Below are 56209 nucleotides of genomic sequence, written 5' to 3'. Positions count from 1 at the left end.
CGATCAGGCGGCCTTCGTCCTCTGCGACAAAACCGTGCGAGACACGCTGCAGCATGGCCCAGTCTTCCAGGCGGTGGGGCCACTTCAACCGCACGGACAAGGCATGAGCCGATGTCACATCGGCAGGCGTCATGGGGCGATAGGTACAGGCGGGGCGTTGCGTGTTGGACATGACAGATCTCCATGGACAGGGAGCGTGACCGGTCGGATTTCTCCGCTGAAAGTGTTGGTATCTCACCTGCCGCCAGGCCTGACAAGAGGCGGACATTGATTCGGTAGATTGCATAAGTTGCGGCTTCGCGCGCCGCAGTTATTGCTCAAATCGGGATCAGGCTCAGCAGCAAATATCAGCGAATTTTCCGTCGGTGTTTTTCTCGTAGGTGCATGACACGCGCAGGTCAGTAACGGCGCTGAGGGTCAATCTGGCCGAGCATCGATTCGCCACGTTGATGGCGACGGATATTGTCCAGCAACACGCCAAAGGCGCTTTCGGGCTGGGTCATCGCCGCGATATGCGGCGTCAGCAATATTTGCGGATGCTGCCAGAACGGGTGATCCGGCGCGGCCGGTTCCTGTTGCAATACGTCGAGCACCGCGGCACTGAGCTGGCCACTGGCTAGGGCCTCGAGCAGATCCTCTTCTATCAGGTGCCCGCCGCGGCCCATGTTGACCAGGGCAGCCCCCTTGGGCAGATGGTGGAACAACTGGCGGTTGAGAATCCCTCTGGTCTGCTCGGTCAATGGCAAGACACACAACACGATGTCGCATTGGCCGAGGAACGCCGGGAGCTGTTCGTCACCGGCAAAGCAATCTACCCCGGCGATGCGGTGTTCGCTGCGTGCCCAACCCGACAAGGCAAAACCAAAGGTCTGCAAGGTGGCCAGGATCTGCTGGGCCTGCATGCCTAGCCCCATGACGCCGACACGACGTTGGGCCGCCGGTTGCAGCAAGTGCGCCTGCCAGCAACGGGCGATCTGTTGCTGGCGATAACGGAGCATGTCCCGGTGCAGGCTGAGCACGGCGAAACTGGCGTACTCGCACATGCCCCGGGTGATGCCAGGGTCGAGTAACCGGACCACCGGCAGGGACGTGGGCAGGCGATCGAGGTCAAGCTGGTCGACCCCGGCCGACAAGGCGAACAGCACCTCCAGGTTCGGCAGCAATGTTTCGAGGTCGTTCGGCGCCTGCCAAGCGGCGAGGTAGCGAATATCCTTCGGATCGCCGATGTCCGGCCAGGCACGCCATTCGATATCCGGCGCGTGCTCGGCGAATAGACGCTTCCATTGTTCGCCGCGTACCGGGTCGGCTTTATAAAGCAGGGCCATGGGTCACTTCTCGTACTGGATGGGGAACCTCCAGCATGCCCGAGTGGCAAAGTAGGATGTATCAAAAGAGCCTGCGTAATCACACATCACTGCGTTGTATAGGGTGTCTGCCAGCAGATTCCATGGGACTGGAGGCGGCTGAAGGAATCTGCTGTTTGCCGGGGTTAAAACAGTCGATCCGAATTTCCCAGAGGCCAAGTTCGGCTTAGACAATCGCGTCGAACGCTTAACCTGTGGAACACATCGCAGCCGTTTCCCGGTTGCCTGGTTCACTGTGGGAGATGCCATGAACAGTAAAGTCGAAGAAACCCCAAGTTTGCTCCGTCAACGCGATCAATTCGTGCCTCGGGGTCTGGTCACCGCACATCCGCTGGTCATCGACCGGGCCAAAGGGGCTGAAGTGTGGGACGTGGATGGGGCGCGCTACCTGGACTTCGTCGGCGGCATTGGCGTCCTGAACATCGGCCACAATCATCCGAAGGTAGTCGCGGCCGTGCAGGCCCAATTGCAAAAGGTCAGCCATGCTTGCTTCCAGGTGGTGGCGTACAAGCCCTATCTAGACCTGGTCAAGCGCCTGTGTGGGTTGGTGGGTGGTCAGCAAGCCTACAAGGCGGCGCTGTTCACCTCTGGCGCAGAGGCGGTGGAGAACGCGGTGAAGATCGCCCGCGCCCATACCAATCGTCCCGCGGTGATTTCCTTTCGTGGCGGTTTTCATGGACGTACCTTGCTGGGTACTACGCTGACGGGCATGAGCCAGCCCTACAAGCAGAACTTCGGGCCCTTCGCACCGGATGTCTTCCATACCCCATACCCGAATGCCTATCGCGGTTTCAGCAGCGAGATGGCGTTGCAGGCCCTGAATGAGTTGCTGGCGACCCAAGTCGCTCCGGATCGAGTCGCGGCGATCATCATCGAGCCGGTGCAGGGCGACGGCGGTTTCCTTTCTGCGCCACCCGAGTTTCTCCAGGCGCTGCGGACCCTGACCGAGCAACACGGCATCGTACTCATCCTCGATGAAATCCAGACCGGCTTCGGCCGTACCGGCAAATGGTTCGGTTTTCAGCACGCCGGCATTCAGCCGGACCTGGTCACTGTCGCCAAGAGTCTGGCAGGTGGCCTGCCCATTTCGGGCGTGGTGGGGCGTGCGCACATCATGGACGCGCCATTGCCCGGTGGTCTTGGCGGCACCTATGGCGGCAACGCCTTGTCCTGTGCCGCCGCGCTGGCGGTGATCGACGCTTACGAACAGGAGCAGTTGCTCGAGCGTGGCCAGGTCCTGGGCGAGCGGCTGCGTCAGGGCCTGCTGCGCTTGCAGGCACGTCACTCGCGCATCGGTGACGTGCGCGGCACCGGCTTCATGCTGGCCATCGAATTGATCAAGGACGATGAGGCCCGCAGCCCCGATGCCGAACTCACCCAACAACTGATCGACCAGGCCAGGGTAGGCGGGCTGTTGGTGATCAAATGCGGGGTGTACCGAAATGTCCTGCGCTTCCTGGCGCCCCTGGTCACCGAAGAAAGTCAGATCGACGAAGCACTGACCATTCTTGAAGCAGCATTGCTACGCGTGTTGGATTAATCTCAGGTCTCGGTCGGCCCGCAGTAGCGCTGTGCCGACCGGGGGCATTTAGCGCATATGGATTGATGAATGCATCATGGGAGGCGACACACATGCACCTGACTGATTATCGTGCGCTGCTGATCGATTGCGACGAAGTCCTGGTCGATCGGGATTCCGGTGTCTGGACGGCCCTGCAACCTTTGCTAGACAGCCATCCGGACGTGCCAGGCAGGGAAGCGGTGCTGGCTGAGTTCGACGAGGCGGTGCGCGGGCTCTATCCGCGTTTTTCCGAACTGGGCTTCAGTGGTTTGTTGTGCTTTGCCCATCGTCAACTGGCAGAGCGCCTGGGGCTCAAGGTCAGTTGGGAGGAGGGCATGAGCTTTGCCCGTTCGGCCAGCAACTGGTCTCTGTTCGAGGACGCGCCCGGTGCCATGTTGTACCTGCGCAAATTCTACCGGCTGCTGGTGTACTGCGATCGTGATGCCGAGGATCGTGACCCGCTCTGCGAGCGCTTGGGAGTTCCCCCCGAGGACCTGCATTCCCGCGCCAACAATCCATTGGAGGACGAGGCATGGTTGCTGGCGAACAAGCTCAAGCCTGAAAACATCATGCAAGTGTCCAGGCCGCCCGCATCCCCGCCAAAATCGGCTGGCCTGTGCCTGATCCGCCGTGGCCATGAGCCTGATAATCAAGCATATTCCGCCGATTTCTACATCACCAGCATGGCCGACCTCGTCGCTCAGCATCAGCTATCTTTGCGGCGTTGAATTTGCTAAAACCACTGTCACCTGAAGACAACCGAGGGGTACCCGATGGAAGGTTTAATAAAACTAGACCGAATTGATATCAGTATCCTTGTTGAACTTCAAAAGGACGGTCGAATGACCAACGTCAGTCTCGCCGATGCCGTGGGCCTGTCATCCAGCCCCTGCCTGCAGCGAGTCAAGCGGCTCGAGTCGGCCGGTTATATTTCCGGCTACAGGGCTCATCTCAACCTGGCCAAGATCACTGACTCGGTCACGGTTTTCACTGAAATCACCCTCAGCGACCACAAGCGGGAAGACTTCGCCAAGTTCGAATCCAATATTCGCTTGGTCGATGAGGTACTGGAGTGCCATTTGATCAGCGGCGGTTACGATTACCTGGTGCGCTTCATGACGTGCAGCATCCAGCATTACCAGGAAGTGATCGAAGGGTTGCTGGACAAGAACATCGGCATTTCCAAGTACTTCAGCTACATCGTTATCAAATCCCCCGTGCTCAAGGATGGGGTGCCGCTGCGTAGGTTGCTGCGCCACTGATACGTCCCAGCGCCAGCCGTCCATGACGGCAATCCCTCGAACGGGTCCTTACGACCTTCAAGCAGCCCCAGCGCTGCCGGAATCAATGCGCCTCGGCATTGCGATCCGATCAATCGGCGTGTGAATTCAAGTTCTTCAGGCCCTGCGCAAACGCCGGGGCGTGGGTGTGCGCGAGCTTTTCACGTCGGTGCCGTGGCGCAAAACGGGGACATTTGTCCCCTTTTGCAATTCGATGTTCATAAAACCGTAACACGACTGTTGCAGAGTTCCCCAGCCGTCATCACAAGGAATTTCTTTCAATGAAAAGTTTGATGAAGTCTGTTGCGCTCGCCGTTACGCTTTCTCTTGGTGCCACTTCGGCGTCGTTCGCTGCAGAAAGCGTCCGTCTGACGGGTTCTGGCGCGAGTTTCCCGGCGCCGATCTACCTGACCTGGTTCAAGGATTTCAGCAAGAAATCCGAAGGTGTCACTGTGGATTACCAATCCAAGGGCAGCGGCGCGGGTGTACAGGACTTCCTGAATAAAACCGTTGATTTCGCCGCCAGTGACTCGGCAATGAAAGACGAGGATATCGCCAAGGTTGCCGAAGGCGTGCAGCTGCTGCCGATGACCGCCGGGGAAATCGTGCTGGCCTATAACCTGCCGGGCAATCCTAAAGGCCTGAAGTTGCCACGCGATGTCTACTCAAACATTTTCCTGGGCAAGATCACCCGCTGGAACGATCCAAAGATCGTCGCCGCCAACCCGGACCTGAAACTGTCCGATACGCCGATTACGGTGGTTGTACGTGCGGACTCCAGCGGTACCACCGCGGTATTCACCAAACACTTGGCGACCATCAATCCGGAGTTCAAGCAGGCGCTGGGGGAGGGCAATACCGTCAACTGGCCGGCCAGTGACAAGTTCATCAAGTCGCCGAAGAACGATGGTGTGACGGCTACCGTGCGCCAGACGCCGGGCGCGATCGGCTACATCGAATACGGCTTCGCCAAACTTGCCAAGGTTGACTTCGCCCAGTTGCAGAACAAGGCCGGCCAATACGTCGTGCCAAACGCCGAGAGCGGTGCCGAGGCTCTGGCAGCGGTGAAGATGCCGGATAGCCTGGTGTCCTGGTTGCCTGATCCGGACGGCGCCAAGTCGTACCCGATCACCTCCTACACCTGGATGATTTTCCGCAAGAACAACGGCAACCCGGCCAAGGCCAAGGCCATGCGTGAAATGGTCGAATACAGCCTGACCGAAGGGCAGAAAATTGCCGATTCGATGGGTTATATCCCGTTGCCGCAATCGGTTGTCGACCAGGTTCGCAAAGCGTCCGCCAACATTCAGTAACGCCTGAGGCCTCTCTCGGCGTGTGCTGTCAGCCATGCCGGGAGAGTTTCCCCCTTGTTCCGGACTTAGCCAATGAACAAACCCTTTGTCGTACCGGTTAATCCAGATTCTGCCTGCCAACCACCGTCCGCGAAGGACTTCCTGGTTGATCGCACCTTTCGTGCGCTTGCGCGTATTGGGGTCATTCTGGTTCTGGCGTTGGTATTTGCCCTCGTATTCGAAGTGGGGCGCAAGGCGCTGCCTGGCATGGAAAAGCACGGGTTTGATGTGCTCCTAGGCACCGTCTGGGACGTGAACCAGGGTAAATACGGCATCTTGCCGGCAATCTGGGGCACGCTTTACAGTGCCTTCATCGCATTGCTGATCGCGGGCTTTTTCGGCGTCAGCATGGCGATTTTCCTGACCCAGGACTTCCTGCCCCCCAAGCTCGCCGCCATTTTCCGCACCATTGTCGAATTACTCGCGGCCATCCCCAGCGTCGTCTACGGCCTGTGGGGGATCTACGTGGTGATTCCGGCGATTCGGCCACTGACCACCTGGTTGAACAGCGAACTCGGCTGGGTGCCATTTTTCGGCACATCCTTGAGCGGGCCGGGGCTGCTTCCTGCGGCGTTGGTGCTCGCCATCATGATTCTTCCGACCATTGCCGCTGTTTCGCAGGATGCGCTTACGGGCGTACCGATGAAAACCAAACAGGCCGCCTACGGCATGGGGACCACCCACTGGGAAGCGATTCTCAAGGTGATGGTGCCATCGGCCGCCACGGGCATTTTCGGTTCTTTGGTACTTGGCCTGGGACGCGCGTTGGGTGAAACGATGGCACTGGCCATGCTGGTAGGCAACGCGAATAACATTTCCCTCTCGCTGTTCGCCCCGGCCAACACCCTGGCGGCCTTGCTGGCCCTGAACTTCCCCGAAGCCGGGCCGAACGAGATCGAGGTGTTGATGTATGCCGCACTGGTGCTGATGTTGATCACGTTGATCGTGAACGTCTTCGGCTCCTTGATCATGATGTACGCCCAACGGGGTAATAAGTGATGACCGACCTGACTGCTGCAACAGACTTGACGGCTCCAGCAGGCGCGATGCCCAGCCTGCAGCGCAAGTTCGAGGGCCGCGCCCTGCGCAGCCTGATCTTGACCACCCTGGTCTGGGGCGGGGCGCTGCTGGCCAGCGTGCCGTTGATTTCCGTGCTCTACATGCTGATCACCCGCGGCGGCGCTCGCCTGAACCTGGAAGTCTTCACCGAACTGCCGCCGACTGGCTTCGAGATGGGCGGGGGCTTCGGCAACGCAATGGCAGGTACCTTTGTGATGGTGGGTATCGCGGCGGCAATCGCGGTGCCGGTCGGCATCATGGCGGCGATTTTCCTGGCTGAACTGGGGCCGGACAGCAAGCTGGCGAACGCTGCGCGCTTTGCCGCCAAGATGCTCACGGGGCTGCCATCGATTCTGGCCGGGGTGTTTGCTTACGCCCTGGTGGTGATGACCACCGGCACTTATTCGGCCCCAGCCGGTGGCGTGGCGCTGGCAGTCCTGATGCTGCCTATCGTCGTGCTGACGGCGGAAGAGTCGATGCGGATGGTGCCCAAGATCATGAAGGATGCCGCCTATGGCATGGGCTGCACGCGCTCGCAGGTGATCTGGAAAATCGTCTTGCCCACCGGCATGCCGGCGATCCTGACCGGCGTCATGCTGGCGGTGGCACGGGCCGCGGGCGAAACAGCGCCGCTGTTGTTTACCGCGCTGTTCAGCAACTACTGGATCTACCACCAAGGCAGCCTCGAGGTCATGAACCCGACGGCATCGCTTGCCGTGCTGATCTACAACTTCTCCGGCATGCCGTTCGACAACCAGCTCGAGCTCGCATGGGCGGCCTCACTGGTGCTGGTGATGATCGTGCTGGTCGTGAATATCATCAGCCGTATCTTCGGCAAGCCCAAGTATTAAGAACGGGAGCATCTGATCTTGAACGTATCCACTGCGCAAATAGCCGCTCCGTTTGTCACCCAGGCACCTGTAGTCATGGACTGCAAACTGGACAAGATTTTCTACGGCAACTTCATGGCGGTACGTGACAGCCATGTGCCGATCGAGAAAAACAAGATCACCGGTTTCATCGGGCCATCCGGCTGCGGCAAGAGTACCGTGCTGCGCAGCCTGAACCGGATGAACGATCTGGTGAAAGGCTTCCGTTTCGAAGGCCACGTGCACTTCCTTGGGCAAGATGTCTACGGCAAGGGCGTTGACCCGGTGGTCGTGCGCCGTTACATCGGCATGGTGTTCCAGCAGCCGAACCCGTTCTCGATGAGCATCTTCGACAACGTCGCGTTTGGCCTGCGCCTCAACCGCTACAAAGGCGATATAGGCGATCGGGTCAAGCATGCGCTGCAAGGCGCCGCCCTGTGGGATGAAGTCAAGGACAAGCTCAAGGTCAGCGGCCTGTCGCTCTCCGGCGGCCAGCAACAACGCCTGTGCATCGCCCGCGCCATCGCCACCGAGCCGGAAGTCCTGCTGCTGGATGAGCCCTGTTCGGCACTCGACCCGATCGCTACCCGGCGGGTCGAGGAATTGATGGTCGAGTTGAAGAAGGATTACACCATCGCGCTGGTCACCCACAACATGCAGCAAGCCATCCGTGTCGCTGACACCACTGCGTTCTTCTCGGTGGATATTTCCCAGGGCACGCGTACTGGCTATCTGGTTGAAATGGGCCCGACGACGCAGATTTTCGACAACCCACGTGAACAGATGACCGGTGACTACATCAGCGGCAAGTTCAGCTAACCATACATCCGGTCAAGGCCGCATACCTGCAGAAGCCAAATGGATTTGGCGGGCATCCGGTAGACATTTACCAAGCGTTTCCAAGGAGCACCAATGCCTGCTACGCATCGCCTTGATTTGCCTGCGATTGAACATGCACTACGCGAAGTGCAACACCGCTTCGCCGAGCTCAGCCGGCACTTCACGGAGCCACGCGACCCCTTGACTGACGAAGTACTGCACAACGTGCTTGAAGGCTACGCGTTGATTGACGACTATGTTGCCCGCGGCGTCGATCTGTTCGACCTTCAGCACCTGAACCTGATGCTCGAGATCAACGCCACGGTGCTTTGTGGCCGAGACCCGACGCGCCGCCTGGAATACGCCCAGCACCTGGCCGCGACCGAGGCGCATTTCTTCAACAACGTTGAGGGAGGCATCAAGGACTTGTTCAATTGGTATTGCGCGTACCGCAGCGAATCCGTCTGGAAGCGTGCGGCTGGCGTCTATGTGCGCATTCTCAGCAAGCCGCAGTTGTTCATTGAAGGGAACAACCGCAGTGGGTCGCTCATCGTCAGCTACCTGCTCATGCGTGCGGGCTTGCCGCCCTTCGTGTTGACGCTGGAAAACGCCAAAGGCTACTTCAACCCGTCATCGGTTATACGCAACTCTGCCAAACATGGAGTCAAGGCGTTGTACGAACTGCCCAAGATCAAGAAAAAATACGCAGCCTTCCTGGAAGAACAAGCGCCTGACCCGATGAAGTTCTTCCTCAAGGGCAAGTCTTTGCCCCTCTCTCAGGGTGGCCATTGATGAGCGGGAACTCAGCGCTCGCCAAATGCAAAACCTTCGGCAGCCGGGCAGGGCAGGCCATCCGCTGCGCCATCCCGATGCAGATATCCAGGCGGCCGCGCATACGCATTTCGTTTGATATCGATGACACGCTCGCCTGCCAACTCCACCACTGCGAAGTCGAACAAAGCCGATTGCCGGCCTGTGTTCATCGCTGGCTGGGTGAGCCATTGCGCAGGGGGACACGCTCCCTGATCCGAGAGCTGCGCCGCCAGGACTGCAGCATCTGGGTCTATACATCGTCCGGCCGTACGCCGTCCTACATCCGGCGTTGGCTGTTGCTCTACGGCATCCGCGTCGACGGTGTGGTCAACAGCGTGCTGCACAATCAGGCGCTAACGGACCATGGGCTGTCGAACACACCCTCGAAGTATCCGCCGGCGTTCGATATCGACTTGCATGTCGATGATTCCGAAGGCGTACAGATTGAAGGTGATGACCATGGCTTTCGTGTTGTCGTGGTGCATCCGGAAGATGACGGCTGGGCCCATAAAGTGCTGGAGGCGGTCGCCATTGTTCAGGCGCAGCTGGCTTGGCAGCAGATGCCTGTCCAACAACCTTCGTTACACCGGATGCCGACTGTTTAGCGGGTGATCGCGAGTCGCGCCCCTTTAGCAGGCCGAACGCGCTCGGTCGCTCCAGCTCATCCCTCAGCCTCGTCAATGGAAAAACGCGGGCGAGGGCAGAGAGTGATGGCCTTTTGATTTCAAGCGAATATCGCTAGAATTCGTCCCCCTCTCTGTGAGCGGCATCAATACCTTAAGCAAGGAAGTCGATATGCAATTTGGAAAAGCCATAGGCCTTGCCTTGGCCTTGAGCCTCAGTGGATGCGCCAGTTTCACCAAAGATGAAGTCGCCCCCGTGAATCTGCCTTCGATGGCCAGCTATTCGAACAAACCGAACGTCTATGTCGACTTCGATTTCTATCAGGGCGAACCCGACAATGCCAAAGCCACCGAGGTGCCTCAGGCCCGTGACATGCTCAAGCCCGATCTGAAGCGAGCCTTCGATGAATCAGGGCTTTTCGGGCGTGTAGTGTTCGACGAGTTCCAGAAGCAACCCGGCGACTACAGCCTTCGCCTGAAGGTCTACAACCATGCGCCAGGCGGTGGACAAATGGTCTGGGCGTTCATCAGCGGCCTCACGTTCACGGTCATTCCTGCGCTGGCAACCGACCAGTACACCGTGAGCCTGGAAACCTTGGACAATCAGGGCCAGCCGTTGGGCAAGACCAGCAATCATGACGCGGTCAACACTTGGATGGGTATCTGGTTCCTGCCGCTGGCGGGTAACACCCCCAAGGCTGCCATCACTGACACCTTCAATCGCCAGGTCAATGCGCTGCTGAAGAACTGGGTCGACAACAACCGCATGAAATATTCCGCTGTCGATACCCACATCCCACGGGGTTGAGACCGATAGAAAAAGAGCCGCAGTCGCGGCTCTTTTTTTTTTTGATCACTTCAACGCTTGAGTGAACTGTGGGTCGTTGTACAAGCTCCTGAGCAGATCTTGCAGCATAGGGTTGTAGTTGTTAGCCGCCGCCGGAATGGCGATCGGACCGAAGAAGCTACTGTCCCACTCACGCTGCACGTCTTTGGTGGTTTCGTACAAAACCTGATCACCTTTACGCAGGGTGAAGCGTGCAGCCAGCTCGCCGTGCCCAGTGCCCGCGCCGGCGGTGAGCTGGCTCTTGACCAACTGAACCTGCAGCTGCCGATCAGCACGAGGATCCAACAGACCAGCCTGACGCAGCTCATCGTTGATCGCGGCTTGGATGTGCAGTGGAATGCTGCCCACGGGCGAAGAAATCGGGTTCAGACGCACCATCAGCGACCCTTGACCCGTATCGGCATTCACCTGCGTCTCGCGCAGGGACTGCATGGGCTCATTTTTCTTGAGCTGCTGAACGTTCTGGAAATTGGGTTCATAGCGGGTCATGGTCACGCCGCAGCCCTGGAGCAGCAATGCGCAGAACGGTAGAGCCAGGTAGAGCTTCTTCACAGCAAATCCTTATGTGCTTTTTTAGAGAGGGGGATTATCGACAGATAGCGTTGAGCCATCAAGGGTGGGGGTGGGTTTATGCGTACTTAAACATCGTGTGGACGGATCAGTCATTCACGTACCCCCGATAAACTAACCGGTCTACTCACGAACCGCCGCCGGGAAACGCTTCGACAGACCTGGAGAAAGGACTGCCATTGCGACTCTGTCCATGATGAGCGGCGTTTTACCTGGCGCAAGTCATGTCTGCAAGTTGCATGAGGTTCTTTCGAGCTGGAAGCACCAAATATCCTCGTGTGGGCCGTCTTGGGTGAACACTGTTACATCTCACCCTGAACTCCTGATTAAATATGGCCAATATAAATGTATCTAGGGCAAGCGCCCACGCTGTTTTGGCGGATAATGCCAAGACACTAAGCATGCATGCTGGCATGCTTAGATGCGTTACTCTTGGAGGGCACCCGTTGAATGCCGATTGTGGCTATAGGCATTTCATAAAATTTGGCATATATTCACCTCAAGCTAAACATATTAGGTGATATATCTACATGGCATCTGTACTAACGCAGTCCCTGGTTGAGTTTATGGAGAGCGTGGCCTTGGCGAATGGAGGCAGGTGGGATCATCACGCCTATTGTTATTTAAACTTTCAGACTTCCGTTCAGGTGGCAGTGGAGGAGGGTGATTCATTCGGTGCGCTTCCTGGGGCCTTCAGTACCACCAAGCAGTTTTTTAAATGGGCAAAATTAAACGAGCTGATCAAAGTGTCTGTTGGCACCCCATCAAATCCTGCGTTCATGACGCATGGCGTGGGCAATAGCTCGTTTAACTTGAGAGGCAGCTCATTTATCTGGGTCAAAGCCACGTCGTCAAAATACAGAGTGGCACTGCTGGCTTGGTTGAATTACCTACGCGATGATCGAAAGCTATTTGAAGTGCAGGGGCGTGCTGCGATTGTTTACGAGCGAGTCGCAGCTTCTGTGGAAGCGGGTGCCATCCGTAAAAAAGTATCCCCAGGTCGCCGCGCGAAGCTGGTTAAAATTTTCAGAGCCATGGCCGCGCGCTGTCAGATTGCTTCTTCCTCTGAACAGGCTGCCATTAAAGACAGCCACCTGCTCAAGCCATTTGACTCGACACTGGATGCGGATCATGTCATCAATAAAAAATCCCTGAAAGATCTACCGCACGCGTGGGTAATGTTAGCGCCCGTCATCGCGAGCTCGAATAGAAGGTTTGGCCTTGCCGTTGAGCAATACGCCGTACCTTTTACTGCACAGCAAGGTCCAATTGGCTTGGACGCAGTGACCACATTCAAGTTGTTCGCCGCCACGTTTCCTTCAACTGCTAACACCTTGGACAAACAAGTCACTGCTTTTAGAAAACGATTTATCCCAAGAGGGCCAGGGCTCAAGGCCGAGTTGGAGACGGTTGCCGATAAGCTGCGTGGGTTTGTAGACAGAACCAATACGACCTTCATCCGTTAAGTCTTGTAAGACCAATCATACTCCAATAAAAGGGCATCAAATGATGCCTCTAACTGAGTACCTCCAGTTTGTCTTCTATGGCTTTGCGGGATCACCCTCTGAGGACGCTGGCCATCCTTGCTGCTTGGCCAACTCTTCAAGTGCAGCTGGAGAATGGGCCTGCGCATTATGGATTGTCGAGTGAACCTCGGGATTGACTGCGACCATGTTATTTGGGTCAACGCTTTTGCGTGGTTGATCCGCGACTCGCTCCTTGTGGTGGACTTCAGCGTTCGGCTGCAACGGCTGACCAGATAGGCATCCGGTCGCTTCCTGTTTCACAACTTTTTTGACAGCAGGCATAGTCTTCTCATTCCGGGACTCAAGCACGAGTCGCCGAACCTCAAGCTCAGGGTTATCTCGGGCAGTGTTTAAGCAGGCCTCGGAATATTTTAGCCCTTGCAACTGCTGGGCGTCCCTAGGCTCTTGAATCCGTCGCGACAGCTCTTGGTTGATTGGCGCGCTCTTGACGTAATGGTCATTGCCGTTCTCCATTTTTTGTTCAGGCGGGAGGTTAGCAACTACCAAGTTGGCGCCAGCCTGATCTGTCTGAAGTAGCGTCTTGAGGCAATTTTTGTTGATCAATAGCTCGCCTTCAGGCGTATAGACAACATGAGTCTTTACTGCTTTTTGAATACGCGTGGCTGCTTTCGGATCGACCAGATCTGATGGTTCTGGAAGATTAAGATTCAAGGCCGATACCGGGAAAATGACTGGGGATTTATTGTTATTATCACTCATCGTCATCAGCTCCCACGTAGGTTATTTCCTCGTACAGTTTCGTGAGTGCCTTAAAGGCTTCGCTGTCACCATTGGTCTTATCGGGATGCACTATGTTGGCCAGTCTTCTGAACCATCGCTTGGCAGCCTCATGATCACGGAAGTACTCATCTTTGACCTCAAGGAAGTCATTCCTGGTCTTTCCAGTAAGCATGGTCAGGAAGAAAATGACCTCAGCCTGTCGGCTGACAAAGTGACCAGAGTGGGGGGGGCTCCAGGGCTGTACTCTCATAACATAGGGCATCAGCTCCTCATAGCTCTGTGCTTGAACCTTGAATGGGCTAGCGAACTGTTCAAGGGCGAGCCTTACCTCTTCGACCGTACCGAGCGCCTCAAGCTGCTCCGGAGAATCAATGTTTGCGAAATTCATGTTGGAGTCACCTGTAGTGTGGCCGGAAAAAAATCCCGTAAGAACGAGTAGAAACAATCCTCGCCGTGGCTGCTGTTCTTCAGCTGTTGGCGCTTCGTCAGACTAGGGCTTCAGGCTGGTGGCTCCTCGATCACCAACCCATTTGACTAATTCTTCGACTGCGGCCCGCAAAGCGTCTTTGTTATGGCTCAGACGCTCAAGGACTTCAGCTGCTGTCCGTAGCTCTTTCATGAATAGCGTGCCTTGATGAGGTTTGAGGCAGAGGTTTTACCACGGTTTTCTAGCTTTAAGATGTAGAACGTGAGCATCCAGCCATCAGTCTCAACGCTCATCTGGCCGCAGTAGATTTCAGGCCAAGACCATGGCGAACGCCTTATAGACGTCAGCTTTGTGAGGGCGGCAATGTAGCGGAGGTCGGGATAAACACATCGTTTAACATAATATACATTATGTGTAGCCAATGATCAGCCCAGGTGACGCCCTGTGCAGGCTTTTTCGCTGTGCTGCCGCTGTCGGCCACGACGGTAAATGCGGCGCCTTACCAGGTTCTGGCTGAACGAATGGCTCACGCTTTGAGGCCAGTTCAGCATGCTGACGACGACCTGTCAGCCACGGGTTAAAACTTCCATACGCGACAGCGACTCTGAACTGCGTTAATTGGCAAAAGCTTCCTGGAACATCAGGTTGCCGATATCTCCAAGGAGACATGTCGACACACCGTTCTCATCAGTCTCCCTTGTCAGATCCTGTAATAAATCGTCCCGTATGAAGTATTGGAAACCGTTGTAGGATTTCTTCCCCAATCATTTCCAGGTCTGTATGAACACCCTCCAGGAACCTCCCAGTCGCCTTTCAAAGAATCGTTTTCTCTCCTGTGCCCCAGCGGCCTGCATACGCTCGTTGCAGCCCCGGGCCCTCGCATTGACCGTCCGAGGGAGCGAATAATCCATGGAATGGATCGTTGACCCCACGGCATGGCTGGGCCTGCTGACGTTGATCGTGCTGGAGCTGGTGCTCGGCATCGATAACCTGGTATTCATCGCCATCCTGGCCGACAAACTTCCGCCCGAGCAGCGCGACCGTGCCCGTATCATCGGCCTGTCCCTGGCGTTGCTGATGCGCCTTGGCCTCCTCGCCAGCATCTCCTGGATGGTGACGTTGACCAACCCGCTGTTCGAGGTCTTCGGCAAGACGTTCTCGGGCCGGGATTTGATCATGCTATTCGGTGGTGTGTTCCTGTTGTTCAAGGCGACCATGGAGTTGCATGAACGACTCGAGGGCCACGTGGCGCAACGTTCCGGCAATGCCGCCTATGCGCTGTTCTGGCCTATCGTTGCGCAGATTGTGGTGCTGGACGCGGTCTTTTCCCTGGATGCGGTGATCACGGCCGTGGGGATGGTGGAGCACCTGTCGGTCATGATGATCGCGGTGATGTTCTCGATCGGCTTGATGATGATCGCGAGCAAGCCGCTGACAAAATTCGTCAACGGCCACCCTACCGTCATCATGCTGTGCTTGGGCTTCCTGATGATGATCGGCTTCAGCCTGACGGCTGAAGGACTGGGCTTCCACATCCCGAAAGGCTACTTGTACGCCGCGATTGGTTTCTCGATCCTGATCGAGCTGTTCAACCAGTTGGCGCGCTCGCGTCGCAAGAAAAGCCTGCAAGGTCTTCGACCGATGCGCGAGCGTACTGCCCATGCGGTGTTGCGCCTGCTGGGCGGTCAGAAGCTGGGGGCCGATGAAGTCGGCGAGGACATCGCCGACATGCTGGAAGGGGATGAGCCGGAGCAGGTTTTCCATCGGCGCGAACGGGTCATGATCAGTGGCGTGCTGCAATTGGCCGAGCGCCCGATACGCAGCGTGATGACGCCTCGTGCGCAAATTGACCACCTTGACGTGGCAGACGCTCCGCAAGAAATCCGTACGGCATTGATGCACTCTTCTTACTCGCGTTTGCCGTTGATCCGCGAAGGGCGCGTGGATGAGCCGCTAGGCTTTGTCCATAAGAAAGAACTGCTCAAGGAAATACTGGCGGGCAATCAGCCGAACCTGGAAGTCATGGCGCGCAAAGCCATCAACCTGCTCGACAGCTTCACGATCCTCAATGCACTGGAGCAAATGCGTAAAGAGTCGACCCACATCGCGTTCGTGGTGAACGAGTTCGGTGACTTCGTCGGCCTCCTCACCATGACTGACATCCTGGAATCCATTGCAGGTGAACTGCCGGATGCCAGTGAAATCGAAGGCCCGAACATTGTTCCCCAGCAAGAAGGTTTCCTGGTCAGCGGCGCCCTGAATCTCAGTCAGGTCCGCGAACATATCGGCTTCCAGGCGAAAGCGACAGAGGATTACCAGACGCTGGCTGGTTTGGTGATGAGCCTGCTGGATCGCTTACCGATCATTGGCGACACGCTCAGTTGCCAAGGATGGAGCATGACCGTGATGGAGGTTGAAGAACGTCGAGTGACCAGGGTGCTGTTGCGTAAGGAATAAGCACAGAGATGCAATTGAAAGGAGCCATGACGGTGAGTGTCGATATCGATTGCGTAGTCGTGGGTGCGGGTGTCGTCGGTCTTGCCGTCGCGCGGGAAATGGCCCTGGCAGGTCATGAGGTGCTGGTGATTGAAGCCGGAGAAGCGATTGGTATTGGCACAAGCTCGCGTAATTCCGAGGTGATCCATGCCGGGATCTACTACCCGCCCGGCAGTCTTAAGGCCCAGTTGTGCGTCGAGGGCAGGCATGCACTCTATGCCTACTGCGATAGCCATGGCGTTAGCACCCGTAAAACAGGAAAGCTGATCGTCGCCAAGGATGAAGCGCAAGTTCGCCAACTGGAAGTCTTGCTCGAGCGAGGACGGATGAATGGCGTGGAGGATCTACGCCTGCTCGATCGTGATCAGGCCCTCGCGCTGGAGCCTGCGCTTGAATGCATCGCAGCGTTGTATTCGCCGTCGACCGGCATCGTCGATTCCCATGCGTTGATGTTGGCGTTGCAGGGCGATGCTGAAGCGATGGGCACCACCATCGCGTTCTACTCGCCCCTGATCAGCGCCCGGGTCACCGCTGACGGTTTCCTTCTCAATGTCGCAGGGGCGGCACCGATGGCGCTGTCCTGCCGCCTGCTGATCAACGCGGCCGGCCTTAAAGCGCCTGCATTAGCCAGGCGCATGGAGGGCTTGGCGCAACAAACGGTACCCCGGGATTACCTGTGCAAAGGCAGCTACTTCAGCCTGGCCAAGCGTGCGCCCTTCACACATCTCATCTACCCCGCGCCGGAGGCCGCCGGCCTCGGGGTTCACATGACCGTGGACCTGGGCGGCCAAGCGCGTTTCGGCCCGGACACCGAATGGGTCGAGACCGAGGACTATCAGGTCGATCCATCGCGGGCCAATGCCTTCTATGCAGCGATTCGCAGCTACTGGCCCGGTTTATCGGACAACAGCTTGCAACCCGGGTACAGCGGGATTCGCCCGAAAATTTCCGCACCAGGCGAACCTGCCAGCGACTTTCTCATCAGCAGTGAACGGCTGCATAACGTTCCGGGATTGATCAATCTGTTCGGGATCGAATCGCCCGGGTTGACCTCTTGCCTTGCCATTGCCAAGCGGGTTCGGGCGCTGCTTGGACGCTAGCCACCGCGGGCCGCCTGGCTCGGGACTGCGCAGGTCATTACTCCTGCAGCTTGCGCAACTCACCGCCCTCCTTCTTCAAACGCTCCTGATACGCGCTGGCGTCCAACAGTTGATAAGGGAAATAAAGCCCTGGCGGAGTCGGTGGCTGGCCGTCCAACCCGAGCAGCCGTTCCAGAGTCATGGCGACGCTCAGGCCAGTCAAGGGCGCAGCGCCTGCCGGGTGGATGACCGCATGACGTGTATGCAGCGGTTCGCCCTTGAGGTCATCGCCAACCAGTTCAATGATGATCTCGGTGGACATCGGCCTACCCTGGCGTCGGCTTGAGCTCACCGCGGTGGCCATGTTGAACTGGACATTCGGTGCACCCGTCGCCGCCGCCAGGCCAACGACATCAATGGACGAGAAGCCCCAAGCCTCGATTTGCGTACCATCCACCGCATGGAATCTGGCCTTGGACTCCTCCCCTTCGCGCCAGACGAACACATCGTCGCGTCGTGTCAGCGCGGCAGGCAGCATTTTGTTCAAGTGTTCAAAGTCGGTGGCGACGGTCGGGCCGCCGGTGTCCTGCTCATCGACCAGCGCGTTGATACGGATATCGTGGACTCGGCTGAATGCCTGGGCAATGCTCAGTGTCGACACTGTTGTCGCGCCTGCCATCCATTCGTAACCCAGGACAATGGGCGAGGCATCAGGTCTGTGCATGTACATCCCGATTTCCGGCGCGATCTCGAAAACACCGGAGGAAATGCTGAGATGCGGCACGCCGCGTTTCTGCGCAAACCGCAACCCGGCAATAGCGTGGTCCATATAAAAGACCACGACGGCGCTGATCGGGCGATCGCCGAGGCCCAGGTCGTCTGCGGCGGAATCAATCACCACGCCCTGCGCCCGGCCAATGTGCTCCGCGGCACGCTGAGCCTTGGCAAGGTCGCGACCACCGATCAACAGGGGTACGTCGGGATGAGCGGCGCGCAGCGCCCGGGCGGTGTGGTGGCCAATGGCGCCAGAACCGCCCATTAGCAAGATAGGATCAAGTGACATAGTGTGTTCTCCTTGCCTCTGGTTTAAACCTACTTTCAGTAGGTAAGCTAGCACAACATCACGCACTTCAACCTACCATTGGTAGGTTTTTATCAACCAGGAACGAAAACGTGCAGAACAACACTGAGCAAAGCGCTATCAGCTCCCCTCCTCGCCGGCTTTCGAAAGCCGAACGGCGGCGACAGTTGCTGGATACCGCGTTATTGATCGTGCGCGAGGAAGACGCGGATCGCTTGACCTTGGGGCATCTGGCCGTTCGCGCCGGCGTATCCAAACCGGTGGTCTACGATCATTTCGGCACCCGCTCGGGCCTGTTGATCGAGCTCTACAAGTGGATCGATACCGAGCGGGTCACCGCTTTCCGTGACGCCATGTCCAAGACTGCGCGGAGCCTGGAAGAGACGGCGCTAGTCCTGGCCAGCGCCTACATTCATTGCGCGGCCGATAACACCGACGAATTCCATGCCGTGGGTGCAGCCCTGGCGGGCAGCGAGGAGAAGGCGGCGGTGTTCCAGGAGCTTCTGGATAACTGTGTGCAGATGTTCATGTCTGTGCTCGAACCTCATACGACGTGGTCAGCGGACGAACTCGAGCGATGCTGCATTGGCCTGGTTGGCGCGGGAGAAGCCCTGTCCGGCGCGTTGGTACGGGGGCGGCATGGCGAAGACGAGGTCATTGAGGCATTCGCTTTACTGATCCGCAGTGTCACTGTTGCTATCAGATAAGCCCGGACTGTAACTGACGCCCTCCTCGCCCTTCGCTTACTGTCGTGGCTCATCCCACGGAGTGATCCCGATGCCGGATACCGCCAATCTCTACCTGTTCGTGGTCGCTGTCGTGCTTCTGCTGATCGTCCCGGGGCCCAACATGGCCTTTGTCACCAGTCATGCATTGGCCCACGGCTGGCGTGTCGGCGTCGCGGCCGCCCTCGGCATTGCCTTTTCGGACGCGCTGATGACGCTGATGGTCAGTGCTGGCATTGGCGCGCTGGTCATGAGCTGGGCGCCAGCGTTCGACGTGCTACGCCTGGCCGGGGCCGGCTATCTGCTGTGGCTGGCCTGGCAAGCACTGAGAACGCCGGCAGCGACGCAGGATAGCCAGCTTCAGGCGGCTTCGCTGTGGAAAATTTTCTGCCGAGGTGCCCTCAACAGCCTCTTGAATCCCAAGGCGCTGTTGTTCTTCATGGTGTTCCTGCCCCAGTTCGTCAACGTCAAGGCTGGCGGCGTGAGCCTGCAGTTGATCTTCCTCGGAGCCTTGCTGGCACTGATTGCTCTGGTCTTCCATACGCTGCTGGGTGTTTGCGCCGCACAGCTCAGGGCAAAACTGGCAAGCGGCGGGATTTCAAGACGCCTGGGCACCTATGGTTTTGCCGGGGTCATGGCAGCGCTGGCGGCACGCCTGTTGTTTCTTGACCGACCGTTTTGACCTGCGACGCCCCTGCGCCAGCCGTTGTCCTATGCTTATTCGACCTATTGCCGGAGCTGGATCAATGTCGCTCTCCGAAACCACCCTCCTCCAAAGCTGGCACCACAATGCCCAAGCCTGGATCGAAGCCATCCGCACCGGCGCCATCGAAAGCCGTCAGACGGTCACCGACCAGGCCATGCTGCTGGCGGTACTGAGCCGTCAGCCCGAGCGCGTGCTGGATCTGGGTTGTGGCGAAGGTTGGTTGTTGCGGGCGCTGGCTGAACGGGGCGTCGAGGCGGTGGGTGTGGATGGCGACGCGACCTTGGTCGATGCGGCCCGGGCGTCGGGATCCTCGCCGGTGCATCTGGCAAGCTATGAAGCACTGGTAGAGACGAAGGTGGACGTCGGCAGCGGCTACGACCTGGTCTGCGCCAACTTCGCCCTGTTGCATCAGGACATCATCCCGCTGCTCGCCGCCATGAACGCTTTACTCAGCCCTGGCGGTGCACTGGTGATCCAGACGTTGCATCCCTGGACCGTGGCGGCGGGTAATTATCAGGACGGCTGGCGGGAAGAGACCTTCGATGGGTTCAAAGGCCAATGGCAGCCGATGCCGTGGTACTTCCGCACCTTGTCCAGTTGGCTCAATGCCTTGGACATGGCTGGTTTTCGACTGGTGGGCCTGCAGGAGCCGCAGCACCCGCAAAGCCCGGTGCCGCAGTCATTGCTTCTGGTGGCCGAGCAATCCCCGTCATGGCGTTAGCGACTCGACGGTCCCCCCTTCGGTGTTACCGGAATATCTTTACCACAGCGCCAGCGTATAGCTGACGATCAGCCGATTCCCATCCAGGTCATTGCCAAAATTCGAGCGCACCGTCGCGTTGCGCCATTTCAAGCCCAGGCCCTTCAACGTGCCGTCTTGCACCACATAGGCAATGTCCGTGTTGCGCTCCCATTCCTTGCCTTCGCCTGCGGTGCTGCGCTGGACGTTGTCGCCAGTGATGTATCGAGTCATGAAGGTCAGCCCGGGTACGCCAATGGCCGCGAAGTTGTAGTCATAACGCGCTTGCCAGGAACGCTCGTCGATGTTGGCGAAGTCGCCGATCTGCACGAAGTTGACCAGGTACGGATCGCTGCGGCCGATGTAGGGGAACGGATCGTCGCCGCTCATGCGCTGGTAGCCCAGGCCCACGGCATGGCCCGCCAGGCTGTAGGTGAACAAGGCGCCGAAGGCCTGGTTGTCGAGATCGCGGAAGCTGCCGTCTTCGGTGCTGCGAGAATAACGCACGTCACTCTTGAATGACTGGCCTGCGCCCAGGTCCAGGGTGTGGACGAACCCGAGGTAGTTTTGCTGGTAAATATCCTGCAACTGGCTATAGCGGTATTGCGCCGTAAGGTTCGGCAGGAACTGATAGTCCGCCCCGGCGAACTGGAACTGGTCACTGCTGCCACCGATGCGGTTGGCGGTCATGTCCTGGTAGTCGGTGGAGTCGACAAAGTTGATCTGCGTGAGTTGCCCAGCGGTCAACTTCAAACGATCGACTTCCTGCACGCTCAGTAACCCACCCTTGAACGTTCCCGGTAACAGGCGCGTATCGTTGGAGCTCACCGCCGGGTCCTTGATCTGCAACGTCCCCAGTTTCAAGGTGCTATTGGACAGGCGCACCTTGGCGGTCAGACCCAATTCGCCATAACGGTCCTGGGAGCCGCCTGACAAATCCGCCGGCAACAGATTGGTGCCGGCCGTGCCGCCGCCGGAGTCCAGCTTGAAACCGGCCATGCCCAAGGCATCGAGGCCGAAACCCACAGTCCCGGCGGTGTATCCCGATTCCATCCGCAGCAGGAAGCCCTGGGCCCATTCCTCGGCCTTGTCCCGCGCCCCTTCCTGGCGAAAGTCGCGGTTGAAGTAGAAGTTGCGGGCCTCCAGGCTGCCTTTGCTGTCGGCGATGAAGTCAGCCTGGGCGCACGGCACGCCGATCAGGCTCAGGCCGAGCAAGGTGCCCGCCGAGGTGCAGGTCCATCGAGGGAATGTGGCATGTTGCATGGCGCGCTCCTTTTATGGGCGCGAGCGAACCCACCAGGGGCTGTGCGCACGCCTCGTTATTGTTGTCATGGGGATACCGGCGCAGTGGGGCTGCGTCGTGGAGCGGATTCTTGGTGCCGGATCCGCGCAGCGTCAAACGGGAAAAAAGCCGGATCGGGCATAAGAAAATTTGATGCGCCCGATAGCCCGATCTGGAGTAACAATTGCAATCATAAGAACCAAACGCCCCCCAGAGAGCCTTCATGAACCTCAAATTCCTCGAAACCTTCGTCTGGGTCGCTCGGCTGCAAAGCTTCAGCCTCACCGCCGAGAAAATGTTCAGCACCCAGGCGGCGATCTCCAGCCGGATCGCGTCACTGGAAGAGGAACTGGGCCTGCGCCTGTTCGTGCGGGATTCGCGCGGGGTCTCGCTGACACCCGAAGGCCTCAAGGTGCTCGACTACGCGCAACAGATGCTCGACGTCCAACGGGCGTTGAAGCAATCACTGGACACCAGCACGCCGCAGCAAGGCCTGGTGCGCATCGGCGTGATGGATACGGTGATCCATACCTGGCTCAGCCCATTGATGTCGATGCTGATGCAGGCCTTCCCCGCCGTGGAAATCGAAATCACCGCCGATGCCGCACGCAACCTCTGTGAGCAATTGCAGAAAGGCTACCTGGACATCGTGTTCCAGACCGATCTGGTGCGCCACGAAAGCGTGCGCAACCTGGAACTGGGGCACTATCCCATGCACTGGATCGCCGCCAGCCAATCGATCTATGCCCGACCCTATGGGTCGTTGGTGGAGATGGCCAGCGAGCGCATCATCACCTTCGTCAAGCATTCGCGCCCGCATCAAGACGTGCTGAATCTGCTGTACGCCCATGGCGTGAGTGCGCCGCGGGTCAGTTGCGTCAATTCGGTCTCGGCCATGACCCGGCTGATTCGTGACGGTTTCGGCATCGGGGCCTTACCGGCCGCACTGGTGACCAAGCCCCTGGCCAGCGGCGAATTGATCCAGCTCGAACCCGGCACCGCCCTGCCCCAACTGGACGTCGTTGCGTCCTGGCGCGCCGGCGTCGGCCTGGAGTTGATCGAGAGCATCGTCCAGATGAGCCGCCAGGTGGTCAGCCAATACGCTGTCGATATCGGGCCCTTGCGCATGGTGGCCGCCCCTGGCCTGAACAGCCAGGCGCCGCTCGAATAACTTTTAGTTGTCGCGGGGTACCAATATTCCTTGTTGGACGTCCTCACCACGCTGTTCTCAAAGTAGCGAACGAACACTTGGAGACCCCGTGATGACGTCCTTCGAACAACTGCAGCAATGCACGCCTCTCGTCCTGCGCCAAAGCATCGCCGCCGGCCAGTACCAGGGCCATACCAGCGGCCTGGGCCAGGGTTGCGTGCAAGCCAATATCGTGATTCTGCCCGGCGACTGGGCCAATGAGTTCCTGCGCTACTGCACCCTCAACCGCCAGGCCTGCCCGGTGCTTGACGTGACCGAGCCAGGGGATCCGTTCTTCCGCAACCTGGGCGCGGCCATCGATATCCGTCATGAAGTGCCTCAATACCGGGTCTATCGCCACGGCAAATTGAGCGAATCGCCGGTGGACATCGAACACCTGTGGCAGGACGACCTGGTGGCCTTCGCCCTCGGTTGCTCGTTCTCCTTCGAACAACCCTTGCTGGAGGCCGGCATCCGTTTGCGGCACATTGAACTGGGGCGCAATGTCGCGATGTTCCAGACCAACATCGACACGCGCCCCACCGCCCGCCTGTCTGGCAAGATGGTGGTGACCATGCGGCCGATGAAAGCCGCCGCTGCCATCCAGGCGATCCAGATTACCGGGCGTATGCCCAATGTCCACGGCGCCCCGGTGCACATCGGCGATCCTTCACTTATCGGCATTCAATCCCTGGCCACGCCGGACTACGGCGATGCCGTACCGGTGGAAGCGGACGAGATCCCAGTGTTCTGGGCCTGCGGCGTGACGCCTCAATCGGTGGTCCAGGCCTCGCGCCCACCGCTGTGCATCACCCATGCCCCGGGCTGCATGCTGGTGACGGACTTATGTAACAGTGATTTGTAGGCCTCGAACGAGGCTGCTTTGCGACTTGAAGGGATACACGATGAATACTGCTCAGTTCTCGATTCAACAGTACATCCGTGCCAAGGACGGCAACCGCCCGCACCTGCTGGACCAGGCCTTTACAGCGGCGGCTATTCTGGACATGGTTGTGCACACTGGCGCCATCACGTTTCCCGACCACGTTGAAGGCCGTGCCGCATTTGGACGAATTGCTAGAGGTAGTCCGCTGCTTGGCTAATACCGGAGCGGTGAAGAAAATGAAGCCAGCCTAGGCAATTGTGGCGAGGGGATTTCTCTGTGGGAGCAAAGCTTGCTCGCGATGCAAAGGCCTCGGTTCCTAGGGAGACCGCGTCATCTTCATCGCGGGCAAGCCTTGCTCCCACCGGGTGGGGTTACTCCCGTCGCCACTGTTTCTATGCTCCCATGACTGTTCCAAGGAGCCGCCCCCAGTGAACATCAAGTTTCTCGAAACCTTCGTCTGGGTGGCCCGCCTGAAGAGCTTTCGCCTCACCGCGGAAAAGCTGTTCACCACCCAGGCCTCCATTTCCAGCCGGATCGCCGCCCTGGAAGACGAAATGGGCGTGCGCCTGTTCGTGCGCGACTCCAAAGGGGTGTCGTTGACCTCCGAGGGCCAGCGCGTGCTGGAATACGCCGAGCGCATCATGGACACCATGCAAAGCATGAAAGCCGTGATCAAGGACCCGCGCCAGGTGCGCGGCCGTATCCGAATCGGCGCGATGGATACGGTGATCCACACCTGGCTCAGTCCCTTGGTGACACGCCTGATGGAATGCTACCCGGCCCTGGAAATCGAACTGTCGGCCGACACCGCGAGCAACCTCTGCTCACAGCTGGAAAAAGGCTACCAGGACATCATTTTCCAGACCGACATCCTGCGCCTGGACAGCGTGCGCAATGCGTTGCTGACCCGTTACCCGATGCACTGGGTGGTGCGCACCGGCTCCGCCTATGACCGAGCCTATGGGTCACTGGAAGATCTGTCCCAGGAACGCATCGTGACATTTTCACGCAATTCACGACCCCACCAGGACATCCTCAACCTGCTGCACTCGGCCAACATCGTCTCGCCCCGCATCAACTGCGTGAACTCGGCCTCGGCGATCACCCGCCTGGTTCGCGACGGCTTTGGCATCGGCGCCATGCCCGCGGCGCTGGTGGTCGGCGAACTGGCCCAGGGCACACTGACTTTGGTGGAGGGCGTGCCGCTGCCATCGGTCATGGACATCGTCGCCAGTTGGCGGACCGGCGCCGGAATGGAGCGGGTGGAAGACATCGTCAGCCTGACCCGGGAAGTGGTCGGCGAGTTCGTCGCGCAATTGCCAGTCGCATACCGGTTGGCGGGGCAAGACTTCCGCGGGCTGTAAGTGAACTGCAACATCCCCGACTTATTCTGAACCAAGCGCACTGCGGCGAACGCTGGTTGTGCATGTCGCTTGCTCGGAATGATCCAGGGAATCCACCATGAAGATCAGTGTATTCGGAAGTGGTTACGTAGGGTTGGTGCAAGCCGCCGTGTTGGCCGAGGTGGGTCATGACGTGGTGTGCATGGACATCGACGAGCGTAAGGTCGACAGCCTTCGGCAAGGCCAGGTGAGTATTTTCGAACCCGGCCTGGCTGCGCTGGTGCGCGAAGGGCTGGAGACCGGGCGTTTGCACTTCACCTGTGATGAACAGCTTGCCGTGCAACACGGCCAGGTGCTGTTTATCGCGGTGGGCACGCCCTCCCGGGACGATGGCAGTGCCGATCTGAGTCAGGTGCTGGCCGTTGGCGAGGCCGTCGCGCGCTACCGCGAGCAACCGCTCATCGTGGTGGAGAAGTCCACCGTGCCGGTGGGCACCGGTGACGTTTTGCGGGCGCACATCGACAAATGCCTGCTCAAGGCCAGTCGCTTGCTGCAGTTCGATATCGTCTCCAACCCCGAATTCCTCAAGGAGGGCTCGGCCGTCGCCGATTGCCGGCGTCCGGATCGCATCGTGATCGGCTGCGAGCGCGATGAAGTGCGCGAAACCATGCGCGACCTGTACGCACCCTTCAACCGCAACCACGACCGGGTCCTGTTCATGGACCTGCGCAGCGCCGAGCTGACCAAATACGCGGCCAACGGCATGCTGGCGACCAAGATCAGCTTTATCAACCAGATCGCCGAACTGGCCGAACACCTGGGGGCCGACATCGAGTCCGTGCGCCTGGGCATCGGCGCCGACTCGCGCATCGGCTACCACTTCATTTACCCGGGATGCGGCTACGGCGGTTCGTGCTTTCCCAAGGACATGCGCGCCCTGATCCACACCGCCGAGCAGGCTCACTGTTCCAGTGACCTGCTGCAAGCGGTGGAAGCCATCAACGGTCGGCAGAAACACAAGCTGTTCGAGCGGATCAACGCGTTCTACCAGGGCGACCTGCGCGGCAAGACCTTCGCACTGTGGGGCCTGGCCTTCAAACCCAACACCGACGACATGCGCGATGCGCCGAGCCGCACCCTGCTGGAGTCGCTCTGGGCTGCGGGAGCCAGTGTCCGCGCCTTTGACCCCGAGGCGATGCAGCAGACGCAACTGCTCTATCCCGACGAAACCCGACTCATGCTGATGGGCACGCCGGAATCGGTGTTGCCAGGGGCCGATGCGCTGGTCATCTGCACCGAATGGCAGCCTTTCAAGGCACCGGACTTCGACTTGATCCGGCAGCGACTCAAGGCCCCGGTGATTTTCGACGGGCGCAACCTGTTCGACCCGGAACGCATGGCCGACAAGGGCTTTACCTATTTTCCGATGGGCCGCGGCCAGTCACGCAACCTGCCCATTGCCCAGCAAACGTGGTTCCCCGCCTCAAGAAGCGCTTGAGCCTGACCGTTACCTCAAAATTAATGCACTCAACCAGCATTAATATGAATTTGTAAGCAAGGGTTGTGACCGGCACACTGTGCACCGTTCCTCCCCCGACTGTTGGAACACTTAAAGGGCTTTCTGGAATTTTCCCGTAAGCCCCTTTTTTTGTTCGTTTTTTGGATTCTCGCTAAATGCTTTCTCGCTGGGTCCCCGCCGCTATCAATACCCGTCCCAGCGAATGGAGTCGCGCCGCCATCGGCATGGCGCTGGGGACGATGTCCAGTGTCTGGCTATGTGGCCAGGTCTTTGGCCTTGAGGTGGCGCAACACCTGATCGGCCCCCTCGGCGCTTCGGCCGTGTTGTTGTTTGCCGTGTCCTCGGGCGCCCTCGCCCAGCCCTGGTCGATTGTCGGCGGCTACCTGTGTGCGTCGGTCGTGGCACTGCTGGTGGTCCATGTATTGGGGCGGACGCTGGGCAGCGCCTGCCTGGCGGCCGGCATGGCGCTGGTGTTGATGTGCTGGCTGCGTTGCCTGCACCCACCGGCAGGCGCCCTGGCGGCGACCTTGGTGCTGGCGGATCCGTCCATCGTTGCCCTGGACTGGCAGGCGGTCGGCGCGGCCATGTTGGCCGGCTCCGGGCTACTCGCCTTTGCGCTGGCCTACAACAACCTGACGCGGGTGCGCTATCCCAAGCGCGCCAGCGAACCGGCGGCCGTCATACCGGCTGACCACCCTCCCATCGACCGACAGGCCATCACCGCCGAAGACCTGAAATTGGCCCTGGCGGAAATGGAGGCCTTCTTCGACGTCACCCCGCAAGATCTCGAACAATTGATCCAGGCCAGCGAACGAAATGCCAGGCGCCGCAGCATCGCGGAGGTACTTTCCGGTCGCGGTTGAGCCTGTGGCTGCTATAAATATGCAGACAGGACCTGCACGTATCCCGGTTGTGCAAGGCAAATTTGCACTGGTACGATCCTGAACGGGTACGCGCGACACCATTCGTAAAAAACAATAAAAGCAGGGAGTTAGCGATGACAGCTCAGGTTTCATCCCAAGCTGCGCCAGCCATGGACACCGTGGCCAATGAGGTGCTGGTCGACGTTCGCAATCACATTGGCCATTTGACCCTGAACCGCCCCGCCGGCCTCAATGCCCTCACCCTGGGCATGGTGCGCAGCTTGCAGCAACAACTCGATACTTGGGCACTCGACCCACACATTCGCGCGGTGGTACTGCGTGGCGCGGGCGACAAGGCCTTCTGCGCCGGCGGTGATATCCGCTCGCTGTACGACAGCCACAAGCAGGGCGACACCCTGCATGAAGATTTCTTCGTCGAAGAATACGCCCTCGACCTGACGATCCACCATTATCGCAAACCGATCCTCGCCCTGATGGACGGCTTCGTGCTGGGTGGCGGCATGGGCCTGGTGCAAGGCGCCGACCTGCGGATCGTGACTGAACGCAGTCGCCTGGGCATGCCGGAAGTCGCCATCGGTTATTTCCCGGACGTGGGCGGCAGTTATTTCCTGTCGCGCATTCCCGGTGAGCTGGGGATCTACCTGGGGGTCAGCGGCGTACAGATCCGCGCCGCCGATGCATTGTATTGCGGGCTCGCCGACTGGTACCTCGACAGCCACAAGCTCAAGCAGCTCGACGAGCGTCTCGATCGACTTGAGTGGCACGACATGCCGCTCAAGGACCTGCAAAGCCTGCTGGCCAAACTCGGCCAGCAACAGCTCCCTGCGCCCCCCCTGGCCGATTTGCGGCCGGCCATTGACCATTTCTTTGCCCTGCCCGATGTGCCAAGCATGGTCGAGCAGTTGCGCCAGGTCACCGTCGTCAACAGCCACGAATGGGCGCTGAAGACCGCAGACGTGCTGGACAGTCGCTCGCCCCTGGCCATGGCCGTGACCCTGGAAATGCTGCGGCGCGGTCGGCATCTGAGCCTGGAAGACTGTTTTGCCCTGGAGCTGCACCTGGACCGGCAATGGTTCGAACGCGGTGACCTGATCGAAGGCGTGCGCGCCTTGCTGATCGACAAAGACAAGAACCCGCGCTGGAACCCGCCGACCCTGGAGACGCTGGACGCCGACCATGTGGCGAGTTTCTTCGACGGCTTCGACGACCACAGGAACTGAGCCATGCACGACCTCGAACTGACCGAAGAACAAGTGATGATCCGCGACATGGCCCGGGACTTCGCCCGTGGTGAAATCGCTCCCCATGCCCAGGCGTGGGAAAAAGCCGGCTGGATTGACGACGGCCTGGTGGCAAAGATGGGTGAACTGGGTCTGTTGGGGATGGTGGTACCGGAAGAATGGGGCGGCACCTACGTCGATTACGTGGCCTATGCCCTGGCGGTGGAGGAAATCTCCGCGGGCGACGGTGCCACCGGGGCGCTGATGAGCATCCACAACTCGGTGGGTTGCGGGCCGGTCCTGAATTTTGGCACCGATGAACAGAAACAGACATGGCTGGCCGAACTTGCCAGTGGCCAGGCCATTGGCTGCTTCTGCCTGACCGAGCCCCAGGCCGGTTCCGAAGCCCACAACCTGCGCACCCGGGCCGAACTGCGCGATGGCCAGTGGGTGATCAACGGCGCCAAGCAATTCGTCAGCAACGGCAAACGGGCGAAACTGGCCATCGTGTTTGCGGTGACGGACCCGGAGCTGGGCAAAAAAGGCATTTCGGCGTTCCTGGTGCCCACGGATACACCCGGGTTCATCGTCGATCGCACCGAACACAAGATGGGCATCCGCGCTTCGGACACCTGCGCGGTCACCTTGAGCAATTGCACCGTCCCCGAGGCCAACCTGCTGGGCGCCCGAGGCAAAGGCCTGGCCATCGCTTTGTCCAACCTGGAAGGCGGTCGCATCGGCATCGCGGCGCAAGCCTTGGGCATCGCCCGCGCGGCGTTCGAAGCGGCGCTGGCCTACGCACGCGATCGCGTCCAGTTCGACAAGCCGATCATCGAGCACCAGAGCATCGCCAACCTGCTGGCCGACATGCACACCCGCATTAACGCCACCCGCCTGCTCATCCTCCACGCCGCCCGCCTGCGCAGCGCCGGCAAGCCGTGCCTGTCGGAAGCCTCCCAAGCCAAGCTGTTTGCCTCGGAAATGGCCGAGAAGGTTTGCTCCTCGGCCATACAGATTCACGGTGGGTACGGGTACCTTGAGGATTACCCAGTAGAACGCTATTACCGCGACGCGCGGATTACCCAGATCTATGAAGGGTCGAGCGAGATCCAGCGAATGGTCATCGCCCGGGAGTTGAAACACTACCTGGTGTGATGGCTGGAAAAAGCATCGCGAGCAAGCTCGCTCCCACAGTGTCCAGTGGTGTACGCAAATGGCGCGTACACCTGAGATCCACTGTGGGAGCGGGCTTGCTCGCGAAAGCGGTGGGTCAGTCACTTCTATGCTGAATGTGCCGGCGTCTTCGCGGGCAAGCCCGCTCCCACAGGGGCTGGTGGCGTATGCAAATGCTGCGTACACCTCCGGCACCCTGTGGGAGCGAGCTTGCTCGCGATGGCGTCAGTCGGAACGCCGCCTTACTTGTCCTGAAACTCCGCCGCGCGCTTGGCCACGAATGCCGCCATGCCTTCTTTCTGATCCTGCGTCGCGAACGCCGCGTGGAATACCCGGCGCTCGAAACGTACGCCTTCGGACAGGCTGACTTCAAACGCACGGTTGACGCTTTCCTTGACCATCATGCTGATGGGCACCGACTTGGAGGCAATCAACGCTGCGGTTTTCAGCGCATCGTCCAGCAGTTCATCGGCCGGTAGGATCCGCGCGACGATACCGCAGCGCTCGGCTTCTACCGCGTCGATAAAGCGCCCGGTCAGGCACATTTCCATGGCCTTGGCCTTGCCCACCGCCCGGGTCAGGCGCTGGGTGCCGCCCATGCCCGGCAGCACGCCGAGGTTGATTTCCGGCTGGCCGAACTTGGCATTGTCGCCGGCCAGGATGAAGTCGCACATCAACGCCAGTTCGCAGCCACCGCCCAAGGCAAAACCGTTCACCGCCGCGATGATCGGCTTGCGGCGGTTGGCCACGCGGTCGCTGTCGCTGAACAGGTCGTCCAGGTAGATCTGCGGGTAGGTCAGCTCAGCCATTTCCTTGATGTCGGCACCGGCGGCGAAGGCTTTTTTCGAGCCCGTCAGCACGATACAACCAATGCTCGGATCCGCCTCCAGGCTATCCAGCGCGTGGTTCAGCTCGCTGACGATCTGCGCATTCAAGGCGTTCAAGGCCTGGGGACGGTTGAGGGTGATCAAGCCGACGCGGTCCTTGATCTCCAATAAAATCGTTTCATAGCTCATGCAGGACTCCTGTTAAACGCTGTATTTGACTCGATGCCCTGTAGGAGCTGCCGAAGGCTGCGATCTTTTCCCGCCAATTGAGTCTTGAACGAAAGCAAAATCAAAAGATCGCAGCCTGCGGCAGCTCCTACTCAAAGATTGCGCGAAATGACCATGCGCTGAATGTCGCTGGTGCCTTCGTAGATCTGGCAGACCCGCACGTCGCGGTAGATGCGCTCCAGCGGGAAGTCGTTGAGGTAACCGTAACCGCCCAGGGTTTGCAACGCCATGGAGCAGACTTTTTCAGCCATTTCCGAAGCGAACAACTTGGCCATGGACGCCTCCACCAAAGCAGGCTGGCCACTGTCCCGCAGGGTGGCGGCGTAGTGCACCATTTGCCGGGCCACGGCGATCTGGGTCGCCATGTCCGCCAGGCGGAACGCCACGGCCTGGTGCTCGATGATCGGTTTGCCGAAACTGGAGCGCTCCCTGGCATAGTCCCGGGCCGCTTCGAACGCGGCGCGGGCCATGCCCACCGCTTGCGCCGCGATGCCCACCCGTCCACCTTCCAGGTTCGCCAGGGCGATCTTGTAGCCCTCACCCTCCTCGCCCAGGCGATTGCCCACCGGCACCTTCACCTCCTCGAAGAGGATCTGGCAGGTATCGGAGGCGTGCTGGCCGAGTTTGTCTTCGACCCGCGCCACGCTGTAGCCCGGTGAATCGGTCGGCACGATGAACGCACTGATGCCACGCTTGCCGGCGTTCGGATCGGTCACCGCAAAGACAATGACCACCCCGGCGTTCTGCCCGGAGGTGATGAACTGCTTGCAACCGTTGAGCACGTAATGATCGCCCTCCAAGCGCGCCCGCGTCTTGAGGCTGCTGGCGTCCGAACCGGCCTGGGGCTCGGTCAGGGCAAACGCGCCGAGCATTGCGCCGCTGGCCAGGGGCGTGAGGAATTTCGCCTTCTGCTCATCGTTGCCGAACTTGAGGATCGGCACGCAGCCCACTGAGTTGTGCACGCTCATGATGGTCGAGCAGGCGCCATCGCCAGCGGCGACTTCCTCCAGGGTCATCGCATAGGCCAGGTAACCGGTGTCACAGCCGCCCCACTGCTCCGGCACCAGCATGCCGAAAAAGCCTAGCTCGGCCATCTCAGCGATGGCTTCCCTGGGGAAACGGTGCTCGCGGTCCCACTCGGCCGCGAACGGTTTCAGGCGTTCCTGGGCGAACTGCCGGGCCATGTCGCGGATTTGGGTCTGTTCTTCAGTCGGGAGCATAGTGGTTCCTTAATACAGACATTCAACGGCCATGGCCGTGGCTTCGCCGCCGCCAATGCAAATGGCCGCGACGCCGCGCTTCAAGCCTTTCTGGCGCAGGGCCGACAGCAGAGTCACCAGAATCCGCGCGCCAGACGCGCCAATCGGGTGGCCCAGCACACAGGCGCCACCGTGAACGTTGACCTTGTCATGGGCGATTTCCAGCTTGTCCATGGTCACCAGCCCCACCACGGCAAAGGCCTCGTTGACTTCGAACAGGTCGACCTGGTCCAGCGACCAACCGGTCTTTTGCATCAGTTTCTTCACGGCACCAATCGGCGCGGTGGGAAACAGGCTCGGGGTATCGGCGAACGCCGCATGACCGTGGATCACCGCCAAAGGCTTGAGGCCGCGCTGCACCGCTTGGCTCTGGCGCATCAGCACCAGGGCAGCGGCACCATCGGAAATGGAACTGGCGTTGGCTGCCGTCACCGTGCCGCCTTCGCGGAACGCCGGCTTGAGCGAGGCGATCTTGTCGATCCGCGCTTTGGGTGGCTGCTCGTCGTGGCGAATGGTCACTTGTTCCTTGCCGACCATGACCTGCAACGGCACGATCTCGGCGTCGAAACTGCCGTCCTTGATCGCCTGCTGGGCGCGGGTGGTGGACGCAATGGCGAAGGCGTCCTGAGCCTCGCGACCCAGGCCATTGGCCTCGGCGCAATCTTCGGCGAAGGTGCCCATCAGCCGTCCTTTGTCGTAGGCGTCTTCCAGGCCATCGAGGAACATGTGGTCGAGCACCCGGCCATGGCCCATGCGATAACCGCCGCGGGCGCGATCCAGCAGGTACGGGGCGTTGGACATGCTCTCCATGCCGCCGGCCACCACCACCTCGGCGCTGCCGGCGATGAGCATGTCGTGGGCCAGGATCGTCGCTTCCATGCCCGAACCGCACATCTTGTTGAGCGTGGTGCAGCGGGTCGACTTGTCGAGCCCGGCGCCCAGCGCGGCCTGACGTGCCGGTGCCTGGCCCAGGCCGGCGGCGAGCACGCAACCGAACAGCACTTCTTCAACCGCACCCGGCGCGATACCGGCCCGCTCCACGGCGGCCTTGATAGCGGCGGCACCGAGTTGCGGCGCGGTGAGGCTTTTCAGTTCGCCCTGGAAACCGCCCATGGGGGTACGGACGGCGCTGACGATGACAATAGGATCGTTGGACATCATGAATCCTCCTTGTTTATTTGGCTGCCATGCGCAAGGCGCCGTCGAGACGGATCACCTCGCCGTTGAGCATGCTGTTCTCAATGATATGCCTGACCAGCGCCGCGTACTCGGCAGGTTTCCCAAGGCGCGGAGGAAATGGTACGCCGGCGGCCAGGGAATCCCGCACCTCGGGCGTCATGCCGGCCATCATCGGGGTTTCGAAAATCCCCGGGGCAATGGTCATCACCCGGATACCGAAGCGCGCCAGTTCACGGGCGGCGGGCAGTGTCAGACTGGCGATGGCACCTTTTGAAGCCGCGTAGGCGGCCTGGCCGATCTGGCCGTCGAAGGCCGCTACCGAAGCGGTGTTGATGATCACGCCACGTTCGCCGTCGGTGTTGGCCTCGGTTTCGGCAATGGCTGCAGCCGCCAGGCGCAGCAGGTTGAAGCTGCCGATCAGGTTGACGTTGATCACCTGGCTGAAGCTGTCCAGCCCATGGGGGCCGTTCTTGCCGAGGATTTTCTCGCCGCGCACGATACCGGCGCAATTCACCAGGCCATTCAGCCCCCCGAAAGCCGTGACCGTGGCCTTGACTGCCGCTTCAGCCGCCACTTCGTTGCTGATATCGGCCACCACGCTCTGGCAACCCAGCTTTTGCGCCTGGGCGGCCACGGCGTCGGCGTTGAGGTCCACCAGCATCACCTTGGCGCCGGCCTTGACCAGCATTTCAGCGGTGGCCGCGCCGAGGCCGGAGGCGCCGCCGCTGACGAGGAAAATCTTGTTGTCGATCTGCATCATGGTTTCCTTGGGTTCAAGCTGAAACGTTCTGCGCCGCAGCTTCTTGGGCTTTGGCGATTTCCTGGTTGCGCAAGATAAAGCGCTGCAACTTGCCGCTTGGGGTTTTCGGCAAGTCGCTGACAAATTCGATTTCACGGGGATAGGCATGGGCCGCCAGGCGCTTGCGCACATGCAGGCGCAATTCCTCGGCCAGCTCCGGAGAGGCGCGATATTGGGTGCTGAGCACCACGAAAGCCTTCACCAACTCGGTGCGCTCAGGATCGGGCTTGCCGATCACCGCCGCTTCCACCACGGCCGGGTGTTCGATCAGCGCGCTTTCCACGTCGAACGGACCGACCCGGTAGCCGGAGGTGGTGATCACGTCGTCGCTGCGACCGACGAAGCTGATGCTGCCATCCGGATTCAGCTCCACGGTGTCGCCGCTCAAGTAGTAGTCGCCAACAAAGGCCTTGGTCGGCGCGCCTTCGTAACCGGCGAACCAGCACATGGGCGACTGGCTGCGGTCCACCGCGAGAATGCCCGGCTGGCCCACGCCCAGCTCGCGCTGGTCTTCATCCAATACCACGATCCGGTGGCCCGGCGAGGCGAAACCGGCCGCGCCCAGGTGCACCGGGTGTTCCAGCCCGTGGTGGTTGCACAGCACCATGCCCAGTTCGGTCTGGCCGTAATGGTCGTGGATCACCACGTTCAGGTTGTCGGCGAACCAGCGGATCACCTCTGGGTTCAATGGCTCACCGGCGCTGCTGACGATGCGCAGCTTGCCCTTGATCGAGCGGGCAAACTGCTCGCCCCCGGCGATCAACAGGCGATAGGCGGTGGGCGAGCCGGTCAGGTTGGTGATGCCGTACTTGTTGATGACCCGGCAGGTGCTGTCCAGGGTGAACGGGCCATCGTAGAAGGTGATCGGATGCCCCATGGCCAGCGGCCCGGTCACGCCAAAATAAATACCGTAGGCCCAACCCGGGTCGGCGACGTTCCAGAAGGCGTCTTCAGGGCGCAGGTCCACCGCGTCACGGGTGTAGCTCTGGAACGCCACGATGGCCTTGAGCGGCACCGACAGCGCCTTGGCGGGCCCCGTGGTACCGGAGGTGAACATCAGTAAAAACGGATCTTCGCCAGTGAGCATCAGCGGTTCGCACTGGCTGGACTGGTTCGCCACTTCGGCCCAGAAACTGTAGTCGCCCCGCACGATGCCCTGGCCCTTTTCGCCACCGACGGTGACGATGGTGGGGCAACCGGCGACTTCATTGAGCTTGGGACGGTTGACGGCGTCGGTCACGACGATCCGTGCGCCCGAGCTGCCGAGGCGGTGCTCGATGGCCTTGGGTCCGAACGCGGTGAACAGCGGTTGATACACCGCACCGATACGCCAGGTGGCGAGTACGACGATCAAGAGTTCCGCAGTGCGCGGCAGCAGGCCGGCCACTTTGTCGCCCTTGCCGACGCCTTGGGCACGCAGGAAGTTGGCGAACCGTGCGGCATTGTCCTGCAGGTCGCGGTAAGTCCAGGTAGCTTCGCTGCCGTCACGGCCCTCCCAGAACAAGGCGATGCGACCCGGCAATGCATGCCGGTCGCAACACTCGACACAGGCATTGAGCGCCTCGAGCGAGCCGTGCAGCGCGGCGTTGACGGTGTGCTGGTAATCGAACTGTGACGTGGCGGACGAATAATCGCGCATGACCAGAATCCCTCTGTACTTTTTATTGGCTGGGGGAACCGTGAAGAGCAGGCAAATACTCGCGCCGAAGGACGGTGGCGGCAATGGTCAAAGCCATCAAGTTGCTTGACTGGTTTGGCCATGGTTCGAGGGATGTGTTGTCTGTCGAGCTTCCCCTGTGGCGAGGGAGCTTGCTCCCGCTGGGCTTGTGTAGGAGCTGCCGAAGGCTGCGATCTTTTGATCTTTCGCTTGAGATTCAAGTGTCTGGGGAAAGATCGCAGCCTCGTTGCACTCGACAGCTCCTACACAGCTCCTACGGGGCGCAGCCCAGCGGGAGCAAGCGCCCTCGCCGCAGGAAGTTTTCAGCCACTACAAAGGATGCGCCCATGTGAACGAGTAAACCTTCTCCGACGCCGGGGACTGGCAGCGCCGGTTGTCCGCATCAGGCCCCACCAGGAACCACTCGGCCCGCGAGGTATCGCCGACCCGGCGCGCCTTTTGCGGGTCGTAGCAACGCGCCAGGTCCCGCGCGGGCACCAAGGCAAAGGCCTGCGGGTGGCCGCGTAGCCAGGTGGCGGATCGTTCCAGGGACTGGCGGTCATGGAAGCCAAAATGCACGATGGGCTGCTGGGCGAACAGCCAATGCCCCTCGCGCCACCCGACGAGCGCCAACTCGGCATTTGAAGTCAGCCTCGCGACATCACGCATCAAGATCTGGTGGGGGTTGATGCCTTCCCTGTAGGGCTCGATGAAGCCGCGCACAAACCAGGCGCACAACCACACCACCGTCAACCCAGCGAATACCACCCTGCCCCTCGGACGCCGGCTGAACCAGCGGTGCAGCATCCACGGCACAAGCGGCGCCACCAGCAGGATCAAGGCTGGCAACGCGGGAAAGATATACAGCTTGCGCTTGCCACTGCTCAGGCTGAAGAACAACAGCACCAGCACCACCCACCCCAGCAGCATCAGCACGCGACCGTCATGCTTGAGCAACTGCCTGCGCCAGGCCGGCACCAGCCATGGCAGCATGAAAAAGATCGGCAGCCAGTATTTCGGAATCACCAGGACGAAGAAATACCAAAAGGGTTCGCGGTGCTCCCAGGCATTGGCATAACGCCCCGCCGTCTGCTTGAGCAGGATTTCCTGGGCGTACGCCAGGCTGTCGGGGCTGCCCTGCCACACGATCAGCAGCAACGGCCCAAGCCACAGCGCAATGGCGGCCAGCGCCACAACCAGCCCCAGCCACCAGCCCCCCGCCTTGCCCGGCATGGACACCAGGCCTTTCCACCCTCGACGCACCCCATAGGCGTAGGGAATCAGCATCAACACCGGCAGAAACCCCACGCCTTTGCTGATGACCCCCAGCCCCATCGCCGCACAGGCCACGTAATACCAACGCCACGCCGGGCCGAGCATCAGATGCCGGCACAAGCCATAGATCCCCAAGATGGTCCAGAGTGCAAGAAAACCATCGATCTGCCCGGTGCGCAGAATGCTGTAGGTCTGGTAGGTGGCGAGAAACAAAAGCGCGGCGATCCCTCCCACGCGTCGCCCCCACAAGCGCCGGCCCAGGTCATACAGGCATGCGGTGGTGACGGCACCAGCCAACAGCGCGGGCAGGTACAGGGCAATTTTCGGCAGGTGGGTCAATTGCACGAACGAGGCCACCGCCCACATGAACAACGGCGGCTTGTCGGCGTAGATTTCCCCGGCGCGGTGGGGAATGAACCATGAGCCGTTCTGCAGCATCTCCAGGGCAACGCCGAGGAAGCGCTCTTCATCGACGTTCATCGGTTGGCGCCAACCCAGGCCGGCGCCCACCATGATCAAGGCCAATGCCACAAGCGCCAGAAGCTCCAGTCGCGAGGAAGACAATCGTATCCGCACCGTCTCAGCCCTTCTCGGCCAGTTCGCGGTTTTCCTGCTCGTGGTGCTTGGCGATCAACTGCAAGTTGCGCAGGTAAACGATGAAGCCGAAGGACTGGCCGACAATGAACACCGGGTCTTCGCGGTAGATGGCGTAGGCCAGCAACAGCGCGCTGCCGATGATGCTCAAGTACCAGAAACCCACGGGGATCACGCTGCGCTTCTTGTACTCGCTGTACAGCCATTGCAGGACAAAACGTCCGGTGAAGGCCAACTGGCCGCCGAAGCCAACGGCCAGCCACAACGTTTCTCTGCCCATGTCACACCTCGGTTTCTTGTGCGTTGATATCCAGGCGGGTGCGTCTTATCAACCACCACACCCCGAACAGATCGACAATGCCCACCAGCGCCCGGTCGAGGTTGCCGTAGTTGGACACCCCGGCCCCGCGCTCACGGTGATTCACCGGGTGAACCAGCATCCGGCCGTTGTGCCGACGGATCAGCGCCGGAATGAAGCGATGCATGTGATCGAAATACGGCAAGCGCAGAAACGCCTCCCGCTCGATCAACTTGATGCCGCAACCGGTATCGGGCGTCTGGTCCTTGAGCAGGCTGGCCCGCAGTTTGTTGGCGAACCGCGAGGCCCAACGCTTGCTCGCCGTGTCCCGGCGGTTGACGCGATGCCCCGCCACCAGCTTGACACCGGCGGGCGTACCCTCCGAACCGCGTACCAGGTCGAGCATCTTTGGCAGGTCGGCCGGGTCGTTCTGCCCGTCCCCATCGAGGGTTGCCAACCAATGCCCGCGGGCCACTTCAGCCGCGTGGTAGATCGACGTGCTCTGCCCGAGGGAGCGGGCATGGCTGAGCACCCGCAACTGGCGATAGCCACTGCCTTGCAACGCCCGCAGTTGCGCGGCGGTGGCGTCTGTGCTGCCATCGTCGACCACGATGACTTCGAAGGCCTCGTCCACCAGCGCCGCCCGCACTTCTTCCAGCAGTGGAATGAGGTTGCCGGCTTCGTTCTTTGCCGGAATCAGGACCGACACATAAAGGGTTTCGTGCATGACGCTCCAGTAAAAAAGCTGAGGGGGTTAAACGCGGTAATACGCGCGGTACCAATCGACAAACGACTGCACGCCGACGGGCACCGCGACCTGCGGGCGAAAACCGATGTGTTCCTCCAGCTCCCGCGTGTCCGCCCACGTGTCGACCACGTCACCCGCTTGCAACGGCAAGAAATGCTTGATCGCGGGAATGCCCAGGGCCTCTTCCAGGCACTCGACAAACTGCAAGAGCTTCACCGGAGCGCCGAAGCCGATGTTGTAGAGCTTGTGGCGCACGCCTGTTTCGTTGGCCGGCGGCCGCGGCAACAACCGCACCAGGCCTTCGACGATGTCGTCGATGTAGGTGAAATCCCGCGACATCGCGCCGTCGTTGTAGAGGTCAATGGCGCGACCGCTGAGGATGGCGTCGGTGAATTTGAACGGTGCCATGTCGGGCCGCCCCCACGGTCCATACACGGTGAAAAACCGCAGGCCGGTGGTGGGAATCCCGTAGAGATGCGAGTAAGCGTGGGCCATCAGCTCATTGGCGCGCTTGGTCGCCGCATAAAAAGACACGGGCTGATCCACCGGATCGGTGGTGGCATACGGCAACCGGTCGTTCAAGCCATACACCGAGCTGCTCGAGGCGAACACCAGGTGCGCCGGCCGGTGGGCACGGCAGGCTTCCAATACGTTGAGGAACCCCACCAGGTTGCTTTGCGCATAAAGGTCGGGATTATCGATGGAATAGCGCACACCAGCCTGGGCCGCCAAGTGGACGACATACTCGAATGGAGTTTTCGCAAATACATCCAGCAGCGCCTGCTTGTCAGCCACGTCCAGCCGCAGGAAGCGGAAGTTGGGGTATTCGGCCAACAACGCCAGCCGAGCCTGCTTCAGCTCGACGCTGTAGTAGCTGTTAAGGTTGTCGATGCCGATGACCTGATGGCCCTCGCTGCACAACCGCCTGGCGGTATGAAACCCGATGAACCCAGCAGCACCGGTGACCAGTACGCTCATACGCAGCCCAAAACGGTCACTTGCATACATTACCCTGATGGATGGCCCGGCTTTTCCGGCGCCTGCACAGGCTTGTATCAAAGAAAAATGACGGTTTTATGAGCGTGCCAGCTTGCCAGGCGAAAGTCCCTGTGGGAGCGAACTGGCTCGCGATGAGGGTATGGCAGTCAATGACGAGGCGACTGAACCACCGCTATCGCGAGCCAGCTCGCTCCCACAAGGGGGCACAAGATTGGAGACCACCCGATGGATCAATCCGGGTCGTTGAGAATCAGGCTGCGATAATGCCCCGGGTTGGACCCGGACCATTTGCGAAACGCCTTGTAGAAAGAGCTGGCATCGGCAAAACCCAGGCGCGAGGCGATTTCGACGAAGCTGATGGACGGCTCGGCCAGCCAGGTGATCGCCAGATCCTTGCGCACGCTGTCCTTGAGGCCTTGGTAAGTCTGGCCCTCCTCCGCCAGGCGTCGGCGCAGGGTCGAGGCGGACACGCACAGCTGCTGGGCCAGGGCCTCGGTTTCCGGCCACCGTTCGGCGGGCAGTTGCCGCAGGTCGTGCCGGATACGGCTGGCCAGGCTTTGCGGGTCGCGGTATTTGACCAGGATGTTGGCTGGGGCCCGGGCCAGGAAGCGCTTGAGCTCGTCAGCGTTGCGCCGGATGGGCAGGTCGAGGCATTCGGCGGCGAAAATCATCCGGGTGCGCGGCCGGCCAAAGCGCAAGTTCTGGGAGAACATCACCCGGTAGTCGTCGCAGAAATCCGGCGCCGGGCAGCGCAGTTCGACAGACAGGATGGGAATGCGCCGCCCGGCCAGCCAGCAGGCGACACCATGGACGATCATCCAGTAAGTGAAGTAGGTAAAGGCCCGGCGTGGCGCCTGGTCGTCTTCCTGCAGCACGATTTCCGCCAGGCTTTGCTGGCGTACCCACTGGGCCGGCAGGTGTTCGAGCATCAGTGACAGAAACCCCAGCCCCGCTGTCAGCCCGCTCGCCAGCGTGGGCTGGGCCATGGCGCACTGGCAGAGGAACGCGAGGCTGCCGGACTTGAGCTTGCGCGGGTCCATGCCGAAGAACTCGTCATCCAGGCGCTGGGCCAGCAACCGCCAGAGCCGCGCATAGGCATGGGCCGGGACACGCGCCTGGGGATCGTCAAGCAGCGCCGGGGCTATGCCGACCTTGCTCAAGACCTCATCGGTAGCAGCCCCGGGCGCGCAGCTTTGCAGCAACGCCTCACGCACCAGCTGGATGGAGATGGTGTCTTTTTCCGACATGGCGCGGGTGTTCACAGGATCCGGTAAAGCAGCCGTTCTATCCGCACCCGGCTGACTCGTTTCAGGAACCTGGCCACGGCCTCGGGATAATCCGGCAGGGTTTCCAGGTCCAGGTAACGCTCGATCCGGCGGGTGTGGCGGTAGATCCGCTCAAGCTCGGCCTGGCGCGGCGCCAGCAGCTCGCCCTTGGGATCGTCCAGCAACAGCGCGTTTTCCAGGTCCAGGCGAAAGGCCCGCGGGTTGAGGTTGTTGCCGGTCAGCAAGGTGTAGCGCTCGTCGACCCACATGCCCTTGAGGTGATAGGTGTTGTCCCCGTCACGCCACAGGTGCAGGTTCAATTGGCCGCTGTCGATCGCGTGCTGATGCCGTTTGGCGAAACGTCGCAGGCTGATTTCGTAGAGGTATGGTAGCGCCGCGATGATCTTGAACGGTTCGCTTGGCGGAATGTAGAAGTCGTTGGCGGTCTTGTCGCCGACGATGATGTCGATCTTGACCCCGCGGGCCAGGGCGCGGTTGAGCTCCCGGGTCACGGCCAGGGGCAGGTTGAAATACGGGGTACAGATGGTCAGTTGCTGGCGGCTGCTGGCGATCAGCTCACCGATCACCCGGCTCAGGGGGTTGTTCTTGCCCACCCCCAGCAACGGGCTTACCGACAGGCCACTTTTGTCGAGGCTGCCAACGCTGGTGTCATAGGTCGCGTACTTGAGGCGACTGCGCAGGTCGCCGATGTCCTTGCGCAAACTGCGGGTGCTGGGCAGGTTCGGCAGGTCCAGGCGATGCACGGCCCTGGAGGTGATCAGGCCATGCTGCACCAGGTGATGCATCGAGTCGGCCAGTGCCGTGTTCTGCAACAGGTGATAGCGGTCGTAGCGGTATTTGTCGAACTTGTGCAAATAGACGTTATTCAGGCTGGCGCCGCTGTAGAGCACACAGTCATCGATCACGAAACCTTTCAAATGCAACACGCCGAACAGTTCGCGGGTCTGCACCGGCACGCCGTAGATCGGCACTTCGCTGGCATGGGTACGGGTCTGTTCCTGGTACCACGCCGAGTTGCCCGGCTGCTTCTTGGCGCCAATCAGCCCGCGCTGGGCCCGCAACCAGTCCACGACCACGACCACGTCCAGTTCCGGACGCGCCGCTTTGGCGGCATGCAAGGCATCGAGAATTTCCTGGCCGGCCTCGTCCTGTTGCAGGTAGAGGGCGACGATGTAGATGCGCTGGGTGGCCTGGGCGATTTTCTCCAGCAGGCAACGGCGGAATTGGGCAGCGCCATCGAGGATGGTCACCGCGTCGGCGGTCAGTGCAAAGCTGCGCAGCTTGGGCAGCAGGGAGCGTTTGAAGAGCGACGGCATAGGGCTCGCAAAAAGGTCGATTCCGAAGAACGGATGAGCTTACACCATGGATGGGTTCGGGTCTTCCTGTCGTCAAGAAAAAAACAACTTGACCAAGGAGAACGATCGTTCTACTTTTATCCCATGAACGAAATCACTGGTAATGAAACTCGAGACATCATCCTCGATGTCGCCGAAAAGTTGATCTATAGAAGTGGCATCGCCGCCACCGGCATGGACCTTCTGGTGAAAACCGCCGGCGTCTCCAGGAAAAGTGTCTATCGCTACTTCGCCAACAAGGACGACCTGATCGTGGCCGCTCTCGAGCGGCGGGACGAGCGCTGGATGCACTGGTTCAGCAGCGAAGTGGACAAGGCGCCCACACCGACGGCGCGGCTGCTCAACCTGTTCACCGTGCTCAAGGGCTGGTTCGACAGCGAAGGTTTTCGCGGTTGTGCCTTCATCAACACCAGCGGCGAAACCGGCGATCCACAGGACCCGGTCCGCCAGGTGGCGAAGATGCACAAACAGAAGCTGCTCGATTACGTGACCCGGTTGTGCGTCGAACAAGGCGTCGAAAATCCGGACGCCCTGGCCCGCCAGCTACTGATTCTGATCGACGGCGCCATTACCGTGGCGCTGGTCATGGGCGACCACAGCGCGGCTGACCACGCCCAGGACATGCTGAAGATATTGCTACACACCTGACCGTTGAACCCTGCTTCATTCATCAACTTATTGGAGACTCGCCATGTCTGCCTCTTCTGAAGTTCGTCCGCCACTGCCGCCGTTCACCCGTGAGTCGGCGATCGAGAAAGTTCGCCTGGCCGAAGACGGCTGGAACTCTCGCGACCCGCAAAAAGTATCCCTGGCCTACACGCTGGACACCCAATGGCGTAACCGCGCCGAATTCGCGCACAACCGCGAAGAAGCCAAGGCGTTCCTGACCCGCAAGTGGGCCAAGGAATTGGATTACCGGCTGATCAAGGAACTCTGGGCCTTCACCGATAACCGCATCGCCGTGCGCTACGCCTACGAATGGCACGACGACTCGGGCAACTGGTTCCGCTCATACGGCAACGAAAACTGGGAGTTCGACGAGCAAGGCCTGATGTACAACCGCTACGCTTGCATCAACGACATGCCGATCAAGGAAAGCGAGCGCAAGTTCCATTGGCCCCTGGGCCGCCGGCCGGATGATCATCCGGGATTGTCCGAGTTGGGGTTGTAACCCTCTCGGCTGATCTACCGTTATCGCGAGCAAGCTCGCTCCCACAGGGGATTGAGGTCGGACACAGCGTTTGTGTGCACTGAAATCCAAATGTGGGAGCGAGCTTGCTCGCGATGACGGCGGCAAATCCAACGGGTGTGCAAACTGACCCACCGCTATCGCGAGCAAGCTCGCACAGTACAGCAGCCGCGCCAGACCAGCGGCCCCTCCAACAGGCTTGACCCACATGCCGCCAGGCATCACATTGCCTGGGCCGGCGATAAGCTCGCTGTTTCGTTGTGCAGCAGACTTTGTGGAGCCCATGACCGCGTCGATTCCGATCCGTCCCCCCTGCCCGCCCGGCGTCTGCGATTGCGGACGTGATGCCTTGTTGCAAGCGCCTGGCAGCGACCTGCGCATCCTGTGCCTGAATCGCCAGGAAGAAAAACGCCTGCTCGAACGCCTGGAGAACATCCAGAGCCTCGACGAACTCCAGCGCCTGCAACAGCGCCTGTATGAAAACCTGGGGATCCGCCTGCGCGTCGAGCCCGGCTACAACGAAGTGCGGACCATGCGCGGCATCGCCATCGAATTCCAGGAACAGCCCGGCCTGTGCCGCAAGATTCGCCAGTCGATCCCCGCCGCCATCCGCCGCGGGCTGGAAAAACGCCCCGAGATCGCCTGGCGACTGCTGGATGCCCACGATCTGTTTCGCGATACCTGAACCTGGACCGCTCCTTCCCTGGAGCGGCACTTCGACCTAGAAATCAACGGTCGCGGAAAGCAGGTAGGTGCGCGGGGTCGACAGCGTCAAGCCCGGTTCACTGTCATCCGATGCGCCGGCCGAACTCCAGTAGCGCTTGTCGGCCACGTTTTCGATGTTGGCCCGCAGGGTGATGTGTTTTTCGTCGACCTTGAACCCATAGCGAGCCCCCACGTCGAAACGCGTCCAGGCATCGATTTCCTTGGTGTTGGACTGGTCCAGGTACTGCGAGCTGGAATAGATGCCGCGACTGGTCAGGGTCAGGCCCTGGACCGTTGGCACATCCCATTCGGCGCCGAGGTTGACGTTGTACCTCGGCGTGGCCGGTGCACGGTTGCCATCGAAGGTGCTGTCGGTGGTGTCAGTCAGTTCACTGTCGATGAACATCACGCCGCCGAGCAAACGGGTTCCCTTCAGCGGTTCGCCGAACACACTCAACTCCACGCCGGTGTTTCCGCGCTTGCCGTTCGGGCCGAAGACACGTGTCGTGGCGTCGGTCGCATAGGCAGGCTGCTTGATTCGGAACACGGCGGCGGTGACAGCGAACGGGCCAGCGTCATACTTGGCGCCCATTTCGACCTGGCGGCTGATGAACGGCGGGAAAATCTCATCCTCGTTCACCGACGTCGATGGCGCGATCTTGCCCTGGCTCAGGCCTTCCATGTAGTTGGCATACAGCGACAGCTTGTCAGTCGCCTTGAACAGGATCCCGCCCGACGGCGAAATCTTTTCCTCGTCGTAGGCGGTGTCACCCTTGACGTTATTCGTCCAGTCATCAACCTTCACCCGTTGCCAGCGAGCGCCGAGGGTCAGCAGCAAGCGATCCTCGAACAGCCCCAGAGTGTCGGACAAGGCCACGCCGCTGAAGCGGTTCTCGGTATAGACCTTGTCGTCCTGTCGGGTCGGGTTGCTCGGCGTCGGGGTCTGTACCGGGTCATACAGGTTGCTGCGACCGTTGGCATAACGGGCGCCGCCATTTTCGAAGTCCATGTAGAAATAACTGGCCGCCAGGTTGACCTCATGGCTCACCGGACCGGTATGGAACCAGTTGCGCACGCCGGCCGTGGCCGTCCGGACATTTTCCTCCCGGGTAAAGTCACGGGGCTGGACGGTGAAGTCGCCCGCGTCGTTGGTGACCGAAACGTTGTGCCGAAGGAAGTCGTGGTCGCTTTTGCGCGCGCCGACACCGCCATACAGCATCACCGAATCGCTGACATCGAACTCAGCGTTCACTGTGCCGAAGGTGTCCTGGGTGCGCGCCTTGCTCCACGATTGGGCGTAGTTGTCGCGCACATCGCTGGCGTGGGGGATCTGGGCATTGGCACCGACCTGCACGCGTTCCTGGGGCGCGTCGGTGTTGCGTTCGGTGTGGCCGATGTCCGTCGAGAGTCGCAGGCGTTCGCCGCGAAAGTCCAGGCCCAGCACCGCCATCTCGCGGTCCACGCTCTGGTGATCCCATTCGGTGTCGCCCGCCTGCTTCACGCCATTGAAACGAATACCGAACTTGTCTTCTTCACCGAAGCGTCGCCCGACATCCACCGCCCCGCCAAGCTGGTTATTGGAGGCATAGCTGCCGGTGAGCGAGGTGATGGGCTTGTCGGTGGCGCGTTTGGGCACCACATTGATCCCGCCCCCCACGCTGCCCCGCGGCGAGATACCGTTGATGAGCTGGCTCGGTCCCTTGAGGATGTCGACGCGTTCGGCCATCTCCATGTCGATCGTGTACGTCGGCAGGATGCCGTAGAGACCGTTGTAGGCGACATCGCTGTTGAACAGGCTGAAACCGCGAATGGTGAACTGCTCAAAGCGTCCGCCCGCCGGGTTGGTGGTGCGGACCGAGGGGTCGCTGGCGATCAGGTCGCCGAGGGTGCGCGCCTGCTGGTTCTTGACCGTCTGGCTGGTATAGGTGGTCATGCTGAACGGTGTTTCCATGAAGTCCCGCGAGCCCAGCAGGCCTTGCGAACCACGCCGTGCCACCTGGCCGCCGGCGTACACCGGGCTGTCCGTCGACGCCGTGGCGCCGAGAATCGAGGTGGGTGCCAGTTGCAAGCTGCCGCCTTCTGGCGCCGGCATCAGGATGTAGGCCTGCTCCCCCACCGGCTGCAACTGCAGGCCCGAACCCCGCAACAGCCGGGCAAACCCCTCTTCCACCCCGAACTCCCCCGAAAGCCCGGCGCTGTCGCGCCCGCTCACCAAGGCCGGATCCACCGACAGGTTGACCCCCGCCAACCCGGCAAACCGGGTCAACGCCGCGCCGAGGCTGCCGGCCGGCACCTGATAACTGCGCCGGGCGGCTTCTTCGGCCAGGCTTGATGACATGAAAAATGGGCTGGCACCCAGGCTCAACATGAGGCTCAGGTTCAACAGCGGACGCCGGCCGGCAAAGGCCGGGCGCAAACGCGAAGGTACAACTGCGGACATTGGAAAGCGCTCTCGTTTTTGTTCAGTTGCCTTGAATGACAAGCGAGACAAAAAAAGGGGACAGGCCTCAGTCTCGATTCACGCTGGTGGGCACCGTAGGAGCTGCCGAAGGCTGCGATCTTTTGATCTTTCGCTTGAGATTCAAGTGTCTGGAGAAAGATCGCAGCCTCGCTTCGCTCGGCAGCTCCTACAGACCCAGCGGGAGGCTGATCGACATCAACTGTCCTCAGGCCAGATTCTTGCGAAGCGTCAGCGTGACCCAGTAACGGGTGCGCATGTGCACGTCCAGCGGCAGGCTGGCCGCAAGCAGCGTGAGGATTCGGTCGGTGTTGTCCAGGCGGAAGCTGCCGGTGATTCGCAGCGGCTCCAGGGTTTCGTCCCAGCGCAGCACGCCGGGGCGATAGCGGCTCAGTTCCCGCAGGAAATGCCCCAGCGGCTGGTCCTGCGCCACCAGTACCCCGTCACGCCAACCCAACTGTGCCACGTCGAACGCCTGCACCGGCCCCGCGCCTGAGGCCTGGACGTTGACCTGCTGGCCCTCTTCCAGACTCAGCGAGGGTCCCCGCAGGGGTTGCAGGTACGCTGAACCGCTGACCACCGACACCCGGCAGTCGCCGTCGCCCAAGTGCAGGCAAGCTTCGCCACGATGGATCGTGACGAGCCCATAGGGTGACTGAACGGACAGCGGCGTGCTCCCGGCGAGTTTGAGGGCCATCTCACCGCGCAGCAGCACCAGGCGCCGGGCCTTGAGGTCCAGGTCGACGGCGCTGTCGGTGTTCAGTTGCAGCGCACTGCCATCGACCAGCGACCAGCGCCGTCGCTCCCCCGTGGCGGTGTGCAAATCAGCGCGCCAGGCCTCCAGCGGCAGCTCCCGTCCCAGCAGCCAGGCGGTCGGGACCAACGCGGCGACGCCCAATGCACGCTTGAGCACCGCGCGCCGGGCCAGTACCGGACGGTCCAGGGTTGCCATGCCCAGGGATGCCGGCACCCCGGCAAAACGCTGGCGCAATCGCTGGGCCTTCTGCCAGGCCGCCTCGTGATGGGCGCTGCTGTCGCGCCAGCGTTGCAGGGCCGCCAAGTCGAATGCATCCCCGTCGAACTCCATCAGGGTCAACCACCGGGCAGCCGCCCGTGCCGCTTCACGAGCCTCGGGTGATGGCGTCGATGGCATCAGAAGTCCACCAACAGGCAATGCTCATAGGCCTGGGCCATGTAGCGCTTCACGGTGCGTTCGGAGACTTGCAGGCGCTCGGCGATCTCGCGATAGCCCAGGCCTTCGAGCTGGCTCCATAAAAAAGCCCGCCGCACCAAGGGCGGCAGGCCATCCAGCAATTCGTCCAGGGCTTGCAGGGTTTCCAGCAGCAGCCAACGCTGTTCCGGAGACGGTGCACAGGCTTCAGGCAGGTTCGCCAAAGCGTCTAGATAGGCCTGTTCCAGATTGCGGCGGGTATAGAAATTGCTCAACAGGCGTTTGCCGACGGTCAGCAGATAGGCCCGGGGCTCTTGCAGGTCCGTCAAGGTCTGGGAGCTGGCAAGCACCCGCAGGAAGGTATCCTGACGCAGGTCCGCCGCATCCCAGGCATTGCCCATGCGCCGTCGCAACCAACCTTCCAGCCAACTCCCGTGGTCACGGTACAACACATGAAGGGATTGCTCCGTCGGCGTAACTGCATCACACATGTCCAGAAGCCTGCGCAAGGTCTTAAATGAGACTGATTCTAATTAATGTTCGCGCAGGAATCCAAGTTGTTTATGCAAAGTGGGTCTAGAAACGGGATGCAAGCCCCCTCCCTCTGTGGGGGCGAGCTTGCTCGCGATAGCGGTGGGTCAGCTTGCTTCCACGGCACTGGGTGGTCGCCATCGCGAGCAAGCTCGCTCCCACAGTCAGGTCTTTGCACACAGTGCGATCAGTGACTGGCATGCAAGGTCTTCGGCACTTCCGGCATGGCCGAAGAGTGGTGATTGATGATCTTCCACTGGCCATCGAGACGCTCATAAAGGAAGGTGTAGCGCGCCTGGACCTCACGCTTGGAACCATCGGCCTGGGTGAGTGTGAAGGTATAGACACCACTGTCCATCGCCGCGTCGGGCCCCAGGTGACGGATTTCTCGGTAGTTGATTTGTCCGACCGGCTTGGCGGCCAGGAAATGCTCGAAGTAGTCCTGGATCTGCGCCGGTGTGTTGCGCACCTTGTTGGAGACGGTCGGTTGCAAAATCGCATCCGGGGCATAGAGGCCGGTCACGGCGGTGGCGCTACCGGTTTGCAGCGCGGCGTTCCAGCGATCGAACAGGGCAGCGATTTCCCGATCATTCACGTTCTTGGGCTGCTCGGCCACTGTGCGATACACGTAAGGTGTGACCTCGACAGCTTGGACAAACGGCGCGCTCAGCAGGAAAAAAGCAGCGATGGCACAGGTTTTCATTTTCATCAGAAAGCTCCTTTGGGTTTCAATGAGCCCACTTTGCCGACCTTCCCGGCTCTCGCCATCGGCCAACCGGTGCCGATCGCCTATGCCATTCGGCAGATAGGCCCGGTGCCGGTGACACGATCTAATGGCGTCACCGCGAACCGTCCGATCTTTTTCCATGCTGGAGCTCCCCATGCAAAGCCCGCCCCATGACCCCGGCAGTGCCCTGGCCATCCGCAGCCAGTATCGCCAATCGCAAAGCCGTGCCGCGCGCCTGGGTCTGTTGCTGGGCACCGGCCACGAGCTGACGCAGTTGCCCCTGCCGGCCATGCGTCAGCGTGCGCTGCAACGGGCGTGCGCCTTCATGGCGATGGACCACGGCCTGTTGCTGGAGTGGGCGTCGGACAACACGCTGCGCACCCTCGCCAGCCACGGGAGCGCGGAACGGGTCGACTTTCTCGCCAACCTGGCCCAGCCGCAGACGCCCGGCCCGAATTGGCTGGAGTCCCCCGGCAGCGCCCTGCCCCAGGTCCTGCGCATTCCACTGCGCACCTCCGATGGCGTGACGTTCGGGGCGTTGCTGCTGGGCAACAGTGTCGCCCTCGGCGCGCCGGACAACGAAGACATCGAGTCGCTGCAATTGCTCGCGACACTGTTGGCGGCGCATCTGGAGAACAGCCGTCTGGTCGAAGCGCTACAGGCCCGCGAGCGGACCATGTCCGAGCTGGTCCACCGTTTGTTCAGCGCCCAGGAAGACGAACGCAAGCGCGTGGCCTACGACCTGCACGACGGTCTGGCGCAGAACCTCGCCGGTTTGCACCAGCGCTTGCAGGGCTTCGCCGGTCGTTGCCCGTCGCTGGCGCCGGCACTGGCGAGCGAGTTGCAGGCCATCCTCGACCTGGCCCAAGGCTGCGTCGGCGAGGGCCGGCAATTGATCGGTGGCCTGCGCCCCCACGTACTGGATGATTTCGGCCTGTACAAAGCCGTCGACAAGGAGGCCGATCGCCTGCGTGACGCGGGCCTGACCGTGAGCTGGACCGAACACAGCAGCGCGCGCCTGCCGGGCAATACCGAGATCGCCCTGTTTCGCATTGCCCAGGAGGGTATCAACAACATTCTCAAGCACGCCCAGGCCCGTCATGTGGGCCTGGGGCTGGCGGTGGAAGATGGCCACGCCAGCCTGCGGGTAGAAGACGATGGCCGTGGCTTTGCCTTGGAGCAACCCATCGAGACCAACGGCAGTTGCCACCTCGGGCTGGCCGCCATGCAGGAACGCGCCAACCTGCTGGGCGGCCACCTGGCCTGTCGCAGCCAACCCGGCGGCGGCACCCGCTTGCTGGCCAGCGTGCCGCTACCGTCTGCCGGAGTACAGCCATGAACCGTCCTTTGCGCCTGCTGCTGGCCGATGACCACGAAGTCACCCGCGCCGGGTTTATCAGCATGCTCGCCGACAGCCCGGGGTTCGAGGTCGTCGGCCAGGCCCGCGACGGCCAGGAGGCCCTCGACCTGTGCGAGCGGCTACAACCGGACATCGCGATTCTCGACATCCGCATGCCCGTCCTCAATGGCCTGGGCGCGGCGCGGATCCTGCAGCAGCGCCAGCCCGGGATCAAAGTGGTGATCTTCACCATGGATGACAGCCCCGACCACCTCGAAGCCGCCATCGGTGCGGGCGCGGTCGGCTATCTGCTCAAGGATGCCAGCCGCGATGAGGTGCTCGACGCCCTCAAACGGGTTGCCCAGGGCGACGAGGCGCTGAACAGTTCAGTCAGCGCACGCCTGCTGCGCCGCATGGCCGAGCGCGGTGCCAATGGCGCCCCCCAGGTCCAGGCCCTGACCGCCCGTGAGCGCCAGGTATTGGGGCTGGTGGCCGGCGGCTTCAGCAATCGTGAAATCGGTGAAAAGCTGGGCATCGCACCCGGCACGGCCAAGGCCCACGTCGAGCGCGTCATCGGCAAACTGGGCGCCGCCGACCGGACCCAGGCCGCAGTGCGCGGCGTGGCCCTGGGGCTGGTGGCGCAACCCGCAGGGCAATGGCCATGAGGTTTCTCGCCGCCCGCCGCTGGGCCGACCTGCCCTTGCGGGGCAAGGCCCTGGTGGTGATTTCCCTGCCCCTGGTGGTCCTGCTGCTGTCGCTGGTGCTGATCTATATCACCGAACGGCAGACCGCACGGGCCGAGGAGGACGTGCGCCGGGTACTGCTCGTCCAGGGTGATATCCAGACGGTCCATACCTTGCTGGCCGAGGCGGCGGCCAGCGTGCGCGGTTACCTGCTGACCCGGCGCGAAGATTTCCTGCCCAGCTACGAACAAGCCACGCCGCTGATCCATGCGGCGTTGCAGCGCCTGGACCACAACATTCGCGATGCCAGGATGCGCGAGCACCTCAAGACCATCACCCCGCTGATCGCCGACAAACTCGACGGTTTGCTCGCCTTGCGCAACGGCAAGCGTGACGACCCCGAGGCCATCACCGCGATCCTGATCGAAAACAAGCAGGTGCTGGACGTGTTGCGCGAGCAGATCAGCGCGATGCGCGTACGCGAGGATGGCCTGCTCGCCGAGCGCAGCGCCGCCGCCTCGGCCACGCGCATGCGCCTGCTGTTCGCCACATTGCTGGCCGCGGTGTGCGGCTTGCTGGGGGCCATTGTCGCGGTGCTGTTCCTATCCAAGGGCATCGTCGCCCGGGTCCAGCAGGTGCAAGGCAACGCCCAACGCCTGGCCTTGGGCCAACCATTGTTGCCGCAACCGCCAGAGCAGGACGAAATCGGCCAGCTCGGCACGCGGCTGGTGGAGGCCGGGCAGTTACTCGCAGAACGCGAGCGGGCCCTGCGCGATAACGAGGAGCGCTTGCGGCTGATCATCGATGGGGTGAAGGACTACGGGATCTTCGCGCTGGATGCCCAGGGCTACGTCACTACCTGGAATGTCGGCGCGCAGCGGATCAAGGGCTACACCGAGCAGGAAATCCTTGGCCAGCACTTCTCCCTGTTCTACTTGCCCGAAGAATGCCCGGCGCACCCGGACATGGCCCTGCGCGAAGCCACCCGCGACGGCCATTACATGGAGGAAGGCTGGCGTTGCCGCAAGGACGGCAGCCGTTTCTGGGCCAGCGTGGTCATCACCGCCCAGTACGATGGCACGGGCGCCTTGCGCGGTTTCTCCAAGATCACCCGCGACATCACCGACCGGCGCGCCGCCGAAATCGCCCTGCGCACCGCCCGCGAAGAAGCGGAAAGCGCCAGCCGGGCCAAGAGCGAATTCCTTTCGCGCATGAGCCACGAACTGCGCACGCCACTGAACGCCATCCTGGGTTTCGCTCAACTGCTGGACATGGACTCCACCGCCGGCCAGCGCCCCCAGGTCAGCCACATCCTGCGGGCCGGCCAGCACTTGCTGGCGTTGATCAACGAGGTGTTGGACATCGCCCGGATCGAGGCCGGGCGCCTGCCCCTGAACATCGAGCCGATCCCCCTGGCGACGGCGCTGCACGAAGCCTTGACGCTGGTTTCACCCATGGCCGCCGACGCCGGGATCCACTTGATCGACCTGCCTGCACTGCCCGACGACAGCGGTGTGCTTGCCGACCGCCAACGCCTGGTGCAGGTATTGCTCAACCTGTTGTCCAACGCCATCAAGTACAACCGACCCGGCGGCGAGGTGCGCATCGAAGTGAGCGTCCAGGCCCAGAAGGTGAGCATCGCCGTCCACGATACCGGCCATGGCATCGCCCCTGAACAACTGGGCCAGCTGTTCAAGCCCTTCGAACGCCTGGGCGCCGATCCGCAGGTCGAAGGCACTGGCCTTGGCTTGTCCTTGAGCAAGAACCTGCTGGAGATGATGCAGGGCAACCTGCAGGTCCACAGTGAGCCCGGGCACGGCTGCTGTTTTACCCTGCAACTGCCCGCCACCCAGGTGATCGGCACGCACTTGCCGCCCATCGCCGCCCTGGCCGTAACGCGCGCCCCCGTGGATTACCACGGCAAAATCCTCTGCATTGAAGACAACCTGTCGAGCCTCGCGCTGATCGAGACCCTGATGCAGCGCCGTCCCGGCATCCAGCTGTTATCCAGCATGCAAGGCCAGATGGGCCTGGACCTCGCCCGTCAGCACTCACCGCAACTGATCCTGCTGGACGTCACCCTGCCGGACCTGGAAGGCCTGGAAGTCTTGCGGCGCCTGCGCCAATCCCCGGCCACCGCGGCCACGCCGGTACTGATGATCACCGCCGATGCCAGCGAACTGACCCATCGTGCCCTGCGCGACGCCGGGGCCACGGCGATCCTGACCAAACCTATCCATATCCAGGCCTTTCTCGGCCACCTCGAGCACTATCTACCGGAGCCCGCATGAATCGCGACTTGCGCATTCTGATCGTCGACGATCAGCGCCCCAACCTGGACCTGATGGAACAACTGCTGGCACGTGAAGGACTGCACAATGTACTGAGCAGCACCGAGCCCTTGCGTACGCTCGACCTGTTCAACAGCTTCGAGCCGGACCTGGTCATCCTCGACCTGCACATGCCGGCATTCGACGGTTTTGCCGTGCTGGAACAACTGAACCGGCGCATCCCGGCCAACGACTACTTGCCGATCCTGGTCCTGACCGCCGACGCGACCCGTGACACCCGCCTGCGGGCCCTGGCACTCGGCGCCCGGGACTTCATCAGCAAACCCCTGGATGCCCTGGAAACCATGCTGCGCATCTGGAACCTGCTGGAAACCCGGGCGCTCTATAAAGCATTGCGCGAGTTGATCCCGTCCCAGCAGATCGAACTGTTGCGCCAGCACCGTCCCGCCGCCGACCCGGTCTAGTCTGGCGGCCGTTTCATCGAGGCCATCGAAGCATGGAAGTCACCGAACGAACATCGGCAAACGGCCTGCAAGGGCACATTCGCGGCGAACGCCTGGCCACCTCCGACGGCGTATCGAGCAAGGATATCCTGGTGGAGGTCTTTGTCCGTGAGCGTTGCGAAGCCCACATCGTCGTGCCAGCGGTGGCCGAGCCGTTGCTCGTCTGGGTGTTGTCCGGGCAAGCCATTGTCGAGGAGCGCACCGCCCACGAGCCGTGGGAAGCGAATACGGTTTGTCGCGGGGATTTTTTCCTGACCACCTCCCCTGTGCCTTATGAAATGCGCTGGCAAGTGACCAGCCCTGAGCCGTTCGTGGTCATGCATGTGTATTTGGGCCTGGCGTTGCTGGAGCGCGCCATCGCCGAAGCTGGCGGCGGCGCGATCCAACTGCGGGAAGTCTCAGGTGGGCGGGATGAAGTGCTCTCGGCCTTGCTGGAACAGATCCGGTTGGAGCTGACCCGACGCGGTGAAACCAGTGCCTTGCTGGTCCAGGGCGTGGCGCAATGCGTGGCGGTGCACCTGGCGCGGCATTATGTGGATGCCGGGGCCGAGGACATGTCCGGCCGCAACGCCCTGCCCGCCTTCAAGCTCAAGCGGGTGATCCTGTTAATGGAGCAACACCTGGCCGACCCCTTCAACCTCGGTGACCTGGCCCGGACCATCGGCCTGAGCGAATACCATTTCAGCCGCCTGTTCAAGCGCGCCACCGGGCGTTCGCCCTCGCAGTACTTCATCCAACTGAGAATGGCCCGGGCCCGGCAACTGCTGATCGAAACCGAGCGCAGCATCATCGATATCGGCCTGGAGGTCGGCTATGGCAGCGCCAGTCACTTCTCCCAGGTATTCCGTCGCGAAGTGGGCGTGGCGCCGAGTCATTACCGCAAGTAAAGGCCTGACGGCGCCATAATAATGTGGCCGCACACAACCCCCTGTGGGAGCGAGCAAGCTCGCTCCCACAGGTATTTTCTGCCAGGCCTGTCTTCATTTGATCCGGTAATGAAAGGTATTGCGCACCGCCGGCACCGTCACCGCCTTGCCATCGATGATTCGCGGCTGATAACGGAAGGTCTGGGCCGCCGCCAGGGACGGGCGGATGAACAACGGATGGCAGCCGTCGAGTACCTTGGGACTGTCGATCCGGCCCTCCGGCGTCACGCTGTACTCCACGGTGCAATCGCCTTCCAAGCCCTTGTCCAGGGCACGTTGCGGATAATCCGGGGCTTGCTTGCTCAGGGGCTGATAGCTGCGGCTGTCGGCGATGGCCTGGCGCGCCTGCTCGGCCTGGCGTTGTTCGGCGAGTGCTTGGGCCTGCCGGACCAGGCGCTGTTGTTCGGCGGCCTGCTGCTCGGCGTCTTGCCTGCGCCGCTCACTTTCCAGCCGTTCGCGCTGCTGCTGTTGGGCCTGCTGCTCGCGTTTCTGTTCCTCGACCCGTTTGCGGGTCAGCGCCGCCTGTTCCAGCTTCTGCGCCTGGACCCGCGGGTCGACGAGCGGCTTGGTGGGGACAGGAAGTGGCGCTTGCGTGGGTGGCGGCGCGGGTTCGACCACGGGGGGTGCAACAGGGATGACAGCCGCCGGTGCAGGCGCTTCGGCCACCGGTGCGGCCGGCAACATCACCAGTTGCGTACGTAGCACCCGCGGCGTCTCGGCGACGGGCTTCTCCACGTTCCACCCCAACACCAACAGCGCAGCTATTGCGGCGTGCAGAGCCACGGCCAGTCCCGCCGCCAGGCCGTTTCTCCAAAAACCGTGGCGGCTCAACGCGGTTACGCTCAAGGCGGGACTGTGCATGATCATCGCCGTCATTGCGGCGCCTCGGTCACCAGCCCCAGGTTACTCACGCCGCCCTGCTGCAAGGCGGCCATGGCCGCGACGACCCGGCCGTAATCGGCATGATCATCGGCACGGATGTACACCTGGGTATCGCTGCGCTCGGCCA

Annotated in this window: 56 protein-coding genes (2 of these 56 cut by a window edge); 32 read left to right on the top strand and 24 right to left on the bottom strand. The window is 61.1% G+C overall.

Going from position 1 to position 56209, the window contains the following annotated elements:
• Together BLP82_RS00750 and BLP82_RS00745 are read right to left on the bottom strand one after the other, a co-directional pair.
• A protein-coding gene (locus BLP82_RS00750) for a GNAT family N-acetyltransferase (RefSeq protein WP_092164504.1) crosses the window boundary here: on the bottom strand, positions 1–172 show its beginning. Its footprint begins 686 nt before the window's first position; the window shows 172 of its 858 coding nt (coding positions 1–172); the start codon lies at positions 170–172; the stop codon falls past the left edge of the window.
• Between the two features lie 226 nt (positions 173–398).
• Complete coding sequence (locus BLP82_RS00745; protein WP_092164503.1) at positions 399–1325, bottom strand: 2-hydroxyacid dehydrogenase; 927 nt, start codon at positions 1323–1325, stop codon at positions 399–401.
• A gap of 286 nt (positions 1326–1611) precedes the next feature.
• Here BLP82_RS00745 and gabT point away from each other — a divergent pair, with 286 nt between their 5' ends.
• From gabT to BLP82_RS00695, 10 genes are all read left to right on the top strand, one after another.
• A complete protein-coding gene (gabT, locus tag BLP82_RS00740; protein WP_092164502.1) occupies positions 1612–2904 on the top strand; it encodes a 4-aminobutyrate--2-oxoglutarate transaminase in 1293 nt (430 codons plus the stop codon).
• Between the two features lie 92 nt (positions 2905–2996).
• On the top strand, positions 2997–3653 hold the full coding sequence (locus BLP82_RS00735) for an HAD family hydrolase (protein ID WP_092164501.1): 657 nt from the start codon (positions 2997–2999) through the stop codon (positions 3651–3653).
• A 45-nt stretch (positions 3654–3698) separates the two neighbouring features.
• A complete protein-coding gene (locus tag BLP82_RS00730) occupies positions 3699–4187 on the top strand; it encodes an Lrp/AsnC family transcriptional regulator (RefSeq protein WP_008146530.1) in 489 nt (162 codons plus the stop codon).
• Positions 4188–4486: 299 nt separating this feature from the next.
• Positions 4487–5518, top strand: coding sequence for a phosphate ABC transporter substrate-binding protein PstS (gene pstS / locus BLP82_RS00725; RefSeq protein WP_092164500.1), 1032 nt, complete (start codon positions 4487–4489; stop codon positions 5516–5518).
• Between the two features lie 72 nt (positions 5519–5590).
• The gene (pstC, locus tag BLP82_RS00720; protein WP_060742350.1) at positions 5591–6556 is read left to right on the top strand and encodes a phosphate ABC transporter permease subunit PstC; all 966 of its coding nucleotides are present in this window, start codon (positions 5591–5593) and stop codon (positions 6554–6556) included.
• On the top strand, positions 6556–7467 hold the full coding sequence (gene pstA, locus BLP82_RS00715) for a phosphate ABC transporter permease PstA (protein WP_060742349.1): 912 nt from the start codon (positions 6556–6558) through the stop codon (positions 7465–7467). Before pstC ends, pstA begins: the two co-directional genes overlap by 1 nt.
• Before the next feature lie 75 nt (positions 7468–7542).
• Positions 7543–8304, top strand: a complete 762-nt coding sequence (pstB, locus tag BLP82_RS00710; RefSeq protein WP_025214260.1) for a phosphate ABC transporter ATP-binding protein PstB — start codon at positions 7543–7545, stop codon at positions 8302–8304.
• Positions 8305–8397: 93 nt separating this feature from the next.
• Positions 8398–9096 carry a hypothetical protein gene (locus BLP82_RS00705; protein ID WP_092164499.1) on the top strand — a complete coding sequence of 233 codons (699 nt, stop codon included), beginning with the start codon at positions 8398–8400 and terminating at the stop codon, positions 9094–9096.
• Positions 9096–9722 carry a hypothetical protein gene (locus BLP82_RS00700; RefSeq protein ID WP_371914088.1) on the top strand — a complete coding sequence of 209 codons (627 nt, stop codon included), beginning with the start codon at positions 9096–9098 and terminating at the stop codon, positions 9720–9722. Before BLP82_RS00705 ends, BLP82_RS00700 begins: the two co-directional genes overlap by 1 nt.
• 190 nt (positions 9723–9912) lie before the next feature.
• Complete coding sequence (locus BLP82_RS00695) at positions 9913–10548, top strand: hypothetical protein (RefSeq protein ID WP_092164498.1); 636 nt, start codon at positions 9913–9915, stop codon at positions 10546–10548.
• 45 nt (positions 10549–10593) lie between these two features.
• Here BLP82_RS00695 and BLP82_RS00690 read toward each other — a convergent pair whose 3' ends face one another.
• Positions 10594–11139, bottom strand: a complete 546-nt coding sequence (locus BLP82_RS00690; RefSeq protein WP_092164497.1) for a hypothetical protein — start codon at positions 11137–11139, stop codon at positions 10594–10596.
• A gap of 548 nt (positions 11140–11687) precedes the next feature.
• On the opposite strand from BLP82_RS00690, the gene BLP82_RS00685 reads away from it, so the two are divergent.
• Positions 11688–12623, top strand: a complete 936-nt coding sequence (locus BLP82_RS00685; RefSeq protein WP_092164496.1) for a hypothetical protein — start codon at positions 11688–11690, stop codon at positions 12621–12623.
• Positions 12624–12698: 75 nt separating this feature from the next.
• On the opposite strand, the gene BLP82_RS00680 is transcribed toward BLP82_RS00685, so the two are convergent.
• Together BLP82_RS00680 and BLP82_RS00675 are read right to left on the bottom strand one after the other, a co-directional pair.
• Complete coding sequence (locus BLP82_RS00680) at positions 12699–13403, bottom strand: hypothetical protein (protein WP_139197789.1); 705 nt, start codon at positions 13401–13403, stop codon at positions 12699–12701.
• Positions 13396–13812, bottom strand: a complete 417-nt coding sequence (locus BLP82_RS00675; protein WP_092164494.1) for a hypothetical protein — start codon at positions 13810–13812, stop codon at positions 13396–13398. Before BLP82_RS00675 ends, BLP82_RS00680 begins: the two co-directional genes overlap by 8 nt.
• A gap of 948 nt (positions 13813–14760) precedes the next feature.
• Here BLP82_RS00675 and BLP82_RS00670 point away from each other — a divergent pair.
• Complete coding sequence (locus tag BLP82_RS00670) at positions 14761–16308, top strand: TerC family protein (protein ID WP_092164493.1); 1548 nt, start codon at positions 14761–14763, stop codon at positions 16306–16308.
• Between the two features lie 32 nt (positions 16309–16340).
• On the top strand, positions 16341–17447 hold the full coding sequence (locus BLP82_RS00665; protein WP_092165005.1) for an NAD(P)/FAD-dependent oxidoreductase: 1107 nt from the start codon (positions 16341–16343) through the stop codon (positions 17445–17447).
• Positions 17448–17484: 37 nt separating this feature from the next.
• Here the strand turns inward: BLP82_RS00665 and BLP82_RS00660 are convergent, their stop codons facing one another.
• Entirely contained in the window at positions 17485–18489 is a 1005-nt protein-coding gene (locus tag BLP82_RS00660) for an NAD(P)-dependent oxidoreductase (protein WP_092164492.1), read from the bottom strand.
• 110 nt (positions 18490–18599) lie between these two features.
• On the opposite strand from BLP82_RS00660, the gene BLP82_RS00655 reads away from it, so the two are divergent.
• From BLP82_RS00655 to BLP82_RS00645, 3 genes are all read left to right on the top strand, one after another.
• Positions 18600–19214: a TetR/AcrR family transcriptional regulator gene (locus BLP82_RS00655; protein WP_170842249.1), complete on the top strand. Its 615-nt coding sequence runs from the start codon at positions 18600–18602 to the stop codon at positions 19212–19214.
• Between the two features lie 70 nt (positions 19215–19284).
• Entirely contained in the window at positions 19285–19914 is a 630-nt protein-coding gene (locus BLP82_RS00650; protein WP_092164491.1) for a LysE family translocator, read from the top strand.
• Positions 19915–19978: 64 nt separating this feature from the next.
• Positions 19979–20659, top strand: a complete 681-nt coding sequence (locus BLP82_RS00645; protein WP_092164485.1) for a class I SAM-dependent methyltransferase — start codon at positions 19979–19981, stop codon at positions 20657–20659.
• Positions 20660–20698: 39 nt separating this feature from the next.
• Here BLP82_RS00645 and BLP82_RS00640 read toward each other — a convergent pair whose 3' ends face one another.
• A complete protein-coding gene (locus tag BLP82_RS00640; RefSeq protein WP_092164483.1) occupies positions 20699–21940 on the bottom strand; it encodes an OprD family porin in 1242 nt (413 codons plus the stop codon).
• Between the two features lie 242 nt (positions 21941–22182).
• Here BLP82_RS00640 and BLP82_RS00635 point away from each other — a divergent pair, with 242 nt between their 5' ends.
• From BLP82_RS00635 to BLP82_RS00600, 8 genes are all read left to right on the top strand, one after another.
• Positions 22183–23130 (top strand): LysR family transcriptional regulator, encoded by a 948-nt coding sequence (locus tag BLP82_RS00635; protein ID WP_092164481.1) that lies wholly within the window; start codon positions 22183–22185, stop codon positions 23128–23130.
• Positions 23131–23221: 91 nt separating this feature from the next.
• Entirely contained in the window at positions 23222–24013 is a 792-nt protein-coding gene (locus BLP82_RS00630; protein WP_092164479.1) for a putative hydro-lyase, read from the top strand.
• Between the two features lie 40 nt (positions 24014–24053).
• Positions 24054–24251 carry a hypothetical protein gene (locus BLP82_RS00625; RefSeq protein ID WP_139197788.1) on the top strand — a complete coding sequence of 66 codons (198 nt, stop codon included), beginning with the start codon at positions 24054–24056 and terminating at the stop codon, positions 24249–24251.
• 211 nt (positions 24252–24462) lie between these two features.
• Entirely contained in the window at positions 24463–25398 is a 936-nt protein-coding gene (locus BLP82_RS00620) for a LysR family transcriptional regulator (RefSeq protein WP_092164478.1), read from the top strand.
• A 97-nt stretch (positions 25399–25495) separates the two neighbouring features.
• Positions 25496–26875 (top strand): UDP-glucose dehydrogenase family protein, encoded by a 1380-nt coding sequence (locus BLP82_RS00615; RefSeq protein WP_092164477.1) that lies wholly within the window; start codon positions 25496–25498, stop codon positions 26873–26875.
• A gap of 176 nt (positions 26876–27051) precedes the next feature.
• The gene (locus BLP82_RS00610) at positions 27052–27759 is read left to right on the top strand and encodes an HPP family protein (protein WP_092164476.1); all 708 of its coding nucleotides are present in this window, start codon (positions 27052–27054) and stop codon (positions 27757–27759) included.
• 134 nt (positions 27760–27893) lie between these two features.
• Positions 27894–29000 (top strand): enoyl-CoA hydratase/isomerase family protein, encoded by a 1107-nt coding sequence (locus tag BLP82_RS00605; protein ID WP_092164475.1) that lies wholly within the window; start codon positions 27894–27896, stop codon positions 28998–29000.
• Between the two features lie 3 nt (positions 29001–29003).
• On the top strand, positions 29004–30155 hold the full coding sequence (locus BLP82_RS00600; RefSeq protein WP_092164474.1) for an acyl-CoA dehydrogenase family protein: 1152 nt from the start codon (positions 29004–29006) through the stop codon (positions 30153–30155).
• 260 nt (positions 30156–30415) lie between these two features.
• On the opposite strand, the gene BLP82_RS00595 is transcribed toward BLP82_RS00600, so the two are convergent.
• From BLP82_RS00595 to pssA, 11 genes are all read right to left on the bottom strand, one after another.
• Positions 30416–31189 carry an enoyl-CoA hydratase gene (locus BLP82_RS00595; protein ID WP_092164473.1) on the bottom strand — a complete coding sequence of 258 codons (774 nt, stop codon included), beginning with the start codon at positions 31187–31189 and terminating at the stop codon, positions 30416–30418.
• 131 nt (positions 31190–31320) lie between these two features.
• Positions 31321–32448, bottom strand: coding sequence for an acyl-CoA dehydrogenase (locus tag BLP82_RS00590; RefSeq protein ID WP_092164472.1), 1128 nt, complete (start codon positions 32446–32448; stop codon positions 31321–31323).
• A gap of 9 nt (positions 32449–32457) precedes the next feature.
• Positions 32458–33645 (bottom strand): acetyl-CoA C-acyltransferase, encoded by a 1188-nt coding sequence (locus BLP82_RS00585; protein ID WP_092165001.1) that lies wholly within the window; start codon positions 33643–33645, stop codon positions 32458–32460.
• Between the two features lie 16 nt (positions 33646–33661).
• Positions 33662–34423: an SDR family NAD(P)-dependent oxidoreductase gene (locus BLP82_RS00580; RefSeq protein ID WP_092164470.1), complete on the bottom strand. Its 762-nt coding sequence runs from the start codon at positions 34421–34423 to the stop codon at positions 33662–33664.
• A 16-nt stretch (positions 34424–34439) separates the two neighbouring features.
• The gene (locus BLP82_RS00575) at positions 34440–36104 is read right to left on the bottom strand and encodes an AMP-binding protein (RefSeq protein ID WP_092164468.1); all 1665 of its coding nucleotides are present in this window, start codon (positions 36102–36104) and stop codon (positions 34440–34442) included.
• Positions 36105–36452: 348 nt separating this feature from the next.
• Positions 36453–37910: an ArnT family glycosyltransferase gene (locus BLP82_RS00570; RefSeq protein ID WP_170842257.1), complete on the bottom strand. Its 1458-nt coding sequence runs from the start codon at positions 37908–37910 to the stop codon at positions 36453–36455.
• Between the two features lie 67 nt (positions 37911–37977).
• On the bottom strand, positions 37978–38271 hold the full coding sequence (locus tag BLP82_RS00565) for a lipid-A-disaccharide synthase N-terminal domain-containing protein (RefSeq protein WP_092164466.1): 294 nt from the start codon (positions 38269–38271) through the stop codon (positions 37978–37980).
• Position 38272: 1 nt separating this feature from the next.
• The gene (locus BLP82_RS00560) at positions 38273–39016 is read right to left on the bottom strand and encodes a glycosyltransferase family 2 protein (protein WP_092164465.1); all 744 of its coding nucleotides are present in this window, start codon (positions 39014–39016) and stop codon (positions 38273–38275) included.
• Between the two features lie 27 nt (positions 39017–39043).
• A complete protein-coding gene (locus tag BLP82_RS00555; RefSeq protein WP_092164999.1) occupies positions 39044–40015 on the bottom strand; it encodes an NAD-dependent epimerase in 972 nt (323 codons plus the stop codon).
• A 251-nt stretch (positions 40016–40266) separates the two neighbouring features.
• Positions 40267–41283 carry an AraC family transcriptional regulator gene (locus BLP82_RS00550; RefSeq protein ID WP_092164997.1) on the bottom strand — a complete coding sequence of 339 codons (1017 nt, stop codon included), beginning with the start codon at positions 41281–41283 and terminating at the stop codon, positions 40267–40269.
• A gap of 11 nt (positions 41284–41294) precedes the next feature.
• Positions 41295–42638, bottom strand: coding sequence for a CDP-diacylglycerol--serine O-phosphatidyltransferase (gene pssA, locus BLP82_RS00545; protein ID WP_060742287.1), 1344 nt, complete (start codon positions 42636–42638; stop codon positions 41295–41297).
• A gap of 123 nt (positions 42639–42761) precedes the next feature.
• On the opposite strand from pssA, the gene BLP82_RS00540 reads away from it, so the two are divergent.
• From BLP82_RS00540 to BLP82_RS00530, 3 genes are all read left to right on the top strand, one after another.
• Positions 42762–43325, top strand: a complete 564-nt coding sequence (locus tag BLP82_RS00540; protein ID WP_092164464.1) for a TetR/AcrR family transcriptional regulator — start codon at positions 42762–42764, stop codon at positions 43323–43325.
• A 43-nt stretch (positions 43326–43368) separates the two neighbouring features.
• Positions 43369–43848 carry a nuclear transport factor 2 family protein gene (locus tag BLP82_RS00535; RefSeq protein WP_060742285.1) on the top strand — a complete coding sequence of 160 codons (480 nt, stop codon included), beginning with the start codon at positions 43369–43371 and terminating at the stop codon, positions 43846–43848.
• A gap of 301 nt (positions 43849–44149) precedes the next feature.
• A complete protein-coding gene (locus tag BLP82_RS00530; RefSeq protein WP_060742284.1) occupies positions 44150–44551 on the top strand; it encodes a hypothetical protein in 402 nt (133 codons plus the stop codon).
• A 36-nt stretch (positions 44552–44587) separates the two neighbouring features.
• Here BLP82_RS00530 and BLP82_RS00525 read toward each other — a convergent pair whose 3' ends face one another.
• From BLP82_RS00525 to BLP82_RS00510, 4 genes are all read right to left on the bottom strand, one after another.
• Positions 44588–47011, bottom strand: a complete 2424-nt coding sequence (locus BLP82_RS00525; RefSeq protein ID WP_092164463.1) for a TonB-dependent receptor — start codon at positions 47009–47011, stop codon at positions 44588–44590.
• Positions 47012–47237: 226 nt separating this feature from the next.
• Positions 47238–48182 carry a FecR domain-containing protein gene (locus BLP82_RS00520; RefSeq protein WP_092164455.1) on the bottom strand — a complete coding sequence of 315 codons (945 nt, stop codon included), beginning with the start codon at positions 48180–48182 and terminating at the stop codon, positions 47238–47240.
• Positions 48182–48691 (bottom strand): sigma-70 family RNA polymerase sigma factor, encoded by a 510-nt coding sequence (locus BLP82_RS00515; protein WP_092164453.1) that lies wholly within the window; start codon positions 48689–48691, stop codon positions 48182–48184. Before BLP82_RS00515 ends, BLP82_RS00520 begins: the two co-directional genes overlap by 1 nt.
• A 227-nt stretch (positions 48692–48918) precedes the next feature.
• The gene (locus tag BLP82_RS00510) at positions 48919–49440 is read right to left on the bottom strand and encodes an SgcJ/EcaC family oxidoreductase (RefSeq protein ID WP_092164451.1); all 522 of its coding nucleotides are present in this window, start codon (positions 49438–49440) and stop codon (positions 48919–48921) included.
• A 172-nt stretch (positions 49441–49612) separates the two neighbouring features.
• Here BLP82_RS00510 and BLP82_RS00505 point away from each other — a divergent pair, with 172 nt between their 5' ends.
• The 5 genes from BLP82_RS00505 to BLP82_RS00485 are packed head-to-tail and all read left to right on the top strand — an operon-like array spanning position 49613 to position 55161.
• Positions 49613–50797, top strand: coding sequence for a sensor histidine kinase (locus BLP82_RS00505; RefSeq protein ID WP_092164449.1), 1185 nt, complete (start codon positions 49613–49615; stop codon positions 50795–50797).
• Positions 50794–51462: a response regulator gene (locus BLP82_RS00500; RefSeq protein ID WP_092164447.1), complete on the top strand. Its 669-nt coding sequence runs from the start codon at positions 50794–50796 to the stop codon at positions 51460–51462. The genes BLP82_RS00505 and BLP82_RS00500 overlap by 4 nt, the downstream gene beginning before the upstream one ends.
• Positions 51459–53771, top strand: a complete 2313-nt coding sequence (locus BLP82_RS00495) for an ATP-binding protein (RefSeq protein WP_170842248.1) — start codon at positions 51459–51461, stop codon at positions 53769–53771. Before BLP82_RS00500 ends, BLP82_RS00495 begins: the two co-directional genes overlap by 4 nt.
• Positions 53768–54235 carry a response regulator gene (locus BLP82_RS00490; RefSeq protein ID WP_092164443.1) on the top strand — a complete coding sequence of 156 codons (468 nt, stop codon included), beginning with the start codon at positions 53768–53770 and terminating at the stop codon, positions 54233–54235. Before BLP82_RS00495 ends, BLP82_RS00490 begins: the two co-directional genes overlap by 4 nt.
• A gap of 32 nt (positions 54236–54267) precedes the next feature.
• The gene (locus BLP82_RS00485) at positions 54268–55161 is read left to right on the top strand and encodes a helix-turn-helix domain-containing protein (RefSeq protein ID WP_092164441.1); all 894 of its coding nucleotides are present in this window, start codon (positions 54268–54270) and stop codon (positions 55159–55161) included.
• A gap of 93 nt (positions 55162–55254) precedes the next feature.
• Here the strand turns inward: BLP82_RS00485 and BLP82_RS00480 are convergent, their stop codons facing one another.
• Together BLP82_RS00480 and tolR are read right to left on the bottom strand one after the other, a co-directional pair.
• On the bottom strand, positions 55255–56076 hold the full coding sequence (locus BLP82_RS00480; RefSeq protein WP_092164439.1) for an energy transducer TonB: 822 nt from the start codon (positions 56074–56076) through the stop codon (positions 55255–55257).
• On the bottom strand, positions 56073–56209 hold the end of the coding sequence (tolR, locus tag BLP82_RS00475) for a protein TolR (RefSeq protein WP_092164437.1). It continues 310 nt past the right edge of the window; 137 of the gene's 447 nt are visible here — the last part of the coding sequence; its start codon lies off the right edge, out of view; it ends in the stop codon at positions 56073–56075. The genes BLP82_RS00480 and tolR overlap by 4 nt, the downstream gene beginning before the upstream one ends.

It is taken from the genome of Pseudomonas sp. NFACC37-1, from assembly GCF_900101575.1.
Classification (GTDB): domain Bacteria; phylum Pseudomonadota; class Gammaproteobacteria; order Pseudomonadales; family Pseudomonadaceae; genus Aquipseudomonas; species Aquipseudomonas fluorescens_AA.
This window is presented reverse-complemented; position numbering and strand designations above follow the sequence as displayed.

What these genes read in the sequence shown, in the direction of transcription:
- pstB (WP_025214260.1), top strand. Translation starts at nt 7,543, where the DNA reads ATGGACTGCAAACTGGACAAGATTTTCTACGGCAACTTCATGGCGGTA.
- BLP82_RS00495 (WP_170842248.1), top strand. Translation starts at nt 51,459, where the DNA reads ATGAGGTTTCTCGCCGCCCGCCGCTGGGCCGACCTGCCCTTGCGGGGC.
- BLP82_RS00590 (WP_092164472.1), bottom strand. Translation starts at nt 32,448, where the DNA reads ATGCTCCCGACTGAAGAACAGACCCAAATCCGCGACATGGCCCGGCAG.
- BLP82_RS00560 (WP_092164465.1), bottom strand. Translation starts at nt 39,016, where the DNA reads ATGCACGAAACCCTTTATGTGTCGGTCCTGATTCCGGCAAAGAACGAA.
- BLP82_RS00650 (WP_092164491.1), top strand. Translation starts at nt 19,285, where the DNA reads ATGCCGGATACCGCCAATCTCTACCTGTTCGTGGTCGCTGTCGTGCTT.
- pstC (WP_060742350.1), top strand. Translation starts at nt 5,591, where the DNA reads ATGAACAAACCCTTTGTCGTACCGGTTAATCCAGATTCTGCCTGCCAA.
- gabT (WP_092164502.1), top strand. Translation starts at nt 1,612, where the DNA reads ATGAACAGTAAAGTCGAAGAAACCCCAAGTTTGCTCCGTCAACGCGAT.
- BLP82_RS00685 (WP_092164496.1), top strand. Translation starts at nt 11,688, where the DNA reads ATGGCATCTGTACTAACGCAGTCCCTGGTTGAGTTTATGGAGAGCGTG.
- BLP82_RS00745 (WP_092164503.1), bottom strand. Translation starts at nt 1,325, where the DNA reads ATGGCCCTGCTTTATAAAGCCGACCCGGTACGCGGCGAACAATGGAAG.
- BLP82_RS00535 (WP_060742285.1), top strand. Translation starts at nt 43,369, where the DNA reads ATGTCTGCCTCTTCTGAAGTTCGTCCGCCACTGCCGCCGTTCACCCGT.
- BLP82_RS00630 (WP_092164479.1), top strand. Translation starts at nt 23,222, where the DNA reads ATGACGTCCTTCGAACAACTGCAGCAATGCACGCCTCTCGTCCTGCGC.
- BLP82_RS00480 (WP_092164439.1), bottom strand. Translation starts at nt 56,076, where the DNA reads ATGACGGCGATGATCATGCACAGTCCCGCCTTGAGCGTAACCGCGTTG.
- BLP82_RS00605 (WP_092164475.1), top strand. Translation starts at nt 27,894, where the DNA reads ATGACAGCTCAGGTTTCATCCCAAGCTGCGCCAGCCATGGACACCGTG.
- BLP82_RS00575 (WP_092164468.1), bottom strand. Translation starts at nt 36,104, where the DNA reads ATGCGCGATTATTCGTCCGCCACGTCACAGTTCGATTACCAGCACACC.
- BLP82_RS00555 (WP_092164999.1), bottom strand. Translation starts at nt 40,015, where the DNA reads ATGAGCGTACTGGTCACCGGTGCTGCTGGGTTCATCGGGTTTCATACC.
- BLP82_RS00580 (WP_092164470.1), bottom strand. Translation starts at nt 34,423, where the DNA reads ATGCAGATCGACAACAAGATTTTCCTCGTCAGCGGCGGCGCCTCCGGC.
- BLP82_RS00700 (WP_371914088.1), top strand. Translation starts at nt 9,096, where the DNA reads ATGAGCGGGAACTCAGCGCTCGCCAAATGCAAAACCTTCGGCAGCCGG.
- BLP82_RS00490 (WP_092164443.1), top strand. Translation starts at nt 53,768, where the DNA reads ATGAATCGCGACTTGCGCATTCTGATCGTCGACGATCAGCGCCCCAAC.
- BLP82_RS00600 (WP_092164474.1), top strand. Translation starts at nt 29,004, where the DNA reads ATGCACGACCTCGAACTGACCGAAGAACAAGTGATGATCCGCGACATG.
- BLP82_RS00610 (WP_092164476.1), top strand. Translation starts at nt 27,052, where the DNA reads ATGCTTTCTCGCTGGGTCCCCGCCGCTATCAATACCCGTCCCAGCGAA.
- BLP82_RS00530 (WP_060742284.1), top strand. Translation starts at nt 44,150, where the DNA reads ATGACCGCGTCGATTCCGATCCGTCCCCCCTGCCCGCCCGGCGTCTGC.
- BLP82_RS00680 (WP_139197789.1), bottom strand. Translation starts at nt 13,403, where the DNA reads ATGAGTGATAATAACAATAAATCCCCAGTCATTTTCCCGGTATCGGCC.
- BLP82_RS00615 (WP_092164477.1), top strand. Translation starts at nt 25,496, where the DNA reads ATGAAGATCAGTGTATTCGGAAGTGGTTACGTAGGGTTGGTGCAAGCC.
- BLP82_RS00640 (WP_092164483.1), bottom strand. Translation starts at nt 21,940, where the DNA reads ATGCAACATGCCACATTCCCTCGATGGACCTGCACCTCGGCGGGCACC.
- BLP82_RS00540 (WP_092164464.1), top strand. Translation starts at nt 42,762, where the DNA reads ATGAACGAAATCACTGGTAATGAAACTCGAGACATCATCCTCGATGTC.
- BLP82_RS00695 (WP_092164498.1), top strand. Translation starts at nt 9,913, where the DNA reads ATGCAATTTGGAAAAGCCATAGGCCTTGCCTTGGCCTTGAGCCTCAGT.
- BLP82_RS00520 (WP_092164455.1), bottom strand. Translation starts at nt 48,182, where the DNA reads ATGCCATCGACGCCATCACCCGAGGCTCGTGAAGCGGCACGGGCGGCT.
- BLP82_RS00570 (WP_170842257.1), bottom strand. Translation starts at nt 37,910, where the DNA reads ATGGTGGGCGCCGGCCTGGGTTGGCGCCAACCGATGAACGTCGATGAA.
- BLP82_RS00705 (WP_092164499.1), top strand. Translation starts at nt 8,398, where the DNA reads ATGCCTGCTACGCATCGCCTTGATTTGCCTGCGATTGAACATGCACTA.
- pssA (WP_060742287.1), bottom strand. Translation starts at nt 42,638, where the DNA reads ATGCCGTCGCTCTTCAAACGCTCCCTGCTGCCCAAGCTGCGCAGCTTT.
- pstA (WP_060742349.1), top strand. Translation starts at nt 6,556, where the DNA reads ATGACCGACCTGACTGCTGCAACAGACTTGACGGCTCCAGCAGGCGCG.
- BLP82_RS00635 (WP_092164481.1), top strand. Translation starts at nt 22,183, where the DNA reads ATGAACCTCAAATTCCTCGAAACCTTCGTCTGGGTCGCTCGGCTGCAA.
- BLP82_RS00515 (WP_092164453.1), bottom strand. Translation starts at nt 48,691, where the DNA reads ATGTGTGATGCAGTTACGCCGACGGAGCAATCCCTTCATGTGTTGTAC.
- BLP82_RS00645 (WP_092164485.1), top strand. Translation starts at nt 19,979, where the DNA reads ATGTCGCTCTCCGAAACCACCCTCCTCCAAAGCTGGCACCACAATGCC.
- BLP82_RS00675 (WP_092164494.1), bottom strand. Translation starts at nt 13,812, where the DNA reads ATGAATTTCGCAAACATTGATTCTCCGGAGCAGCTTGAGGCGCTCGGT.
- BLP82_RS00485 (WP_092164441.1), top strand. Translation starts at nt 54,268, where the DNA reads ATGGAAGTCACCGAACGAACATCGGCAAACGGCCTGCAAGGGCACATT.
- BLP82_RS00735 (WP_092164501.1), top strand. Translation starts at nt 2,997, where the DNA reads ATGCACCTGACTGATTATCGTGCGCTGCTGATCGATTGCGACGAAGTC.
- BLP82_RS00730 (WP_008146530.1), top strand. Translation starts at nt 3,699, where the DNA reads ATGGAAGGTTTAATAAAACTAGACCGAATTGATATCAGTATCCTTGTT.
- pstS (WP_092164500.1), top strand. Translation starts at nt 4,487, where the DNA reads ATGAAAAGTTTGATGAAGTCTGTTGCGCTCGCCGTTACGCTTTCTCTT.
- BLP82_RS00510 (WP_092164451.1), bottom strand. Translation starts at nt 49,440, where the DNA reads ATGAAAATGAAAACCTGTGCCATCGCTGCTTTTTTCCTGCTGAGCGCG.
- BLP82_RS00550 (WP_092164997.1), bottom strand. Translation starts at nt 41,283, where the DNA reads ATGTCGGAAAAAGACACCATCTCCATCCAGCTGGTGCGTGAGGCGTTG.
- BLP82_RS00595 (WP_092164473.1), bottom strand. Translation starts at nt 31,189, where the DNA reads ATGAGCTATGAAACGATTTTATTGGAGATCAAGGACCGCGTCGGCTTG.
- BLP82_RS00585 (WP_092165001.1), bottom strand. Translation starts at nt 33,645, where the DNA reads ATGTCCAACGATCCTATTGTCATCGTCAGCGCCGTCCGTACCCCCATG.
- BLP82_RS00625 (WP_139197788.1), top strand. Translation starts at nt 24,054, where the DNA reads ATGAATACTGCTCAGTTCTCGATTCAACAGTACATCCGTGCCAAGGAC.
- BLP82_RS00500 (WP_092164447.1), top strand. Translation starts at nt 50,794, where the DNA reads ATGAACCGTCCTTTGCGCCTGCTGCTGGCCGATGACCACGAAGTCACC.
- BLP82_RS00565 (WP_092164466.1), bottom strand. Translation starts at nt 38,271, where the DNA reads ATGGGCAGAGAAACGTTGTGGCTGGCCGTTGGCTTCGGCGGCCAGTTG.
- BLP82_RS00525 (WP_092164463.1), bottom strand. Translation starts at nt 47,011, where the DNA reads ATGTCCGCAGTTGTACCTTCGCGTTTGCGCCCGGCCTTTGCCGGCCGG.
- BLP82_RS00660 (WP_092164492.1), bottom strand. Translation starts at nt 18,489, where the DNA reads ATGTCACTTGATCCTATCTTGCTAATGGGCGGTTCTGGCGCCATTGGC.
- BLP82_RS00505 (WP_092164449.1), top strand. Translation starts at nt 49,613, where the DNA reads ATGCAAAGCCCGCCCCATGACCCCGGCAGTGCCCTGGCCATCCGCAGC.
- BLP82_RS00670 (WP_092164493.1), top strand. Translation starts at nt 14,761, where the DNA reads ATGGAATGGATCGTTGACCCCACGGCATGGCTGGGCCTGCTGACGTTG.